Genomic DNA, 56992 nt, shown 5'->3' with positions numbered 1-56992 from the left:
GCGCGGTCAGGCGATCATCGCCGGAACCGCCCTCGGTGCGTCCAAGACCAACCAGGAATGGGCGCAGGTGTCCTCCAACGTACTGTCCCGACTCCTGCACGCCGCCGCAGTCTCGGGCCGCGGGACGGACGCGTTGGCGCGGTGGGGATCCAATCCCCGGATCGCGCGGGAAGCCGTCAGCGTGCTCGCCAACCAAGGAACGCCAGGCTGGTCCGAGGACCTGGACGCGATCATCAACGGCGACGAGAAGCTCCTGGCCAACACCTGGTTCGGCGTCTTCGGCGCACTCCGCCCGCTTTCCATCCCCGCGATCCGGAACGCGATGACGCCCGGGCCGGGGGAGCAGTTCGACCTCGATGCGTTCCTCGCCGACTCGAACAGCCTCTATCTCGTGGGCACCGGCGCTGGCGCAGGGTCCGTCGGCGGGTTCCTCGGCGCAGTCCTCGACGACGTCGTCGAGACCGCGCGCCGCAAAGCCCTCGCCTCTCCCGGCTCCCGCCTCGACCTCCCACTGGCGGTGATTCTCGATGAGATCGCGAACATGTTCTCGTGGCCGGCATTGCCGCGGATTATGGCCGACGGCGGCGGCATCGGCATCTCCACCATCGTTGTCCTCCAAGCCCTCTCCCAAGCCGAGACCGCCTGGTCTCGGTCGGAGGCCGACACGATCTGGTCCGCCGCCACGGCGAAGCTCCTCCTCGGTAGCGCGTCCGATGTCGACCACCTCCGCGACATCGAATCCCTCCTCGGCACGCGGCGGATCCGGAACACCGGGCACTCCTATAACGACAACGGGTCGTCCACGAACGTGCAGAACGAGAAGGTGCCCGTGATGACGCTCGACGAGATCCGCCGCATGCCAGAAACAGTCGGGCTCCTCGCGTACCGGAACCGCCGGGGCATTCTGCTCGACCTGCGGGGATGGACTGATCGCGACGACGCCCGTCAGGTCAGCGCGGGTAGGAAGCTCACCGAGCTCGACCAGCAGCTGGTGTTTGCCGAACAGTATCAAGCCGCATTGGATCGCCGGGGTTCAGCGGGGGAGGGAAACTGATGTCCAACCGTCGTCGGCCCTCACGGGATAACAGCTACCGCAGTCGCTACCTGCACTCGCTGGCCTGGTTCGGCCGGCGTGACCGCTGGTTCGTTGACGAAGAACACCGCAAGGGCACTGTCCGCTGCGCCCTGTGCCTTGGCGCCGGGAGCCCACGCTCGCTCGAGTTGCACCACCTGGACTACCGGGGCGTCACCCAGACCCCCTACGGCTGGACCGCCCGCGAGAAGCATGAGGACCTGACCGCACTGCACCCGCGCTGCCACGAGTACGTGCATCTGCTGATCGAGCGCGACCGTGCGCTCTCGGGTTTCGTCTCCCGCCGCACCGCTTCCATCCAGGCGATCGCCCGGCTCCAGGCCAAGATCGCCCACTACATCGAAGCATCTCTGGAGCAGCAGTGACCGACGACATCCCGCTCGACGACCTCGTCGCCTCACTCGCCGACGGATGGGAGAGCCAAGCGCCCCGGCAGAGTCCAGGGATGCTCGGCATCCGCGTCATCAACTGGCGCACCCTCGAAGACGAGGACGCCCCGCAAGTCTGGACCGACCTCCGGAGCTGGGTGGCCTGGTTCGCCCACCGCTACAATCTGGCCTCCCGCAAGATCCCGCCGTGCTGGTTCAGGCACGGCGCGCTTGTCGAAGAACTCTCGGCGCTTCACACCGCGTGGCTGGTCTCCTACGACAGCCTCGACGCCGGCTACGGACCCATCGGTTGGCACGAACGCCTCGCCGTCGCCATGCCGCGTCTGGCCACCTGGTACAACGGCGAATGCCACAACGGCCACACCGAACTCCCACAAGGCGACGACGCCGTCCACGCGGAATGGGCGGACTGGATTCGCCGAAGCCACGCCAATCCGTAGGCGGAACGCCACTGATTGCGCGCCGCCTGCGCGCATTTTCTGCCCGCGAATCGGAAGTTCTAAGTGAGAGCGACCCGACCATCGGGCGCGAAAGGAAAGGAACAGAACGATGAGCACACGAGTCCCGATCAGCATCGAAGGCAACCTCGTCGCCGACCCCGACTACGGCGAATCTCAGAACGGCACCAAGTTCGCCAAGTTCACCGTCGCCGTCACCGACCGCAAGCTCGAAGACGGCAAGTGGGTCGACGGCGACACCCAGTACCACCGCACCACCGTCTTCGGCCGCACCGCCGAGAACGTCCGCGCCAGCCTCGCCAAGGGCGACACCGTCATCGTCAACGGCAACCTCGAGTTCCGCCACTGGACCGACCAGGCCACCGGCGAGCCCCGAGCCGCTACCGAAGTCGTCGCAGACAGTGTCGGCCCCTCCCTCCGCTACACCACCGCGGAGGTCACCCGCCGCGCCCCAAAAGCTGACGGCCCGGACGCACCGGCGACCAGGCCGCTCGCAGCTCCGAAGACGTTTAGTCCAGCCGCGTTGTCCTGACACGGAGAGCAAAGGGGCCGGCGTGAGCCGGCCTCTTTGCTCTTGTCCGTCAGTCCGCTGGATCTGGGACTGAGAGATGAGCCAGATCCAGCCGTTCGCTCCGACGAAGCATGGCGAGAGTGAACTCGTCGTCACTGCTGATCATGGCTTCGATGCTCGCTACTGCGTTCTCGCACCCTGGGATGTTCCGCTTGTCAGCGTTCGAGGGCTTGCATGTGCGCGCGAGAGCATCACCGAAAGCGTCCCAGAGCACTTGTCGGTCGTCACCCGTGGGGCGAGAACCGTACTCGGGGAATAGCTTTCGTGCGATCTCCTTGTAGCTTCTGGTCGTTGCTAGCCAACTCCGGATCCCGTCAGATGGTTCCGGAAGCTCATCTGAAGGGGCGGGGAGTTCGCCTGCGTGTACGACAACGTGCAGGGTGAGATCCATTGGAAACGAGACCCATGAGCTCGCTTCGACGCGAAGCTCCTCAATCTCCTCCATTGCTGCCGCAAGCGACTCTTCGCCGCGAAGTACGCTCTTCGCGACGACGCTCTGCAGCGGAGTCAGCCAGGGTGAAATCTCGTCGGGGAAGGCATGCCGAGAGAATCGGCGCCCGACCAGCTGTGCAAACTTTCGTTGTCCGAGCTCGTCTGAGAGTCCGTCGCTGAACTCGTACTGCACTAAGGCCGTCTTTTGAATTGTTGCAACGTGATCGAGGTCGGCGAAGAAGTCCGGTCCAATGCCCGGCAGGTGGACGAACCGCGGGCGGGCCCCTTCGCGTGCGCCACGCGACGTCGCCTCGTCCAGTCGTCTCACCGTCGCAACGAGCACTGCCGTGGTCTTCTTTTGCACGACATCGCATGTTTGCGAGATGATCACTGCACCGTGTGGCGTCCGGCGCCTCAACCAACCTTGAAATCGTACTTCGGGGACCGATCGTACGTTCGCCACCATCCCCTGACGTAACGTCAGGCAAAATCGATGGACCGCGGACGGGAGCGGTCTCCCCTTACGCGGTCTCAACGCCCATCAGAGCGGCGAGCGAGACCGGGAGTCGGTTGATGTCTGCAGACCCGGACGAGACGGCTCGTCGAAGCGCGTCGTAGGGACTTAGGCCGTCAGAATCGGGACGCATCAATGCGTCACGCCGCTCCGACGGAGAAATGCCGGGCATGGACGCAACAACCGCTGACACCTTTGAAAGCCATTCGTGATTGTGCGCATTCATCGTGTCACCCGCCGCCCAGTGATGCACTGCACGCCGCGATACGCCAAACAGACGAGCGATCTGATCCCATGTGAGTCCGGAGACATCTCTGAGGCTTCGCAGCATCTCGGCCGAACCGGCGTGCGCAGAAACTTCCTCTCGCCTCGGCTCTGTGCTGATGAACACTGATGTTCGCGGTGCATGACCCACGATGGGTGCGGATTCAGGGAGAGCGGCAGCGCCCGTTGTTGTCGCGCTAACGAGCCCGAAAACGATAAGGCTGGCAGCAATCGTCCCTCTTGCATTCATGGGATCAGTGAGAACGACGCCGTTGGTGGTCGCAGACGAAAGGCTCACTTCGTGCCACCCCCAAAACGCTCAAGGAACGGGTTGTCAACCGCCCACCTAAAGAAACCGTATCCCAGCGAGGACAGCTCACGCGTGTTGGCAATCAATTCAGAAGGGCTGAACGGCTGTTTCCGTTCGGAGAATGCATCAAGGTCAAGCATCCAGCTATTCGTGTTCACGCCTTCGATAGTTGGATCAATGCTCGCGCCAGGAGGAAGGATGGCCCACTTCGCGAGGAGGTTCCCTTTCGACGTCGAATAAAGGGTCTCCGAAAGCGTGTGCTGCACTCGGACGTCGTCTAGTCCCGGAAGGTTCTTTCCTCCTAGCAACAGAGGGTTAATCTCGTTGGACAGTTCGTCCATATCTCCCGGCTCATGCACCCGGTTGACATATCGGTAGCCCGTCCGAATCACTCGAGGTATCGAGGTTACCTCAGCGATCGCGGTCAGGACCTCGAGGAAGCGCGCGCAGAAGTCGTCCCGGGAGGTGTACTCAGTGGTCTCGAGGGTCGCGAACGTAGACGCAAAATAGAACCGCCACGTCTCCTCGACGGACGAAAAGCGATAGACGGTGCCAACCTCGGATTGCGAGACACCCTGCGGTGTGATGTTGAACTGCGTCTCTTTGCTGACTCCCTTAATCGGGTACGCATGAGCGACGCGCTGTTCCAGCTGCTGCACAACTTCATCGAATCGCGCGTTGCTGAACTGTGTTAGTTCATCCCAGCGAACCTGGGCAAGTACCCGGATCAGGGGTGCAGACTCAAGATGTACCTCGTCCCACTCGCCGGGCTGAAACGGTCCAAGCTCAACGGTGCTGCTCATGCTTCACACCCTACTTCACACACCTATCAATCGTCTGTACCCAATTTGAGTGTTCGTGATTGTTACGGTTTTGGGCCGATCCCACTTCTCCTCCTCCAGGGACGTTGTTGAGCATGCTGCCAGGAGCGCTCGTGCGAACGTAACTATGCGGCGCCGGAGGTCTGGTGGAAACTGAGTAGGTGAGTGAAGGCGCGCCGCTGCCAATCCCGATGGGCGTTTCGGGGGAGCAAGCGATTGAACTTTGCCGACGCTGGATGATTCATCTCGGCGCCGTCGATGCCGTTTCCGCTAGCGGTGAAGTTCGTCGCACATGCGACATTTACAGCCAGCGTTTTGTCGCATGGGTGGACAACCACCGCGGGAACCTCGAGCCGGATCTCGTTGATCGCGCTGCTCAAGTGTCCGCTTCCGACGGTCGTCAGGCGTTGGTTTTCGTTCGTGGCGGCGTCCTGCCCGAAGCCCAGCGGCGGGCGGATGCCTACGGTGTTGCACTCTTTTGTTTCATCGCAATGGATGGTTCCCTTGAGGGCGCGAACTCAGTAGGCTTCACGCTCCGCGCGAGAGGCCTCGCTTGACCAGCTGTCACCGCGCTAATGTCGAACCGACATTTCTGGGCCAACCGCCCGAATTGAAGTTGCTGCAGGGCCGGTGGTAGTGGGATCGGGTGAGGCCGCACGTCGCAGCTCTTGAGCGGCAGCAGCCCTCGACTTTTCGAGCGTCTCCTCGATGGGTCGCCGTTGCATCATTTGCACAAGCTCTGCGCGCGCAGAGTGCCTCGTGGGGGATACCAAGACGACGTCGTTGCGCTTGCGCCCTCGGGTTAGGCCCACATAGAGGCCGGCCGCGTCGACGCCAGGGCCAACGAGTGATCTGTCGGTAGTCTCCCCCTGCACGCCATAAACCGTCGATGCATAACCCAAGTGGATGTGGTCCTTGGCGTATGAAGTGCTGACCCTCCTGAGGTCCGACGTATCGCCCGCGGCCGCAAGAATGACGTGAGTGTCCGTGATTTTGCGCACCGTCCAGGACTGGCGATTATTGACGTCGGCGCTCGAATCGTTGCGTCGTGTCTGCACGATGTCACCGATTCCAATCATTTGTCCGGCTTGTCCTACGAACTGTCGTCTCATCGAAACTTGGCCCGTTTTGAGTCGGCGGCCTTGGATAGCCTCACTAATGGCCTGCGATTCAGCGTGGGTTGCGGTAACGAGCGCGATCGTCTCGCCCTGCCGAGAGGCTTCGAACCACGCATCCACCATCGCGGCGCTCGCTGCTGCATCACTGTCAGCTAGAACTACATGCCCTGTGTCGATCAATTCATCCGCAATGGCCTTCAAGTCTTCTGAGCTGTCTGGATCCCGGAGCCGCAAGCTTAAATGAGCCCACTGGGGATCGCGGAAGCGATGAATGGTGGTGAGTTCAACACGGCGCGTTGCGCGTCTCCAAAACAACGCCATTGCGCCGGAATGTCCCACCGGGAGGGCCTGCCGTTGGTCCCCGACCATCGCAATCCCTGCTCCAATGCGCCCGATAACTTCCAGGAGCGCGTTGGCAGCTTCGAGTTCGAGCATCCCTGCTTCGTCGACAACGACTCGATCGCCCGCACGAATTAGTCGTTTGGGTCCCCGATAAATAAGCCCTGATTCCCCATCCATGTCTCCTGGATTTAGCTTGATCCAGTCAACGCTGCCCGCGTCATTTTGCCTCCATCGCCACCCGTAGTCATACAAGAGTTGATGAAGGGAGGACGAGGCGCTGTTAGCCTCTCTGCCTGCAACGGTGGACGCCTTCTTTGTGGGCGCCACGATTATGAGATTTCGACCGCTCTGCCGGAGCGCAGCGCTCGCGACCTTCAGCATGGTGGTTTTCCCTGCTCCGGCCGCGCCGCTCACGCAAACGATTCCCGCGCCTCCGGCGAGTGATGACGCGCCAGCGAGCTGCTCGCTGTTCAGTTCTCTCTCCGGTTCAACCAGTGAGGCAATCGCGACGACCTCGTTCCGCGCTCTATCCTCCCCGTCGAAAGCGAGCGCCTCGATTCTGTGGGCGACGGTTGTCTTCAGTGCTGCGGTGGACGTTGCCATTCGGTGTTTGATGTGGTGGGGAAGATCGGCCTCTTCAAGCAGTGTGACGGTATGTGATTGCGCCGCGAGGATGGAGATCGCCTCGACGGCTGAATCGAGTTCCGCCCGTCCGGCTCGAACTCCGGTTCCTGCGAGTGCACGGATCGCTCCGGCCCGTACGTCCATATCGCTGAAGCGTCCACCTGTGCTCGTCGACCGTGCGTCGGCATCCACGATCGCCTTTGCCGCCAGCAGCTCGATGTCCAGACCTTCTAGAGCCACCGAGGGCAACGCGATCTCGCTTCGCGGCAGCCCGAGGTTCGGATCAGCGCGCAGGAGCTCGGCTATGACAACGGATGCCCACTCGTCCCCGTTTAGATGCCCAGGCTTGTTGGGCCGGCCGGCCGCCCACGCCCACTGATCGATCTGAGTAAGAACTGTTGAGGAGGGCTGTTCATTCGGGTGCTGCTCCTTCCACTCACGAAGGTGCGCCGCCCTATTCGACTCGATCTGCGCGGAGCGCTTCGAGAGTGGCCGCACCAGATGCTGCAGTTGCGCGATCTCGCCGTCCGAGTTCAGCGTGAAACCCTTGGCAGTCAGCGCGGCGATCCAAGCTGGGTCGGTCCTAGAGGCGAGATCGCCTTCGGCGTTCACGACGTTCTGGAACCGGAGCGCGACGCGAGTGTCGACGTTGGACCACTTTCCATCGAGTCCTTGAACCTTGACGTTCAGCCACAGGTGGCGGTGCTTGTGCGGGTCCAGCGAGCGCGACCGCTCGTGGCGCAGCTCGACAACTTCGATCCGAGCCAGGTCCTCCCGGACGGCACCCTGCTTCCCACGGCGCGCGTTGAGCTCGGTCTGCCAGAGCTTGATGATTCGATCCCGCAACCGGTCCTGCAGGTCGTCGTACGCGGCCGCCAATTCCGGGTCGAGCATTGCAGCGATCGAGAACGACTTCGGGGCGTTGATCGTCGCATCCAGGATCAGATCCGCGACCGGCGCCTCCAGATCGCGGCCACGCCGCTCGCCGGTCAGCGGGTCGACACCGTCGACCCAATCCTTCAGCTGGGAACGGGTGAGAAGGTCGTCGCGGATGGCGCCGTTCTCGACGATGTACCGGGTCATCACCGCGTCCGCGTACCCGGCCGCGGCTAGCACCCCGGCCGCGGTCTTGGCCGTCAAGGTCGCATCGCAGACGCCGCCGAAAGCGTAGTGCACGGCCTGCTTGACCCCTTGGGCTGCTTGCCCGCGCTTCCAGCGCGCCACTCCACCTCTCACACTTAGAACTTCCGGTTGCGCGCTCATTTCGGCGCGCATTGCGCGCGCACATCTCGAAGAGTGCCTACGTGCATTAGCTCCTTCTCTCTTGGATTAGCTCCTTCTCTCTTGGTTCTTTCCTCCTTCGATCTGGTGTTCCCCTCCTTCTTCGGTCACTTATCATCGGCCTTGTTTGGTTCGGGAGGTTGGTCTTTATGGCTAGACGTTTCCCTCGGGAGTTCCGTGTTCGCGCGATCGAGTTAGTCCGGATCAGCGATCGCCCGTTGTCGCAGGTCGCCCGCGAGCTCGGTATCTCGAACTCTGCGTTGTATCGGTGGGTGGCGGAGGACGACTTCGCCAAAGCCGAGGCGGAGAAAGCCGCCGGAGTGGTCCCGGTCCTGGACGCGGATGAGCAGGCCGAGTTGGTCCGGTTGCGTCGGGAGGTGCGCCGCCTGGAGACGGAGAACGAAATCCTGAAACGCGCGGCAGCGTATTTCGCGAAGGAGAACGTGCTCCCAAAACATCTTTCCGACTGATCGAGCAACTGACGGCTGAGAACCCGAAACGGTTCAAGGTCGCGACGGTCAGCCGGCTGTTGGGAGTCTCCCGCTCCGGCTACTACACCTGGGCGAAGCACCACATCAGCGTCCGCAAAGCCCGGGACGAGGAGATCGCCGCGGTGATCGCCCGGCTCCGATCGGAGAAGGGGGCGTTCTTCCACACCTACGGGTCGCCGCGGATGCACGCCGAACTGCGGATGGGACACGGCTTTGCCATCGGCCGGAAACGAGTGGAGCGGATCATGCGCGAGCGCGGCTGGGCCGGCGCCGTCAAACGCAAGTTCCGGTTCCGCGCCAACCCGGCCACCAGCGAGGACAAGGTGAACCGGAACTTCCACGTTCCCGGCCCGAACCGGCTCTGGCTGGGCGATATCACCGAGCACCACACTGCCGAGGGCAAGGTCTACTGCGCCGTCGTCCTGGACGCCTATTCACGGTTGGCGATCGGTTGGTCGATCGGATCCCGGATGACCGCAGACCTCGTCGTCGACGCTCTTCAGATGGCCCGCTGGCGGCGGTTCGGGGTCCGCGGGGCGATCATGCACTCCGACCACGGTTCCCAATACACCTCCTGGGCCTTCACCTCCCGCGTCCACGAAGCCGGCCTGATCGCCTCCATGGGATCGGTCGGCGACTGCTACGACAACGCGATGATGGAATCTTTCTGGTCCGGCATGCAGATCGAACTCCTCGACAGCCAACCCTGGGCCACCAGACGGCAGTTGGGGACGGCGATGTTCTCCTGGATCGAAGCCTGGTACAACCCCCGCCGCCGACACTCCTCGCTGGGCTACCACTCCCCGGCGGACTACGAGAAAATCGTCCCGACGACAGTCACCCTGGCTGCCTGAAACGACACATCAAACTGTCCGAGGACCCGGGGGAAGATCAAATATTCGCCGATGCCAGACTCTGAAGAGACCCGGACCGATTCGGGTCGGGGTCTCTTCTGTTCGTGGGGCTATTCGCGGAGCTCGATGATCTCCGCGATGGCGTGAGCTGTCTTGAGTACGCGTGCCGCGGTGTCTCGAATTACCGTGATGTCTTCGCGGGCCCACCCGGTGATGTAACCGATGCTGTAGGCGCTGGTGTCGAATCCGCTCAGGCCCGCGACGATGAAAGCGACCGATTCGGCTTCGACTTCCATCCGGCCGCGGTGAGCGCGGTACTCGTGGATGTCGTCAATGTGGTGCAACTCGATGTGCGCGGTCTCGTGAAGGAGCGTCTTCGCGGCCTGCTCAGGGGTGATGTTTTCCGCCAAGGTCACCCGGTGGGACTCAGGCTCGGTGTACCCAAGGGCGCTGCCAATCTCTCCGCGGCGGATACTCCATCCGTGCCTCTCCAGATGCTCGGCGAGGGGTGCGATGACACCGTGGTCGTCGTCGCCGACCAGTCGCCGAGTCGGATCCTCGGGCAGCGGCTCGGCCCCTTCGATCGGGTCCGTTTGCGCAATGTCGAAGACCGACAGTATCGGGAAGTATCGAATTAAGCGCTTGCCGTCTTCGGTCGCTTCATCCGAGTCGTTGGCTCGTTCGGTTTTCATCTCGCGGTACCCGAAGATCTTGATCGACTTCTCACCTTTGCGTACCTGCCGTCCTTTGGCCTGCCATTGCCGGAACCCGGCGACCATCGTCGCGTCCGGGTTCTGCGACAGGATCAGGAACAGGTTGTTCAGGCTGTAGTTGTGGAAGGAGCGGGCGAACTCCAGGAACGCCCGCCACTGTCCGCTGTCGGCGAGCTGCTGGACCTGCTCCACGATCGACGCATGCAGTGCCATCGCCTCGTGCTGTCGTTGCTCCGCACTCCGAGTGATTGACTGTCCGCGCATGATCTCGACCCCTCTCATCGTTCTTCTTGCCGTTCCGGCACAGAGATCGAGAGCGGGCGGAGGTAGCGCAGTGCCCGGAGGAAGCGGTTGCTAAGCGCAGGGAGCGCAGCGAGTGGAGTCTGCAAAAAGCGACTGGAGGGAACGGAGCTGGTGGAGCTCGCTATGATCGGCTGCCGGATCGGAAAGGAGGCGTAGCAACGCAGTACGCCCAGGGCGTTCGAACTCCGACTCGCGGGCGAGCGAGGTGGCCGGACGTGCGGTTCCGGCGTTCGCTCCGGTCGCGATCTGCGTGGGTGAGCTCGGCGCGGGTCGTCGCCCAATCATTTCAGGATCGCTTCGTGCCGGTGGAGCAGCGTGCCTCGAAGTCGGACTTGTCTGAGCGTCGCTGGAGCCCTCGCAGGCCAGACCCCTACGAGCGACTCCTGCACGGACCCGTTGCAATAGGCCCCGTCAGTAGCGCGAATTGTGCCGCTGGCGTCAGTGGGTCTGAGCACAGTCAGCCCATGTCATTTCGATTGTCCTGGCTGGTCGCAGTGCTGGAAGTACACCTTCCGTAGTGCTTCGGTTACGCGCCACACAGTACGGTCGCCGGCGTGCAGATGCACGATATCGCCAACAGCGATCTCGAGGCGCTCGCCGCGGTCGGTGAACTCGATAGTTGCCCTACCCGACAACACAATGACCTCTTCACTCTCGACATCTGTCGATCCTCCAGCCGGCGCAGTCCTTGGTGAACGGAACGCCTTCGGCAGGTTGCTCCCGTGGGTCTTCCTTCCGCTTCGGCAGCTGATCGTAGGAGCTCCAAGAGTGATCGCAACAGGCGCGGTCGCTGCCGGACGTGGGTTTGCGGGGTGCGCCAGCAACCGAGGGGTTGGGTGTCGTAGATCCGCCGTTACTTACCGTCGATTGTCACCACTTGCCTCTGCGGCGCTGATGTGTCAGCATTGAGACAAATTGATACCGGTACCAATTTGGATCGGTGGAGGGAGACAGATGCTGGGCTTCAACGAAGAGGAATTCCTGGAGCAGGTGCGCAGCACCGTCGCGCTCCGACCGCAGATCGAGGCGCTCGCCGAGCGTGTAGCGGCTGGGCGCTGGAAGAACATCTACTTCATCGGTGCGGGCGGCACGTACGCCGCCGCGCTCCCGTACGAGCGGTTCTTCCAGACGAGATCCAGCTTCCCGGTGCGCGCTGTCATCGGCAAGGAGTTCGCTCTCGCTCCGGACCCGCAGTTCGGTCCCGACTCGGTCGCGATCTTCGCCTCCGTCTCCGGCACCACCGAGGACATCCTCGACTGCGTCGAGTTCGCCCGGGAGAAGGGGGCGCTCACGGTGGGGTTCACCGGTCAGGCGGACAGCCCGATCGCCTCCGCTGTCGACGAGGTGCTGCTCTCGGCGCCCAAGGCCTGGCCGTTCGACGTGCAGTTCCTCACCTTCGGCGCCAAGCTCCTCTCGCTGCGCGGCGAGTTCGACGGCTACGACCGCCTCGTGACGGATCTCGAAGCCATCCCGGATGCGCTGGTCGCGGTGACGAAGCAGGCCGACGAGGTGGGGAAGGCGTTCGCCGAGAAGCACGCCGAGACTGACTACCACTTCCTGACCGGATCCGGCCAGCTCTGGGGCTTCACCTACCTGTACTCGATGTGCATCCTCGAGGAGATGCAGTGGCTCACCACCACGCGCGTGCACGCGGCCGAGTTCTTCCATGGCTCGCTCGAGCTCATCGAGAAGGACACCAGCGTCATCGTGTTCGCGGGCGAGGACGAGACCCGACCACTCACCGACCGCGTGATCTCCTTCGCGCGGGAGTACAGCGACGACGTCACCGTCATCGACACCAAGGACTATGAGCTTCCGGGTGTGAGCGACGAGTTCCGCGGCCTGCTCGCGCCGATGGTCGCCGACGCGGTCGTCGACCGGTTCAGCAAGCATCTCGCACAGGTGCGTGACCACTCGCTCGACCTGCGTCGCTACTACCGCGTCGTGGCGTACTGAGGCTCGGGTGAGCACCGTGCGTGTCCTCGGTCTCGGGGACAACATCGTCGACCGGTTCGTCGACCGCGGCATCGAGTACCCGGGAGGGAACGCCGTCAACGTGGCGGTATTCGCCCGGAAGCTCGGCGCCGAGGCGGCGTACCTGGGGGTGTTCGGAGACGATGAGCACGGCCGCTTCGTCCGTGACGCCATCGAGGACTGCGGGGTCGAGACCTCGCGGTCCTCGGTGCGCCCCGGACCCAACGGCCTGACCGAGATCGAGACGGTCGACGGCGAGCGTCGATTCCTCGGCTGGAATCAGGGTGGGGTGACGATCAGCGACCCGCTCGTCCTCGGGGAGGATGACGTGCGCTACGCGGCTGGCTTCGACCTCATCCATTCGAGCGCGTATTCCGGCGTGATCGCGGAGCTGCCGAAGCTTGCGCGAACCCGGTCGTTGCGCTCGTACGACTTCTCGTCCGAGTCGGAGTACCGGACCGCCGAGTATCTCGACCGGGTCGGGCCGTGGATCGACCTCGCCCTCGTCTCCCTCGGCTCGCTGGCGCGCGCGGAGACGTGGGCGGAGTTGCGCCGTGTCGCGTCACACGGGCCTTCGCTGGTGCTCGGAACGCAGGGAGCGGGAGGCGCCGTGCTGTTCGACGGCGCGGCGTACTACTACTCGGACGCCGAGCCGGTACCCGGCCCGTTCGTGGACACTATGGGGTGCGGTGACGCCTATGTGAGTGCGTTCATGGTTGAATTGCTCCGGTCCGGGTGGCGCAGGAATGCGCGACCCGGCGGGGCGGCGCTGCACCGTTCCATGCGGCGGGCCGCGCAGTTCGCTGCGTGGCAATGCACCGTCGACGGGGCCTTCGGGCACGGTCGGCCGATCGACGGAGCGGCGGACGTGGCCGGCGCGATGATCCGGTCGGCTGGAGACGCCGGGTAAGGGCGCGAGCTGCCCCGGAACAGAAAGGGGTGGCGATGTCCACGGAGCACGAGCGGACGCCGTCCCCGACGATCTCGGAGGTGGCGGCGGCCGCCGGCGTCGGCCGCGCGACCGTCGCTCGCACGCTGGGGGGCTACGGCTCGGTGAGCCCGAAGACGCGCGACCGGATCCTGGCCGCGGCGAGAGAGCTCGGGTACCGGCCGAACTCGATCGCACGCAGCATGACGACGGGGGAGACCCGCATCTTGGGCGTCGTGCTCGCCGATGTCGGCAACCCGTTCTTCGCCGGTGTGCTGCGCGGTATCTCGGACGCTGCGCGCACTGCCGACTACGACGTGATCGTGCTGAGCACGGATGAGAGGCTGCAGCGGGAGGCGGCCGCGATCGACGTGCTGGTCGACAAGCAGGTCGACGGGATAATACTGGCCCCGGCGGCCGGGCGGCGCGATCCCCTCCCGCACCTGGACATCGTCACGAAGCGCGAGATCCCCCTCGTGCTGCTCGACCGGCTGGTCGAGACCGTGGAGGCGGATGCCGTCGTAATCAACAACCGGGAGGCGTCGCGCGCGGCGGTCACCTCGCTCATCGAAAACGGGCACCGCCGGATCGCGTTCGTCTGGGGTCCTGTGACGAACGAGCCGGCCGCCGACGCGGACGATCTGCGCCGGATCATCGACCACGCGCTGTGGTCGGATGGCGAGCGTCTTCTCGGTTACCTCGACGCGCTCGAACTCGCGGGCATCCCGTTCGACACCGGGCTGGTCACGCACGTGATCAAGAACGAGCCGCAGGCGACGCGGGCCGTGCTCGGGATGCTGTCGCTCTCCGACCCGCCGACGGCGATCTTCGCGACCGAGACGGACGCGCTCACCGGCTCGCTGCGCGCAATCCGTCAGCGCGGGCTGCGCTGCCCGGAGGACGTGTCCCTGATCGGGTTCGACGACAGTTCCTGGGCGAGCGTCATGACGCCCCCGATGTCGGTCGTCGCGCAGCCGATGCACCAGCTCGGCGAGCTGACGGCCGAATGCCTCCTCGGCCGTATCGCCGGAAACGACGCTCCGTTCGCGACCCATGTGCTGCAGGCGTCGTTCGTCGAGCGCGAGAGCGTCGCGCACGTCTGACGACCGCCTCGTTGGATCGCTCGGCGCTCTGCTCTGCTCCATCAATCTTGAGCAGTATTGATACCGGTACCAAAATCCCGTATAGTCATCGCAACCAACCGATCCAATGACGGGTTTGGCGGAATCCCGCACCCCGAAGACGGGAGACCAGCGTGAAGAAGATCAAGACCATCACGGCAGCGGCGGCCGGCGCGCTCGCACTCGCGTTGACCGCGTGCTCCGCCGGCGGCACCGGTTCCGCCGACATCTCGGCCAAGCCGGACTACTCCGGGAGCCTCAGCATCCTCACCGCAGGAGCGGGCGACCCGATGAGCTCGTACTTCGAGAACCTCGTGACGGACTACAAGAAGCTCCACCCGAACGTGAAGATCACGCTCGCGCAGGAGACCGACGACAACGCGATCAAGGACAAGGAGAAGGTCCTGATCGGCTCGCAGTCGCTGCCGGACGTCTACTTCAGCTACGCCGGCAACTGGGGCGAGAACTTCGCGCAGAACGGCTTGGCCGCCGACCTCAGCTCGGTGATCGCTCCGGGGACCACGTGGGGGGACACCTTCGGCGAGGGCTCGCTGAACGCCTTCAAGTACGACGGCAAATTCTACGGTGTCCCGCTCTACGTCGACGCCAAGTTCATGGGCTACAACAAGAAGATCTTCTCCGACCTCGGGATCTCGGTTCCGAAGACCCTGTCGGAACTCGTCTCCGATTGCTCGACGATCAAGGCGGCGGGATACACGCCCATCGCGTTCGGCAACAAGGACGGCTGGCCGGGCCTCCACTATCTCGGGCAGCTTTTCGCCTACGACGTGCCGCAGAAGGCCCTGGAGGCCGATCTGCTGCCCAAGACCGCAAAGTACACCGACCCCGGCTACGTGGAGGGCATGAAGCAATTCCAGCAGCTCGTGACCGCATGCACCGGCGACGGCACCAACTCGAACGGTGTCACCTACACCACGGCCCAGCAGCAGCAGGCCACGGGCAAAGCTGCGATGTACTACCAGGAGCTCATCGAGTTTGACTCGGTGGTCACGAAGGACAGCCAGCTCGCTAAGGACGGCTTCGGCATCTTCCCCCTCCCGGCCGCCAAGGGCTCCGCGGGCGACACGTCCACGCTGGAGGCGGCGCCCGAGGGGTACATGATCAACAAGAAGAGCAAGAACGCGGCCCTCGCGCTCGACTTCCTAAAGTTCGCCACCGACAAGAAGAACGCGACCACGCTATCAGCGGCACCCTACGGCCAGCCGAGCGCAGTCAAGGGCGTCGTGACCGGCCAGATCGCGTCGGCTCCGGTCACCGAGGGCACAGCGCTCGTCGGCGACGCGAAGTCGACGGTCGTCTGGCTCGACATGGCCAACGTGCCGAGCGTCGGAGACGCGTGGGTCGCGGCCTCCGAAGGACTGGTCTCCGGCAGCCTCAGCCCCGAGGATGCGCTCAAGAGCGTGCGTCAGGCGTCCGAGAAGGCGAAATGACGACGACGCAGGCCCCTCAGGCCGCCGTGCGGCCGCGCATCGAGCGCGGCCGCCCGGCGCCGGTCCCCGGAGACGTCGCCCCGCGCTCCGCTCGGCGCGGGCCCGCACGCTGGCGAGGACTGATCTGGCTGGTGCCCGCGCTCGCCGTCCTCGCGGTGTTCGTGTACTGGCCGCTGATCCAGAACATCGTCTTCAGCTTCCTGAAGTGGAACATCTACAGCGGGGAGCAGACATTCGTCGGTGTGGACAATTACGTGAATCTCGCACAGGACCCGGTCTTCTGGCGGGCGCTCGGCAACAACGTGTGGTACTCCGTGCTCTCGATCGTCTTCCAGGTCTTCGGCGCGCTCGTGCTCGCCGCAATCGTGGAGAGCGTGCGCAGCGACCGCTGGCGCAAAGCCTTCCGGGCGATCTACTTCATCCCGTCGGCGATCTCGCTAACCGTCGCAGGCCTCCTGTTCTATTTCATCTACCAGCCGCAGACCGGCATGCTGAACGTCTTCCTCGACAACCTCGGGCTGGGCCAGCTCTCCCAGGCGTGGCTGGGGCACGAGGGGACGGCGATCTTCGCCGTCATCGCGATGAGCCAGTGGCAGGGCTTCGGCTACAGCGTGCTGCTGTTCTCCGTGGCGCTGCAGCGCATCCCCAACGAGCTTTACGAGGCTGCCAACCTCGACGGCGTCGGGCCGCTCCGGCGCTTCTTCCAGGTCTCGCTTCCGCTGGTTCGTGAGATGACCGGCCTGATGATGATCGTTACGATCTCGGGTGCGTTCCAGGTCTTCAATGAGGTCATGGTGATGACGAGCGGCGGACCGAACAACTCCAGTCAAGTGCTCGGGACGTGGCTCTACCACGCCGGCTTCGTCACCAACGACTTCGGATCGGCGGCCGCGATCGGAGTCGCCATCTTCGTCATCACGCTGCTGCTCGCCGCCGCGCAGCTCGCCTACTCACGCACGAGGAGAGTGGAATGGTAGCCCTCGCACGGTTCGGCCGCGGCGTCCGCGTCGTCGCGATGTGGGCGCTGCTCGTCGCCCTCGCCGTCGTCGTCCTCTACCCGCTGCTGTGGATGGTGACCAATGCGCTCAAGACGAACTCCGAGCTGTTCGGCGACCCGTTCGCCCTGCCGAGCCGGTGGCTGTGGGAGAACTTCCTGAAGGCGTGGAACCAGGGTGTCGGCGACTTCGTCCTCACCAGTGTGACGTTGACGGCGCTGGCGACGCTTATCACCGAGCTGATCAGCGCGTGGGCGGCCTACGGACTGACGCGGGTGAACATCCCGCTCAATCGCACGTTCACGATCGTCGTGCTCGCGGGACTCATGCTGGCGCCGACGGTCGCGCTCATCCCGCTGGTGAAGCTGTTCCAGGCGTGGGGACTGTACGACTCGTTCTTCGGGCTGTTGATCCTGTACACGGCCTTCCGAATCCCGTTCACTGTGTTCCTGATCCGCGCGTACATGCTCGATCTGCCGCGCGAGGTGGATGAGGCGGCCTCGATCGACGGCGCGTCGCGAGCGGCGACGTTCTGGCGGATCATCCTGCCGATGAGTATGCCGATCATCGCGACCACGATCGTCCTCAACGTGCTGCAGAACTGGAACGAGTACCTCTTCGCCATGGTCTTCACGAGCGGCACCGGCGTGGAGACGCTCCCCGTCGGCCTCGCCGACATGATGTCGAAGAACGGCACGCAGTACCCGGTCGTCTTCGCCGGGATGGTGCTGGCAGCGCTGCCGATGGTCATCCTGTTCTTCGTGTGCCAACGCTACTTCGTGCGCGGCCTCGCCGGCGGCGTGGGCAAGTAGGCGGTGCGGGCCTACCTCGAGCTTGTCCGCCTCCCCGGCGTTCTGCGGATCACCGTCTCGCAGCTCGTCGCCCGCTTTCCGCTGGGCATGCTGTCGCTGGCCGTGCTACTGCACGTGCGGGCTGTGACAGGCTCATACGCGCTGGCGGGGCTCGTGGTCGCCTGCGTCAGTGCGGGCGAGGCGGTGGTGATGCCGCTGGTCAGCCGGTCGGTGGGGCTGCTCGGCCTTCGTGGGCCGATCCTCGTCGCGGCACTGCTCAACGCCGCGGGGATGCTGACGCTCGCCTTCGGGCCGCGCGAGCCGATCCTGCTCGCCGCGCTCGGCTTCGTCATCGGGGCCTCTGTGCCGCCGCTCATGCCCGTGGTGCGCGCCCTGTACCCGCGGCTGGTGCCGCGCCGGGTCGTCCCCGCCCTGTTCGCTTTGGACACGTCGGCGCAGGAGTTGATCTGGATCGCCGGCCCGGTGGCGGCCACGCTGCTCTCGGCGACGGTCTCGACCCGCGCGCCGTTCGTGCTGGCCTCGGCGGTCACCGTGTCCGGGGTCGCGGGATTCCTGCTCGCGCCGCACATCAGCGGCGTGCGACTGCCGCGCAGCACGATGCGTCCTGGCTCGGTGCTGCTGACGCGCGCAGTCCGTCTGGCCGGTGCGGCGAGCTTCGCCCTGATCGCATCGTTCGCGGCGCTCGAGCTCGGCCTCGTGGCGCGGTTCGCGGGTGAGGGCATGCTCGCGGGTGCCGCCATCGCGGTGTCGAGTCTCGGCTCGCTCGTCGGCGGTGTCGCGTTCGGCCACCGCAGGATCGGTCGGAAGCGTCTGGCCGCCGTGCTCGGGATGGTCGCGCTGGCGACCGCGGCCTCTGCGGTCGTGCCGGGCCTCCCGCTGCTCTACGCGGCGCTCTTCGTCTCCGGACTGGGGTTCGCGCCATCGCTCGCCGCGCTGTACGCCCTGGTGTCGGCTGCGCTCCCGGAGTCCTCCACCCCGGAGGCGTTCGGCTGGCTCAACACCGCAGGACTGGTCGGAGGCGCAGCGGGGTCCGCGGCCGCCGGCTGGCTGGGCGACGCTACAGGAACGGCTGGGCCGTTCGTCGCGGCAGTGGCGTTCTCGGTCGTGGCGTCGCTGCTTCCGCTCACGCCGGGGCTGCGTCCGCCGGAGCCGGGCTGAGCCGACCGAAGCCTAAAATGCGACCCTGGCGCAGGTCGGCGCGTGACGCCTCCGCTCTCAGCGCCCGGTCTCGCCGACGTATGCCGGCGCCTCGCCCACGGAGCCGCGGTTCACCAGGCGAACGCCGAAGACCTGGGCGGCCTCGGCTACCGGCTGCCGGGACAGTCGCTGGAGCGCCCGGCGCGCCGCTGCCGCGCCCAGATCGTAGATCGGCTGCTCCACGACGGTCAGCGGCGGCGCGGTCACAGCCGTCCAATCCGGATTGTCGAAGGCGATCAGGGAGACGTCGTCCGGCAGGCGGAGGCCTTCCGAACGGAGGGTGGTGAAGACGGTCATCGCGATCAGGCTGTCCGAGGCGATTATCGCCGTCGCGGGGGGGTCGTCATGGACCAGTTCGCGCGTCACGGTGTCCACGCCGCGCCGGCGTGCGTCCAGGCGGATGTATCGCTCCGGAGCCTCCACTCCGGCGGCGTCGAGCGCTTGCAGGACGCCGTCGATGCGGTCTGCGATCGTGGACATGGTGATCGTGTCGCCTCTGGTGTAGGCGGGGTCCGGGTGCTCATGGGTTGTGATGAAGGCGATCCGGCGATGGCCGTTGCGGAGGAGCTCCTCGGTCGCGGCCACCGCGGCGGAGCGGTTGTCGACGGTGACCGAGTCATAGCTCTCGCCGTTGGCGCGGCGGTCGAGCAGCACGAGCGGTCGGCCGGCGCGGGTGACGCTGGCAAGATGCTCGACGCGTGCAGACGAGGCTGGGGCGACGATCAGCGCGTCGACTTGGTTGTCCAGGAGGACCTCCACCGCGGCTTCCTCCGCATCGACCATCTCGTCCGAGTTGATGAGGATGACGGAATACCCCGCGGCGCTGGCGACATCGGAGATCCCTCGCATCGCCACGGCGAAGAACGGGTTCTCGATGTCGCCCACCACGACTCCGATGGTGTTCGAACGGCCGGTGTTCATCGACTTCGCGAGGGCGTTTGGGCGATAGGCGAGCTGTTCGGCCGCGGCCAGGACGCGGTCGCGGACGGCTTCGCTGACCTGGCCGTATTCGCCCAGCACTCGCGCGGCCGTCGCCTTCGAGACGTTGGCGACCCGGGCGATGTCCGCGACGGTCGCCGCACGTCTGGCCGGGTGCTGGGGGCTCATCTCTGCCGCCTTTCGTTCGTTCATCTCACCGTAGGTCCCCCTGTTGACGAACCGGTGAAGCGTCGTGTAGTGTCCCAGAAAACCGACTGAGACCGGTCTCAGCATATTCAACTGAGACCGGTCTCTGCAACTCAGATCGACGAGGATCGCCCCGCGTCCCGCCGAACCCCCCAACGCACGATTGGACCCGCAGTGAAACGACGCACTCTCATCCGGCCCGCCGGCCTCCTCGCGGCCGTCGCAGCCGCCGCCCTGCTCCTCTCCGCTTGCTCCGCCGGCGGCAGCACGGGATCCGCCGCCGGCGCCACCACGAAGGACAACCCGTACGGGTTGATCCAGGCCGGCACGGTCCGGGTCGCCAGCCTCGGCGACGCGAAGCCCTACACCTTCACCGACGCCAAGGGCGACTTCACCGGCTTCGACGTCGAGCTCTTCACCGATGTCGCCAAGCGCGCCGGCCTCGGCAAGGCGGTCTTCACCGGGCAGGACTTCTCCGGCCTTCTCGCCGCCGTGGCCAACCACCAGTTCGATGTCGGCGTCGCCGCGATCGGCATCACCGCCGACCGCAAGAAGACCGTCGACTTTTCGGACGGTTACCTCGCCGGATACCTCAGCGTGCTCACCACCAAGAGTTCCGGCATCGACTCGGCGAAGGGCCTCGACGGCAAGCGGCTCGGCGTCGTTCAGGGCACGCTGCAGGAGACCTACGCCGCTCAACACTTCCCGAAGGCGAACCTGGTGCGCTTCCCGGACAACAACTCGGCGGTGTCGGCGCTCAACAGCGGCTCGATCGACGCCCACTTCCTGGACTACGAGGCGGTGAAGAGCTACATCGCCCAGTACCCGAACCTGAAGGACGCCGATGACATCCCGTCGTTCGATGCGCCGGCCGGTTTCGCGATCGCCAAGGGCAATCCCAAGCTCAAGGCCGCACTGAACACCGCCCTTCACGCAGCGATGGAGGACGGCACCTGGAAGAAGCTCTACCAGAAGTGGTTCCCCGGCTCGCCGATGCCTGAGCAGTACCTGCCGAAGGCGGAGCAGACCTCGACCCCGACCCCGAGCAAATAGCCCGACAGGGAGATCCCCATGGACTGGCTCAACACCATCGCCCACACCTTCTTCGACATCCCGTCGATGCTGCAGGTCTTCCCGCAGCTGCTCGGGATCGGGCTGGTGAACACGCTGATCATTTCCGCCTCGGCGACCGTCCTGGGCGTGGTGCTCGGCATGGTCCTCGCCGTCATGGGGATCTCCACGTCGCGCTGGCTGCGCATCCCGGCGCGCGTCTACACGGACGTCTTCCGCGGCCTTCCGGCGATCCTCACCATCCTCCTGATCGGGCAGGGCTTCGCCAGGTTCTCCCAGGCGGTCTTCGGGCCGTCGCCGTATCCGCTGGGCATCCTCGCGCTCTCGCTGATCGCCGCCGCGTACATCGGCGAGATCTTCCGCGCAGGTATCCAGAGCGTCGACCGCGGTCAGCTGGAGGCGTGCCGAGCCCTCGGGCTCAGCTACGGCAAGGCGATGCGCCTGGTCGTCGTGCCGCAGGGGATCCGGCGCGTGCTTCCCGCTCTGGTCAACCAGTTCATCGCCATCGTGAAGGACTCCAGCCTGGTGTACTTCCTCGGCCTGCTGGTCGGCGAACGGGAGCTGTTCCGCGTCGGGCAGGATGCGGCGGTGCTGACCGGCAACCTCTCGCCCCTGGTGCTGGCCGGCCTGTTCTACCTGGTCATCACCGTGCCGCTGACCCACGTGGTCAACCACTTCGACAACCGGTTCCGGACCGGACGCCGCAAGCCGACCGCCCCCAAGAGCGGCTTGGACGAGCTGGACGAGGTGCAGACCCCTGCGCCGATCACCCTCGGGAGCAACACATGACCTACGCCTCTCCTCTTCCCGCGCAGACGACGTCGTACTTCCGCGGCTCCGCGCTCGAGCTGATCGACCTGACGATGGCGTACGGCAACATCGACGTGCTGCGCGGCGTCTCGATCGCCGTCGCGCCCGGTTCGACGACGTGCATCATCGGACCCTCCGGATCCGGTAAGTCCACGATGCTGCGCGGCATCAACCGTCTGCACGAGCCCAAATCGGGCGACGTCCGCCTCGACGGCGCCAGCATCCTGACCGCGAAGCCGGACGCCCTCCGGCGCCGCATCGGGCTGGTGTTCCAGCACTTCAACCTGTTCCCCGACCACACCGCGCTGCAGAACGTCATGCTGGCGCTTCGCTCGGTTAAGAGGATGCCGAAAGAGCAGGCCCAGCGGGTCGCCGAAGAGCGCCTGACCGAGGTCGGCCTGGGCGAACGGATGGACCACCGTCCGCGCGACCTGTCCGGCGGCCAGCAGCAGCGCGTCGCGATCGCCCGTGCCCTGGCCATGGAGCCGGAGGTCATGCTGTTCGACGAAGTGACGAGCGCGCTCGACCCCGAGCTCGTCAAGGGAGTCCTCAACCTCATGGCCGACCTCGGCCGCCGCGGCATGACGATGGTCGTGGTCACCCACGAGATGAACTTCGCCCGCAAGGTCGCCGACCAGGTCGTCTTCATGGACGAGGGCCGCGTCGTGGAGGCTGGGCGCCCGGACGACCTGTTCGACCGGCCGCAGAGCCCGCGGTTGCAGCGCTTCCTCTCGGAAGTGCTGTGAGCGCACCGCTGCGGGTGGGCCTGGTCGGGTACGGTGTGGCTGGCCGAGTCTTCCACGCCCCGCTGATCGCCGCCGACCCCGACCTGGAACTCACCGCGGTCGTCACCTCGCAGACCAGCCGACTCGCCGAGGACCACCCGGACGCCGTGACCGTGCCGCACCTGGAAGCGCTTCTCGCGCATCCGGGGCTCGACGTGGTGATCGTCGCCTCCCCGACCCCGCTGCACGCGGAGCACGCGACGGCGGCGATCGACGCCGGCCTGGCGACCGTGGTCGACAAACCGTTCGCCGCCGACACCGCGTCCGGCTTCGCCCTTATCGAGCGAGCGCGGGCCGCGGGGGTGCCATTCACCGTGTTCCAGAACCGCCGCTGGGACGGCGACTTCCGGACCCTCCGCCGCGTGGTCGTCGACGGAACTCTGGGGGAGGTACGGCGGTTCGAGTCCCGGTTCGAGTGGTGGAAGCCATCGCCTGACGACTCGTGGAAGTCGACCACGGCCGCCCCCGACGGCGGCGGAATCCTCCTCGACCTCGGCTCGCACGTGATCGACCAGGCGTTGCAACTGTTCGGGCCCGCCCGCGTGGCCCACGCCGAGGTCCATGCGCGTCGCGGGGCGGGCAACGACGACGACGCGTTCGTCGTGCTCGACCACGACTCCGGCACGCTCAGCCACCTGTGGATGAGCGCCGTCGCGCCGCTCACCGGCCCGCGCTTCCGCGTGCTGGGCGCCTCGACCGGCTTCGTCTCCTGGGGGCTCGACCCGCAAGAGGCTCAGCTGGAGGCCGGGATGCGTCCTGACGACCCCGGCTACGGCGAGGCGACCGCTCCCGCGCGCATCGGGACCGATGCACACGGGGACGTGCTCCCGCTGCTGCCTGGCGACTACCCCGGGTTCTACCGCGGACTCGTCGCCGCCCTCCGCGGCGACGCCCCGCTGCCCGTCGACCCGCGAGAGAGCCTCGCGGTCCTCGAGCTGATCGACACCATCCACCTTCAGAACCGAAAGTGAGCACTATGACTGCCCCCTCTACCCGTCTCCGCGTCGTCGTCATCGGCGGCGGCATCCTCGGCGCCTCGACCACGGCCCAGCTGGCCCGTGGCGGAGCGGACGTGACACTCGTCACCGCAGGCACCCTGGCAGACGGCGCCTCGGGTCGCTCGATCGCGTGGCTCAACTCCTCCGGCGACCGCAGCGCCGAGTACCACTACCTGCGCCTGATCGCCCTCGACCGGTATCGAACCTGGCGCGAGCGCCACCCCGAGAGCGCCGACTATCTGCGCTTCGACGGCGCGCTCAAGTGGGCAGGCGAAGGCTCGAGCTTCCGCCAGACCTTCGAGTTCGAGCGAGCCAACGGCTACGACGCCGTCTGGGTCGACCGTGCCGACGTGGCGAAAATCGCCCCCGATGTCAACGCGGACGCGGTCGCGGCCGAGGGTGCGATCTACAACGCTGGCGAAGGCTGGGTCAGCCTCCCGGACCTGGTCGCCGCACTCGCCGCCGAGGCCATCGCGGACGGCGCGACGATCCGAGAGAACGCGGGTGAGGCGCGCGTCGACGTCGTCGACGGCGCCGCGACCGGTGTCATCCTCGCGGACGGCAGCCGGCTGCAGGCCGACCGTGTCGTGCTCGCGACCGGGCCGGCCGTGCCCGCTCAGCTCGCCGCCCTCGGCGTGGTTGTGCCGGATGCGACCCCAGCGGCGTTCGTCCTCTTCACCGACCCTGTCGGAACCGAGGTGCGGACCGTGCTTAACACGCCGCGCGTCGCCGTGCGCCCGACGCCCGACGGGCGGCTCGTGCTCGACGCGGACTGGGCCGAGCAGTCGATCGAGGTGGCCGACGACGGTACCCTCACCATCCCGGACGCGTCGGTGCGGGGCTTGCTCGACGAGGCCTCGAAAGTCCTCGCCGGCAACCCGCGCCTGACGGCGCAGCGGGTCGGCTCGGGTCCGAAGCCGATCCCCGGCGATGGCGACCCGGTCGCCGGAGCCGTCCCGTCGATCGACGGGCTGTATGCGCTATTCACCCACTCGGGCGCCACACTCGGCCTGGTGCTCGGCGAGCTCGCCGCCGAGGAAATCCTCTCGGGCGCCCCGTCGCCCGTGCTCGAGGCCTTCCGGCTAGACCGATTCACCGGCGGCGGGGCGGACGTAGAAGTATTGACCGGCGCCTGGACTCCCGTGCACCCGTAGCGCGACCCTCCGCGGGGCGGCGTTGCCTCCTCACTAACCTGCTCGAGCCCCGGATCGGATCATGATTCGGGGCTGTAGCTATATCGCGTGGACGCACGCCTGCCGACCCGACGGTCGCCGCGGCGCGACTCGAACACGTCGGTAGCTTCGGCCATGATCTCTTCTCCTCATCGATTTGAGCCTTCCGCAGGGGGGCGAAGGGGACCGCGTGCGCCGTGAACGACAAGGTGCGTCAGCGACCTACGATGGCGGTCCGGACAAGTCACCAGCCGTCAGGCCGCGGTGCGCAGCAGCTCCGCCGGCATCGCCGACCTGTTCTGGTCGGTAGTGTTCGTTGGTCCAGCGGCTCGTATCGGCGCGGGCCTTGGGTGTGGGGCCGCCTCCGGCAGCGGCTGCACCTGCGGTTTTGTTTGTCTTTCCCCGGGCCGATCGTAGCTCGTTCCCGGTTCTCCGTGCCGGGCTTTCGCGGCATATCCTCCCTCCGCTGCGCTCCGGTCCGGTATTCCACGGTCCCGGCACTGCGCCCCTCCCACTCGCTCTCGATCTCTCCGCCGAAAGGCAAACAAAAACTCTAATGAGACGTGGTTGGTCTGGGACTGGCTGGCAGACTTGGCGTCCGGTTCGGCGTCGCGTGACTCAAAACAAAAATGGCCCCAAGGGTGCCTTTCGATCGATCTGTCCGTGCGTCGAGCTGGGCGTCGGTTTGTCTGTTCCGATGGCTTGATAGAAGGTCGTCCGTGGCCGGGCAACCGGCTTGCGTGACTCATTAGAGTTCCGCCTCGAAACCCTCCAGACCGACGAGCTGGGTTGTTGGTTTGAACGGAAGGGGACCGCTGGAGTGAGCTCCGTGGCTGATCACTTTGACCACGTCGTCGGCGTTGACACGCATGCACGAACACACACCTATGCCGTGGTGGAGGCAGGGACTGGTCGCCGTCTCGACTCGGCGACATTCCCAACGACAGCGAACGGCCTGAGCCGAGCGCTGGCCTGGATTCGGCGACGGGCCAAGGGCCGCGTCTTGGTCGCGATCGAGGGTGCGAGTTCCTATGGCTCTAACTTGCGGCGCTTGCTGATCGCTGCCGACGTCGATGTCTGTGATGTCCGCCCGCCGAAGCGGGCGGATCGAGCCGATCGTGGTAAGTCGGACGGGATCGATGCCATTGCAGCGGCCCGGACCGCGCTGGCATCGGAGGTTGAACGGCTGACGACACCGAGATCGGATGGGCTGCGCGCGGCGCTGCGGGTGTTGCTGGTTGCCCGGCAGGCGATGGATAGCAGGCGAACCGCGGAGAGGAATGCGCTGACGGCTTTGCTGCGCAGCTTCGACCTCGGCATGAACGCCCGAGGCTGGGCTCAGCTGACGATGCTGCGATGGCGACGATCCGGCAGGAAGCGCGCCGGCTCGCGGTCTCCGTCCAAGCGCTCACGCTTCAACTCGCGGAGAACCTGGCCGGGCTGGCTAGTCACGTTCAAGAACTCGCGCCGGGGCTGCAGCAGCTGCTCGGAGTCGGGGCCTTTACCGGAGCCATTCTGGTCACCGCCTATTCACATCAGGGCCGTGTGCGCAGCGAGGCGGCGTTCGCTGCGCTGGCCGGCGCGGCGCCGCTGGAGGCCTCGAGCGGGAACACGACCAGGCATCGGCTGAACCGCCACGGAGATCGGCAGCTAAATCGGGCGTTGGATGTCATCGCGCGGGTCCGTCTGAGTTGCGATCCCTCGACCCGCGAATACTTGGCCAGGCGGCTGGCGGAGGGGAAGAGCAAGCGCGAGATCCGGCGCGCCCTCAAACGCTACATCGCTCGCCAACTGTTCCGTCAACTCACCGCGGTCATGATCTAGTCGGGTCGGCCGCCCGACTACGGCGGGAACAGCGACGGCAGGGCGGAGCGGGCATAACGCAGGTTTTGTGCGGCCCGTAGCCTGGGGCTTGGTCGCCCCGAGCCGGGAGCCGCCCGGGACGGCTGGTTGTCAGACCCGCGGAGTGTATCCACGGAAATGGTAGACGGGACGATCGTCCTCCCACTCCAGCAGGTCGAACTCCTCTACCCAGTCGTCGTCGATCGGTAGTCGCAGCCTCTTCGGGAAGCGCTGCTCCGTGTGCATTAACTCGATACGGCTGTCACCATCCGGGCGTCTGAGAGTTCCCTCGTCCCAGTCGCGAAACCGAGCCTCCTCCATGGCCGGAAGAATAATCGATCTGCCCGCCTGTAGCGACTGTGCTTGCCGGGGAAATGGAGCCGCACGGAGGCGGCGCAATCCTTGTCGGATGGAACGCCTCCGGCGTGCTGTCTTCTAGGTTTTCTTTCCGATTCGGCAGCCGATCATAGCGAGCTCCACCAGCTCCGTTCGCTCCACTCGCTTTTTGCAGACTCCACTCGCTGCGCTCCCTGCGCTTAGCAACCGCTCCCTCCGGGCACTGCGCTACCTCCGCCCGCTCTCGATCTTTGTGCCGGAACGGCAAGAAAAACGATCAGGAGCAGGACAGCACCAACGCCCCCACCTGATCAGTCGTCCCGGCAGACCAATTTGACACCGGCCCAGATAAGGGTCGATCGAGCAGGGGAGTGATTGTGATGCGGGTATTCGTCATCGACACCAGAAACATGGACTCGGAACTGCAAGGCGGACTGATCGGGGTGGTCGGCACGCCCAGCCCGAGCCGCGAAGAGAAGCGTGAGTGCGTGACTATCGTCAGCCGGTATGCGACCGATGGGTGGGCGATCGCCGCGGATCCCCACACGGTGATCGGTCGGCTTGCGGCGATAACGGCAGAGGCCGCCTGTGTCCCCTTCGTCCAGCTCAAGCGGATCGCTCATGCTGCCGTGCCTGTGCCAGCCAGTGTTAGTGGGCCTGTTGTTGACGGGGCGGACTGACTAGAGTCGGCGACCGATCAGACGCCGGCTTCCACCACCGCGTGCGGGAGCCCGCGGTCCTCCTATGACGGGGATGGCAGTAGGGTGTTCGCGCGATCAGCTGCCGCTTTCTCATGCGCGACTCCACACCGGTCAGCGGATAGCCGTAGTCGGGCCGGTCATGGACCCTCACACAAGGCTGGGTCGCCGAAGGGGCGCAGCGATTGTGCTGCTGCGCCCCTTCGTGCGAGCTGTCAGGCCCCGCTCACGATGCCGTCGTGACGGGCTCCTCGGGCTCGGTCGTGACCACGGCTGTGTCGTTCTCGAGCCGCGGCACCGGCCGGCGGAACCCACGCGTGGCGATCGCCAGCACGATCACGCCGAGCGCAAGCCAAGCGAGGCCGACCAGGAACGCCGACGCTTGGAGCTGCGAGAAGAGGAAGAGGTCGACGAGGATGCCCAATGCCGCGACCGCGCCGATCAACAGGGAGAGCCCGGTCGCGCGTCGTGCGCGCGTTTTCCATGCCCAGACGAGGCAGGACAGGTTGACCAGCGTGAACGCGAGGAACGCGCCGAAGTTGATGAGCGCTGTGGCCTGGCCGATGTCGAGCAGCATTCCGATGAGTCCGATGACGGCGATGATGAGGATGTTCACCCAGGGCACACGGAACGCGTTGAGTCGTCCGAACACGGTGCGCGGCAGGACACCATCCCGACCGATCACGTAGAGCAGCCGGCTCGAGGTCGCCTGAATCGCCAGGCCTGATGCGAAAGCGGCGATGATGCCGACGAGGTTCGTGATATTGGCGAAGGTCAGTCCGCCTGCGGTCACCGTGAGTGTGTATCCGGCGGTGTCCGTATTGTGGAAGTGGGCACCAGGGTGCATCAGCTGCATGAGGAACGACATGGCCACGAAGATGCCTCCGCCGATGAGCACCACGAGGATGATCCCGCGCGGGATGTTCCGGCGGGCGTTGCGGGTTTCCTCACTGAGTGTGCTGACGGCATCGAACCCGAGGAAGGAGTACGCGGCGACGGCGGCTGCAGTGCCAACGGCCAGGACGGAGGTACCAGGGTTCCAGAAGGTGTGCGCCACAGAAACGCCGGCCGGTGCCGATCCGCTGATGAGGTAGCCGACGATCACCGCTGCGGTGACGACCAGGATGCCCATCGCGACGATCGTCAGCCAGGTGTTCACGCGGTCGGCCAGACTGATCCCGAGCAGGTTGATAACGGTCGTAGGCACAATGTTGATCAGCACCCACGCCCAGAGCGGGATGCCGGGGAACTGTGCGTTCAGATAGATGGACTGGATGAGCCACGCCACCATGGGCAGGAACAGGTAATCGAGCAGGATCACCCACCCGGCGAAGAACCCCAGATGGCGCCCGAGAATTTCGCCGACGTACGTGTACGACGATCCCGAGTTCGGATAGTTGCGCGCAAGAACCGCGTACGAGATCGCAGTGAGTCCCATCGCGAATGTCGCCACGAGATATGCGGTCGGGGCGACGCCGCCGCTCTCCGATGAGATCACGCCGAACGTCGACGTGACGATGCCGGGGGCCATGTAGGCCAACCCGAAGAAGATCACGCCGGCCAGCCCTAGTCGGGGAAGCAGGGTGCGCGTGGTGGGTGAGGCGGGTGCAGCTTCGGTCATCGTGTGTTCTCCTTTGAACGGGGTGGCCAGGTCGACGGGGTGATTCGTCCGTCGTAGAGGGGGAGCGGGATGGGGGTGTCACTGTCGCGGAATTGCGCCCACGGTCGCGAGACTCCCGCGGTGCCGTGTTCGCGCGTGCGCGCGGTTGCCCCCAGGTCCACGACAGCGGTGAGCACCTCCTCGGAAGAGTCCGGAGAACTCGACCGGATGGCGCCGTCGGGGTCGACGATCAGTGATCGGCCGCGGCCGGTCGGAGCAGCTGCGTTCACCGACGCGATCCACACTTGATTCATGATCGCGTTTCCTCGCACGATGTGGAGCTCCTGCTCGCGATCAGACGTCGCGGTCTGCACGAGGTTGAGTACGAGGTCGGCTCCGAGCCAGGCGAGATGTCTCGTGTGCTCGGGGAACCAGATGTCGTAGCAGATGGAGATCCCGATGCGGCCATGGCCCGGAAGCTCGAAGACCTCGAAGCGGTCGCCTGGGGCCGTCTGCTCGGCAGGGCGCCAGGGGAAGATCTTGCGGTACGTCGAGATGCGTTCCCCGTCGGGGGAGAACACCAGCGCGGTGTTGTAGACCCGGCCGTCCTCGCCATGCTCGTAGATCGTGCCGGGCACGAGCCAAATCCCAAGGCGGCGGGCGATCGCCCCGAGCTTGGCGAGCTCAGGGTCGTCGATGGCGTGCGAGTTCGCGACCAGGTCGCCGTGGACGGCTGCAGGCTCCAGGTGCAACTCGGGCAGCACCCAGAGTCTCGCGGTCGGCAGCTGCGCGACTAGATCGGTCAGGCGGTCTCCGAAACGGTCGACATCGAAGGCCGGTTCGGCTGCCGCCTGCACAAGGGCAACGACGAGTTGCTGCGTCATAGAATCCCATTCATTAAAGAAGAATTGATTAAATAATCAACGGCAGCCGTGTGCCTGTCAACTGTCATGGGAGAATAGGGGGATGGCGCGACCGAAGAACCAGGCCCAGCGTCGGGCCCAGCTCGTTGCCGTGACCACCCGATTGCTCATCGAGCGCGGCGCCGCAGGAGCGCGCCTCACTGACATCGCCGAGGCGGCTGACCTCACTCCCGCATCAGTGTCGTACTACTACCCCAACCTCGTCGACCTCTATGCAGAGACGATCAAGATTGCCGTGGCCGAGTACATCACTGCCAGGCGGGCGCGCGTCGACGCCTGCGCCGACCCGGTCGCCAAGCTCCGAGAATGTCTCCGGCTCGGCATCGCGATCCAGGGCGAGCCCTCCTTCGACGCCACGGTGTTGCTGATCGAGATCGCCGCGTTGAGCACCCGGAACCACGAGTTCGACCGCACGGAAGACGAATTCATCCGGGCCCAGATAAATCTCTTCGAGAGCGTGATCCGCGAGGGCGCCGACGCGGGGCTGTTCACCCCGAAGCCGGATGCCGCGCACGTCGCCAGGGTGCTGCTCGCCATCGAGGACGGGTTGTCCTCCCACATCATCCGAGGCGCCCTCAGCCCCCAGGACGCCTTGGTGACGATCTCGACCGCGGCCGGAACGCTCCTCGGCGCCGACATTACAGCAACAGGCTCGACGCGATGAGATCCCTCTCCATGCCGTAGGCCGTGCCGATGGACCGGCACCGATTCTGGCGACTCTTCCGCTGAGGTGCGGGATCAAATTCATCGGCCATTCGCTTCGTCGTTGGTCACGGAGAAACATCAGTATGTGATCGACCCCGCTCGCAATCCCGAGTTCAGCGGATGCGAGCAGGGCTATGCGGATCCGGACCGAATCCCGGCAGCCGCGGGGACTTTCGAATCACGACGACCTCGGCCTGCTCCGCATCCTCGACACCTCTTACGATGGGGTGAGGCTCGAACGCTGCGTGAGCGACCGACAGCATCGCTCCGAACTCGTCCGCACCCTCGCCGTGTATCTCGACTCCAGCGGAAACTACGACCACACCTCGGCAGTACTCATCATCCACGCGAGCACACTGCGTGATCGCCTCAGCCGGATCCGCGACGTGAGCGGCCGCGACCTCAACGACCCCGAATCGCGCTTGAAGCTACACATCGCCGTGCGGGCACGGGCAGCACTCCACGACAACCTCGGCGGAGCCGATCAGCCCAAGCCCGCCTGAAGCAGTGATCCCTCGCGCAACTCGGCATCGAGAAGGGAAAGTCATTCCCCACAGATGAACGCGTTCTGCGCATCCTGGATCAAACGGGCGTTGAAGGGCGCCGCATGATTCAGACGGCTGTGTTGGACTTGTTGTCGTGTTCGATGTCTGCGCGATGTTGTGTTTCGGGCGTGTAGGTGCTTGCGTGCCAATGCGCAGCTACAGCGTCCACCCATCGCTGGTCGCGGGCATCGCGTTCCGGGTCGGGCTCGCGTTCAGCGTGTCCACCGTCTGTGTCCCATCCCGCGATGCTGACGGCGTCGTCGTGGGGATTATCTGTGGTGGCCATTTCGCCACCTCTTTCCTGGCTCTCTAATGGTCCACTTGGACAAGTATGTGCTTCCCCGATGGGGGAGCATCCGGTTGGTGGACGTGCGTCACAGCGACGTTCAAGCCTGTGTAGGAGAGCTATCGACCGGCCTGGGCCCGTCCATGGTGCGGTAGATCCATCTCGTGCTCGCGGGAGTCTTGAAGTATGCGATCCGCGATGGGTGCATCACTCTCAATCCTTCTGATGGCAATCAGTTGCCACGACTTAACTCGCGCGAACACGGTTACCTCACGCATGCACAGGTACGATCGCTGGCTGCTGAGTGTGGTGCTCAGGGTGACGTTGTATTCTTCCTCGCCTACACCTGACTGCGGTGGGGTGAGATGGCTGGCTTGCGGATCAATCGTGTCGACTTCGCTCGGCGGCGGCTTGATGTGGCTAGGGCGGTTTCCGAACCGCGGGGAGTGATCGTCTGGGGGACGCCGAAGAATCACGAACGCCGGTCGGTGCCATTTCCAGAACTGTTGACGAGTCCGCTGATGGCACGTTGTGAGGGACGCGATCCTGAGGAACCGGTTTTCACCGGTGCCGACGGCGGCGTCTTGAGGGCTGGGAACTTCCGCAATTGGGTCTCAATGCGGCGGTCGCCCGCTGTATGGAAAAGGACGACGCGCTTCCACGCCTCACGCCCCACGACTTTCGGCACACTGCTGCGTCGCTCGCCGTTTCGGCGGGAGTAAACGTGAAGTCGGTCCAGCGCATGCTCGGTCACGCCTCCGCAGCCATGACTCTCGACGTTTCAGGTGCTCGTGCACGGCGAGGCCGACGTCGTAGTAGGGGTTTGCCACGATCCACGCCGCCTTGCCGCACTGCGGGCAGATGGTCGCCTCGCGGCCTTCTCTTGGTGGTGATGACATTCGGGGCGCCACTCATTCTTTGTCGAGGACATCGTGAAGTCCGAGAGGGAGTGCGTCGCGTCGGGACCCGGGCGCTACTCGAGGTATCGCGGTCCACTGCGGCGAAGCAGCCGCGATACCCGAGACCAGAAGCTGACAGCGGAGCCGGGTTTCTCCTCCTGCCGCGGGGCCTCTTTTGGCGGGAAGGTCACCAGCGCGCAGTTCGGGCAGTCGTAGAAGAACTCGTGAACCGACAGGCCTACGCCGTAATGGGGGTTGGGCGCTGAGCACATGCGGAAGCCGCAGTGTGGACAGAGTGGGGCGCTCTCGGCACCAGCGGCCCCGCGGTGAGCGTCGTGGCTCGTCATGAGGGCCTCCATCCTGGCGCGTTGTCGTTTTCGGCGTCGGCGGAAGTGCCCCCGAAGTGATCTTAGGAGGGGAGCCGACCCGTAGCGGTGGCTCCCCGCGCGACCCTCTTCACCCGAAGAAGAGGGGCGCAATTTCGGCCGGCTCCAGGGGGGCGGAGACGGCCGCGTTGGCCGACCCTTTTCACCCGAAGAAGCAGGTCGGCGAAGGCACCGGAGTGCCCCAACGTGGCACCCTACACGGTGCGCACGCACGATCCCTAATCCTTGGCAAACCGTTGCCAAATGCTCGTTTACCAGCCGGTGTCGCACGTCCAGGAGATCCTTCGCGGCGTGGTAGGTGCGGATGTATCCACCGAACTAAGAGGGACAATGACCACCATCGAGAACGCAGCCGGCCGTTTGCCGCTCGTCGTACGAGATATTTCCGAAGGATGGCAGCGCATCCCAAGACGCGATCATGCTGCCCAGGACTGTCCCCGAAATCTGAGACTTCCCCATTTGATTAGATGTGGGACCTTGACGACTAGCACGCGCGTCGGTCCGAAGACTTCGAGCACGGCAATCATTGAACTGAGATTCCACGCATACCGCGAGTCCAGCAACCCGATCGACGGAATGAGCGCTCTCCTGCTGAAGGCTCGCGCGGTGCCCAGGTTCCTGAAGCTGACGCAACTTCGGGTAATCCGGCACAGCTGGCGGATGTGATTTGGCATTGAGCCGTCGGATCGTCCAGGTAAGGCGTGGGAACGCATATTCTCAGGCCGCTGGGGTCCCTCTAGGGTCCTGAATATGTCCGATTTGCACCGCCCGTTCCCCCTTCCGCCCGTGCCGGAGAGCCAGCGTGACGAGGCCGTTGCCGCCTGGAGCGAGCCGGTCGAGCTGCCCACGTACGAACCGGGAGAGCCCGGGCGGCTCCCGGCGTTCCTGGAGTCGCGCGTGTATCAGGGGTCGTCGGGCCGGGTGTACCCGCTGCCGTTCATCGAGTCGGTCAGTCACGACGCGACGCTGCGCACCTGGCGGGCCGTCCACCTCGAGAACGAGTACCTTCGCCTGGTGATCCTGCCGGAACTCGGCGGACGCGTCCACATCGCGGTGGACAAGACGACAGGGCACGACTTCTTTTATCGCAACGACGTCATCAAGCCGGCGCTCGTCGGGCTAGCGGGCCCGTGGATCTCCGGGGGTATCGAGTTCAACTGGCCGCAGCACCACCGTCCGGCGACCTTCCTCCCGATGGACTGGACGATCGAGCGGGAGGACGACGGGTCGATCACCGTCTGGTGCTCCGACCACGATCCGTTCGCCCGAATGAAGGGGATGCACGGCATCCGGCTGCGGCCGGGCAGCGCGGTGCTGGAGGCACGGGTGCGCCTGTTCAACCGCACCGACACGACCCAGACCTTCCTCTGGTGGGCGAACGTCGCCGTGCGGGTGCACGACGATTACCAGTCGTTCTTCCCGACCGACGTGCACGTGGTCGCCGATCACGCTAAGCGCGCAGCGACGGCGTTCCCGCGCGCCGACCGTCCGTACTATGGCATCGACTACGCCGCACGAGCCGATCCCGACAGCCCCGAATTCATCGCGGACGACGCCGACCGCATCGACTGGTACCGCAACATCCCGGTGCCGACCTCATACATGTGCGTCGCCAGCGCCGACGACTTCTTCGGCGGCTACGACCACGCGGCGGGGCTCGGCTTCGCGCACGTCGCCGACCACCACATCGCCCCGGGCAAGAAGCAGTGGACGTGGGGGAATGCACCGTTCGGCTGGGCCTGGGATGCGAACCTCAGCGACGACCGCGGCGCGTACGTGGAGCTGATGGCCGGCGTATACACCGACAACCAACCCGACTTCTCGTACCTGGCGCCGGGAGAGACCAAGACCTTCAGCCAGTTCTGGTTCCCGTACCACGGCATCGGCCCCCTGACCCAGGCGTCGACGGAAATCGGGCTGAGCCTCGCCCTTGAGGGCGGCTCGGACCGGATCGCGGACGTCGGCCTCGCCGCTACGCGCGTGCACGAGGGGATCGAGCTTCTGCTGGTCGACGGCGTCGGCGCCGTGATCTGGCGGCATCGGGTGGATGCCGCGCCGGGACGTCCGTTCCGCACGCGGGTTCCGCTCTCCACGGACAGCGACCTCGACCTGATCGCGGAGGCGGACGGCATCGAACTGCTGCGAGCCACCACGCGACACCGGGACGCGGCAGCCGACGGCTTCGAGACGGCGACGGAGCCCCCCGCGCCAGCCGAGATCGACTCGGTCGAGGAGCTCTACCTCACCGGCGTCCACCTCGCCCAGTACCGGCACGCGACGCGGTCCCCCGAGCCGTACTGGCAGGAGGCGCTGCGACGCGATCCCGGCGACTCCCGGTCCAACATCGCTGTCGCGTCGGCCCGGCTCACGGCGGGGCGCCTCGCCGAGGCGGAGGCGCACCTGCGCTCCGCGCTCCGGCGACAGACGCGCAGGAACCCGAACCCCGCCGACGGCGAGGCCTCGTACCTGCTCGGCGTCGTGCTGGCGGAGACCGGTCGCGACGCCGAGGCCGACGACGCCTTCGCCAAGGCAGCCTGGACCTACGCGTGGCGCGCCGCGTCGGCGCTCGCCCGCTCCCGCGTCGCCGCCCGCGCCGGACGCTGGCCCGACGCGCTCGGGCACGCCGACCAGGCCGCTCGCCTCGACGCCGATCAGCTCCAGGCGGCCGCGATCCGGGTGATCGCCCTGCGGCGGCTGGATCGGAGCGGCGAGGCGGAGCAGGTGCTCGCCGCCGCGCGCGCACTGGACGCGCTGGACGCCTGGTTGAACGACCTGACCGGCGTCGTGCCCGACACGGACGCCGGAACGCTCCGCGACCTCGCGGGCGAGTACCGCAGCCTGGGGCTCGACTCCGACGCGTTGCGCGTGCTCGACGCGGCGGCCGGGGCGGCGGAGCGCCGTCCGGTTCCCAGCGCGGGAGACCCGCTCGCCCTCATCCACTACGCCCGCACCGAACTGCTCGACGCGCTCGGGCGCCCGGCGGAGGCCGCGGCGGCACTCCAGGCCGCGCGCGACGTCTCGGCCGACCGGTGCTTCGCTGGCGGCAGGGACGACGCCCGGCTGCTCGAGCGGCGCATCGCACGCAGCGGAGACGCCCGCGCGCACGCGCTCCTCGGTCACTGGCTCTACTTCCACCGGCGCTACGACGAGGCCATCGCGCACCTGGAGCACGCGGTGGACCAGGAGCCGCGCGACGCGGTCGCGCAGCGCGGCCTCGGCCTCGCCGCCTACAACTTCCAGGGCCGGCCCGACGAGGCGGTCCGCCGCTACCGGCTCGCGGTCGAGACTGCGCCGGCCGACGCGAAGTTGCGCTACGAGGCCGACCAGCTCGCCCGCCGGGTGGCCGCCAGCCCGCAGGAGCGTTTGGACGCGCTGGCGGACGCCGGCGAGCTCATCGCCGAACGCGACGACCTGGCGCTGGCCTACGCCGAACTCTTGGTGCTCGTCGGGCGGCACGAGGACGCGATCGCCCTGCTCTCGTCGCGCCGGTTCAGCCCGTGGGAGGGCGGCGAGGGCGAGGTGATCCGCGTCTGGACGCTAGCACGGCGCGCGGAGGCGGCCGAGGCCCTGGCGCTCGGCGACCCGGACAGGGCGGTATCGGCCCTGGCGACGGCTATCGAGGTGCCCGCGAGCCTCGGAGAGGCTCCGCACCCGCTGGCCAACCGATCCGACCTCCTCCTCGCCTTCGGCGACGCCAACCAAGCGGCCGGTCGCACGGCTGAGGCCGAGGCGGCCTGGAGGACGGCGGCGAGCAGCGCAGGCGACTTCGCGACCATGTCGGCCGTGCCGCACTCCCCGATGACGTACTATTCGGTGCTCGCCGCGCGACGGCTCGGCGATCAGGAGCGCGCCGAAAGGCTCTCGGCGGAGTTCGCCGACTACATCGAGTCCGCACGCAGGACGCGGCCCGCGATCGACTACTTCGCGACCTCCCTACCGTCCATGCTCATCTTCCGCGAGGACGTGGAGCAGTCGCACCGCGACCTGGTCGCGGTCATGGACGCCGAGCTGGCGCTCCTGAACGGGGAATCGGCCCGGGCCGGCGCCCTCCTCGCGGAGAGCGCGGAACGCGATCCGGCCGCGCCGCTGGTGCGCGAACTGCTCGCCGAGGCGGAGAGCACATACGTCAACTGAGCGGTCAAGCCGTGGCCCCGTGCCGGGATCAGCCCTTGTGCTGCTCCCGGTACTCGCGCGCCGTCATGCCGTGCACCTTCTTGAATTGGCGGGCGAAGTAGAACGAGTCCGGATACCCGACCTCCGCCGCGATGGCGGCCACCGTGGCGGAGGTGGTGTCCAGCAGCTCCCGCGCCCGCGACATCCGAAGCATTGTCTGGTACTGGAGCACGGGGTATCCGACGTGCCGCTTGAACAGCGCGCTGAAGTGCGACGTGCTCAGCGACGCCATGGCGGCGAGCTCGGGGACGGTAACCCGGTCGGCGATGTGAGCGCGCAGGTACTCGGTCGCGTGGTCGATCACGTCGCCAGCCTCGTCGGTCCGCGACCGCTCGGAGGCCAGCAGCGTGAGAGCGTGCCAGGCGGCGCCGGCCGCCGCGTTGAGGCTCGTCGTCGTGCTGTCCCGCTCCGTCCACGCCAGTACCTCCGACATCAGCGAGACGACCGGGTAGAGGTCCCTGGGCCGTCGGACCGGGTTCTCCGCGGTCATCCCCGCCGCGGCCAGGAACGGCTCCACATCGGGGCCCGCGGCATGGAACCACCACAGCGTCCACGGGTTGTCCGCGTCGGCGCCGTAGGCGTGCGGCTGCCGCGGCGGGATCACCACGACCTGTCCCTGGTGCACGGGGAATCGTCCAGCTTCGGTCTCGCACCAGCCCGATCCGTCGACGCATGCGATCACGATGGCTTGCGCGATCGGCGTGGTCCGGCGGCGTCCGTGCGAGTCGGCTTTCGGGAAATAGCCACTGTCCGTCACGACGAGTCGCGTTGTTCCGGGCTGCTGAAGGAATTCGCGGACGCGCGGCCGGGGGAGGACCAGCATGCGCTGGCCGGGGAATCCATCGGGGATGAGCACCGGACGATTCTGCGTCACCGTCATCGAAATGTCCAGATACGTCGAAGGATTCTGCTACGGCGCCACCGGAGACGGACCTAGCGTTGATGTCGTCGGACATAGGATTCTCCTCTGACCGACCCCCTCGCGATCACCCCCACGAAATGGAGTCGAAGATGACCCGAAAGACCTCCCGATGGCTGACGGCGCTCGGCAGCGCCGTCGCCGCGACGGCGCTGCTCGCGGGCTGTGTCTCCACGTCGGGTGAAGCGCAGCAGGCCAAGAGCGGGCCGGACGCCTCCGGACCCCTGATCCTGCAGTCCCGCTTCACAGACGCGGAGAAGGGCGGCCTGGACAAGCTCGTCAAGGACTTCAACGCCAAGGGCGAAGGCCAGGTCAAGGTGAACACCATCCCGACCACCACCTTCAACCAGCAGCTCCCCTCGTACCTCACCGCCAAGAACCCGCCGGACGTGTACACCTGGTACGCCGGTCAGGCCACGCGCGACTTCGCCGACCAGCACCTCCTGCTCGACCTGTCCAGCGTGTGGAAGGACCACGGCAGCGACTTCCCCGCCTCGCTGAAGAGCCTGAGCCAGGACTCCTCCGGCAAGCAGGTCTTCGTGCCGACCGGCTACTACTGGTGGGGCGTCTACTACTTCAAGAGCGACTTCCAGAAGCTCGGCATCACCCCGCCGAAGACCTGGGACGAGTTCCTCGCCGACGCCGCCAAGATCAAGGGCCAGGGGGTGACGCCGTTCACCGCGGGCCTCAGCGACAACGCGTGGCTCGCCTCGGCGTGGTTCGACTACCTTGACCTCCGAATCAACGGAGCGGACTTCCACCTGAAGCTGCTCTCGGGCAAGGAGAAGTACGACAGCCCGCAGGTGCGCAAGGTGATGGCGGCATTCAAGCAGGTGCTGCCGTACTTCGACCCCGCGGTGCTCGGCACCACGCAGAACCAGGCGATGAGCGACTTCTCGCAGGGCAAGGTCGCCATGTATCTGCTCGGCGCATGGGCGCAGCCCTCGGTGCCCGCCGACAAGCAGAGCGACCTCGGGTTCTTCCAGTTCCCGACGATCGACCCCTCGGTGCCGGTCGCCGAGGAGGGTCCCACCGACGGGTTCATCGCCAGCGTGAAGACGAACAAGCCGAACCTGACCAAGAAGTTCCTGGACTACGTCGCCAGCCCGCAGGCCCAGTCCGACCTCGCGGCCAGCCAGCAGGGCACCTACCTGCCGGCCAGTTCGAAGGCGACGCTGAACCTCGACGCGCTGTCCACGCAGGGCAAGGCCATGCTGGAGTCGGCCAAAGCGGTCACGCAGTTCTACAACCGTGATGCGGGCGACCCCCAGCAGACCCCGGCGGACACCGCGCTGACCAGTTTCATCGCCCATCCGGAGAACCTCGACCAGATCCTGAAGGACTGGGACGCGGCGTCTGCGAAGATCCGGGCGACTTCGTGACCACTCTCACCACCGTTCGCGGTCGGCGGCGGATCTCCATCCCGCCGCCGATCGTGTTCGCCCTCGTCCTCATCCCGTTCCTCGTGGAGGCCGTCGGCGTGTTCTGGCCGGCATTCCAGGGCGTCAGTCTCTCGTTCCTGCACTGGAACGGCATCGGGCCGGCCACCCCGGTAGGTGTGAAGAACTACGTCGACCTTTTCGCGGACCCGATCTTCCTCACCGCCGTTAAGAACACTGCGATCTGGATCGTGCTCTTCGGCGGCATTTCGTTCGCCGCCGGGCTCGGCGTCGCCCTGCTTTTCCAGTCGGAGCGTCGCGGGGTGGGCATCTACCGCACCGCGCTGTTCCTCCCGATCGTTTTCTCGCTGGTCGTCACCGCGCTGATCTGGGGGGCGTTCTTCCAACCTAATGGCGTGCTGAACAATGTTCTCGACGCCGTCGGGCTGCACAGCTGGACGCACGTCTGGCTCGGCGACTCGAGCACCGCGCTCTACGCGGTCATCGTCGCCGCCCTGTGGCGCGAGATCGGGTACGTCATGGTGCTCTTCATCGCCGGGCTGAAGGCTCTCGACCCCGCGGTACAGGAGGCCGCCCGCGTCGACGGCGCCAGCGGTTGGCAGCGCTTCTGGCACGTGACCATGCCGCAGCTGCGCAGCGTCAACCTCGTCGTGCTGTCGGTGCTCATCATCGACTCGCTGCGCTCGTTCGACATCGTCTGGGCGATGACGCGAGGCGGCCCCTACCACTCCACCGAGCTGTTGAGCACATACATGTTCTCCACGGCGTTCGGCTCCCATGCGCTGGGCTACGCCTCCGCCATCGCGGTCGTGATCTTCATCCTTGCGATCGCCGTCATCGTGTCGTATCTCGTCCGCGCGCTCTCCGAGGAGAAGGAGTCATGACCGCGACCGCAGCCCGGACCCGCACCGCCGGCGCGCGACCCGTGACAGCGGTCCGCCGCCGCAGCCGCCGCAAGACCGCCGCGACGGTCGGCTTCCACACCAGCGGCATCCTGATCTCGCTGGCGTGGTTCGCGCCGATCCTGGTCGTGGTGATCACCTCGTTCCGCACGTTCGACGACATCTCGGCCAACGGCATCGCCAGCCTCCCGCACACCTTCACGCTCGCCACCTACGTGCAGGCGTGGAACCAGGGCGGCCTCTTCCAGGCGCTGGTCAACAGCATGATCGTGACCATCCCGACCGTGATCCTCACGCTGCTCTTCTCGGCCGCCGCCGCGTTCGGGCTCAGCCGGTACAAAGTGCCGCTGCGCCGAACCATTCTGCTCACGATGCTCGCGGGCAACCTGCTGCCCGTGCAGATGCTGCTCATCCCCGTGGCGCGCCTCACTCAGCAGCTCAACGTCTACGACACCCTCGGCGCGCTGGTCGCCGTCCAGGTCGCCTTCGGCATCGGCTTCTACACGTTCGTGCTCTACGGCTTCATGCGCACCATCCCGCACGAGTTGCAGGAGGCCGCGACGCTGGACGGCGCCGGCACGACCCGGATCTTCCTTCGGGTCATCCTGCCGCTGACCCGGCCGGCGCTCGCCGCCCTGGGGGCACTGTCGTTCACGTGGGTGTTCAACGACCTGCTCTGGTCGATCACCCTCCTGCAGACGTCGGAGAAGCTCCCGATCACCGCGGCCGTCCTGTCGCTTCAGGGCGAGTATGTCTCGAGCTGGTCGGTCATCGCGGCCGCCACGGTCGTCGCCGCCGTCCCCTCCACCATCGTCTTCCTGCTCTTCCAGCGCAGCTTCATCGGGGGCCTCGCCCTCGGATCGGTGAAATAGAACACATGCACGTCGACACGGACCTGGTCCACCTGCGCGCGGGAGGCACGAGCGTCGTGATCCTCCTCGACGACGGCCGCCTGCCGCGAATCCTGCACTGGGGCGACGACCTCGGCGGCCTGGGCGCGGAGGAGCTGGACGCGATCGCGCGCACGGGCCGGCCGGCGATCAGGGACAGCCTCGTCACCTACCCGCAGCCGGTGCCCGTGCTCGCGCAGTTGCCGGAGGGCTGGCTCGGCCGGCCCGGGCTGGTCGGGGACTCGGCGGGGCGCCGGTGGGCGCCGTTGTTCCTCGTCGCGGCGGCGGACGTCGTCGCGTCCGCCGACGGCGTGACGCTGACGGTGTCGGCCATCGACGAGTCGTACGGGCTCTCCCTGACTCTGGAGCTCTCGGTGCTGGAGGCGAGCGGACTCGTCCGCCAGCGCGCCCGGCTGCGAAACGACACCGGCGACGTGTTCCGTGTCGACGGCCTCGAACTCGCGCTGCCCGTCCCCGCGGAGGCGGAGGAGGTGCTCGATCTCACCGGGCGGTGGGCGTTGGAGCGGGTGCCGCAGCGCCGCGCTTTCGACGTCGGCGAGTGGGTGCGCACCTCCCGCGGCGGCAAGCCGGGGCTGGAGCACACCCTCCTGCTCGCTGCCGGCGAGCACGGCTTCGGCTTCCGCTCGGGGAAGGTGTGGGCGACCCACCTCGGCTGGAGCGGCAACCAGACCCTCGCAGCCGAGCGCACCCCCGCGAACACCCGGCGGCTCTCGGCCGTGGAGGGCCTCGCGGCTGCCGAGGTCGAGCTCGCCCCGGGCGACGAGTACGTGACGCCGTGGCAGTACGGATCCTGGGGCGACGGGCTGGACGAGCTGGCCGCGCGCTTCCACCGGCACCTGCGCGCGTCCCCGGGATACCCGGCCGGCCCGCGGCCCGTGCTCGTCAACACCTGGGAGGCCGTCTACTTCGACCACGACCCCGCCGCGCTCACCCGGTTCGCGGAGGAGGCCGCCGCCATCGGGGCGGAGCGGTTCGTGATCGACGACGGCTGGTTCACCGGCCGCCGCGACGACACCACCTCCCTCGGGGACTGGGACGTCGACCCCGAGCGCTGGCCTGACGGCCTGAGGCCGATCGCCGAGCGCGTCCGGGCGCTGGGCATGGACTTCGGCCTCTGGTTCGAGCCCGAGATGATCAACCTCGACTCGCGGCTCGCCGCCGAGCACCCCGAGTGGATCTTCGACGCCGGTCACGGGCCCGGCCTCCCGTCGCGGCAGCAGCACGTCCTCGACCTGGGGCATCCCGAGGCCTACGCGTACGTACTCGACCGCCTGAGCGTGCTCATCGACGAGGTCGGCATCGCCTACGTGAAGTGGGACCACAACCGCTACCTGCTCGACGCGGGCCACACGCCTACCGGACGGCCGGGCCTGAGGGCGCAGACCCTCGCCGTCTACCGGCTCATGGACGAGCTGCACCGCCGGCATCCCGGGCTGGAGATCGAGTCGTGCGCGAGCGGCGGCGGCCGGATCGACCTAGGGGTGCTGGAGCGCACCCAGCGCGTCTGGCCGAGCGACTGCAACGACCCGCACGAGCGTCTGGAGATCCAGCGCTGGACCGGCCTCCTCGTCCCGCCGGAGGTGCAGGGCACCCACATCGGCGCGGGGGAGTCGCACACCACTCACCGCAGCCACCCGCTGTCGTACCGCGCGGAGAAGGCGGTCTGGGGCCACCTCGGCGTCGAGCTCGACCTGCTGACCGAATCCGACGAGACCAAGCGCGAACTGATGGACTGGATCGCCTTCCACAAGGAGCACCGAGCGCTGCTGCACTCGGGCACCGTCGTGCACGCGGACCTGTCCGAGGCCGCCGCGCGGCTGGAAGGCGTGGTCGCGTCCGACCGGGCGGAAGCGCTCTACGCGTACTCGCTCACCGAACGGCCGCGCACCTGGCCGGTCGGTCGTGCCGGCCTCCCCGGTCTGGACGATTCGCTGGTCTACCAGGTGCGCCCGGTGTTCCCCGCCGGGGAGCGGCTGGGCGAAGAACAGCCGCCGTGGCTCGCCGACGGCGCGGTGCTCAGCGGGCGCGTTCTCCGGCTGGTCGGGATCGAGCTGCCCTCGCTCGACCCGGACCGGTCCGTCCTGCTGCATGTCCGCGCCGTCTGAGCCGGTCCCCCTCTCTCGGAGTTTCGCCGGTCGACGCGTGGACGCGGTCGTCTCGCCGGTCGGCGCAAGCCTCCAAGAGCTCGGCGTGGGCGGCGTGGAGCTGGTGTGCGGGGACCCCGACGGACCGGTCTCGTCGTCGGGCGCGGCGCTCGTGCCGTGGCCCAACCGAATCCGCGGCGGCCGGTGGCTGTTCGAGGGGGAGACCCAGCAGCTCGAGCTGACAGAGCCCGCCGCGGGCAACGCGCTGCACGGACTGGTCGCGGCGGCGTCGTTCGCGGTGATCGCGCGGGAGGACTCCGCGGTGACTCTTGCAGCGTCGATCCGCCGGCCACCCGGCTATCCGTTCGACCTCGACGTGACCGTCTCGTACCGGCTCGTCCGGACCGGGGTGCGCTCGACGATCACGGTCGTGAACCGGAGCGGGGTCGCCGCGCCCGTGGCGGTCGGCGTGCATCCGTACGTCCGAGTCGGCGACACGCCTGCGGCGGACCTGCGGCTGGCAGTCGACGCCGACCGGACGCTGCTCCTCAGCGAAGACAACCTGCCGGCCGCGGAGGCGCCGGTCGACGGCACCGGGTTCGACCTCCGCGCGCCGACCACTCTCGCGGACGCACCGTCACACGCCGCGTTCACCAGCCTGCGCGCCGACGGCGGCAGGATCCGGCTTCGTCTGGCCGATGCGCGCACGTCCCAAGCCGTCACGGTGTGGGCGGACGAACGGTTCCGCTGGGCGCAGGTCTACGTGACGGACGCGCTGCCCGGGCTCCCGATAGGCGGCGTCGCGGTGGCGCTGGAGCCGATGACAGCGCCTCCCGACGCGTTCAACTCGGGGACCGACCTGCACTGGCTGCCGCCTTCGGAGCGGTGGCCGCTGGACTGGGGCATCGACCTCGGGACGGTATGAGAGGAGGGGCCGTGCGATCGCACGCCCCCTCCTCATTCGGCGGTTGGGCTCAGGTCCGGCCTCAGGTGCAGCTGATCAGCGGCGCCGCCCAGTCGGCTCGGTCGTTGTAGCCGCCATCGCCCGCGTCGCCGACGTGGAGGACGAGCTCGCGAGCGCCGGTGAGGTTCACGTCGAACGACACTGCATGGCCGCGCGTGACGACCCCGCTGTCCCACACGGTCTTGCCGTCCGCGACCAGCGAGAAGGTCGCCGTGCCGCCTTCCGGGCCGACGTTGTTCACGACGTCGTCGATGCCGACCGTTCCGGTGAGTCGCGTGCACACGCCGCCGACGTAGTACCGGATGTCCGACGGGCTGGCCACGCCGAGCCCGGTCGGGTAGGTGACGCCCGCGATCCGGATCGGGTTGCCGCCGCCGACGCTCTGGTCGACGGCCGGCGTCATCCACCCGCTGGTGGCGGAGACCCACGGCTGGTGGGACAGCGGCTGGTCCGCACCGGACGGCGGCGCCGGTGCAACGGTCACCGTGACGGCCGGCGAGGAGACCGTGACCGCGCCCCGGATACCGGTGAACGACACGCCCGCCCCGATCGACGACGCCCCGACCGCGGTCCCCGCGGGAACCGTGACCGTGAAGGCGACCGTCGCCGTCCCGCCCGGGGGGAGCTCCCCTGGCTGCGCACCGGCCGCCGAGCTGGTCCAGCCCGCCGGCGTGGTCAACGCGACCGTCGGGGAGAGGGCCGGGGTCGTGCCGTCGTTGCGGACGCCCACCGTCACGGAGAGCTTCGCGCCGGCGGAGGCCAACAGGTCGCCCGTCGGGGTGATCGAGGTGCCGTTCACCGCGGTGAACGAGGGTGCGCCGACCAGCACGCGCGGGCTCTCCGGCTTCCCGGTGCCCTTCTTCACGATCAGCACGGAGACGCCGTGCGCCGGGACACTGGACCGGATACTGTTCTTCGCCTCGCTGAGCGCATGGGTCCAGGCATCCGTGATCGTCACCCGGGTGGCGTCGACGCCGACAGCGTCCGGGGTCGTCGCGATGTCAGCGGCGGCGTCGCCCCGGTTGACGAGCGCGACGGCGGTGGAGCCGTCCGCGAGCTGCTTGACCCAGGTTTCGGTCGTGCCCGCCGGTCCGACGCGCACGGCTTGCTTGCCGAGCGCGTCGCGGTCGATGGCGAGCAGGTCGGGGTTCGTCAGGGTTGCCACGGTGGCCGGCGTGAAGGTGCGCGGGTCGCTGCCGACGACAAGGGGGGCGGCCGACATCGACCAGAGCGCCATCTGCGAGCGGAACTCCTCGTCGGTCATGCCGAGTTGCGGGCCCAGGTAGTCGGGATCGTTCCAGTGCCCGGGACCTGCGGCCTCGGGGTGCAGGGCGTTCGCGTCGAAGTTCCGGAGCACGTCTGTGTACTTGATGGAGTTCACGAAGCCCACGTCGGTGTAGGTGCGCCACGACTGTGCGATCTCCGGAGCGTAGCTCCAGGTGTTCGTCGACTGCTGCGACTCCGGGTAGTTCCCCCAGTCGGGCGAGGTCACCGGGTTGCAGATGTTGAGCATGATCGGCCGGCCGCTGCTGTTGTGCCGCAGCGCGTCCGCGAACTGGGTGTAGACCGTCTTCGGGTCGAGGTTCGCCGCGATGCCGCAGAGGAAGTCGACCTTGACAGCGTCGAAGCCCCACTTCGCGAAGGTGTCCGCGTCGGTCTGGTAGTGGCCGTAGCTGCCCAGCCCGCAGGAGCCGGGGATGTACGGGCCGGCGTCGGTGTAGATGCCCGCCTTCAGACCCTTGGCGTGGATTGCGGCCGCGAGAGCGGCCATCCCGTCGGGGAATCGCGCCGGGTCCCCTTGGAGCTGGCCGTCGGCTCCGCGCGGAGTTGACGCCTGCCAGCCTCCGTCAAGCCACACGATGTCGTAGCCGGCCTTGGCGAGGCCGCTGGAGACCAGGTGGTCCGCGACGTCGAGCACCTGGGTGGCGTTGTAGTCGCCGCCGAGGCCGAAGTAGGTGTTCCAGCCCGCGTACGGGGTCGCCGCCAGCCCCGGGGTAGGTGAGGTGGGCGCCGGCGTCGCGGCCGCGTGCTGCGGCGCCGCATCGGCGGGGAGGGCTGTCGCGGTCACCGCGCTGAGGCTGAGCAGTGCTGCGACCCCCAGCCCGACCACGCGTTTGGTCAACATGTGAGCTCCTGACTTCGTCGTCATCCACGCAGATGCGGGGACACCCCATGACACCGCGCAGTGACGGGGCGACGAAATGGAGCGACGACGGAATACCTGGACACATCGACGATTCCGTCCGACGCGAGCGGTGGAGCCACTCGACGCGGACGTGCAGAGAAGCCGCGCGTCGCCGTCACATGTCGCGCCCGGCCGTGCCCTCTCGTGGGTGGCCCTCCTGTCGGCGCGCCATGACGGCAAGGCCGACGACAGCGATGAGGGCGAATGCGGCCGGCACCAGGAACACGGCGGGCAGGCCGATCACCGCGACGCCGAGACCACCGGTGAGGCCGCCGAGCGCCGAGCTGAGTGCGGTCGAACTGAGGAAGATCGCCGAGGCCGTCGCGACCGCGGACGGCAGCAGCCGCTGCGCAACAATGATCCCGAGCGCGGCGAAGGCGCCCCACACGCCGCCCATGAGGATCTGCCCGGCGAACAGCCCGACAGCGGTGCCGGTGAAAGCGAAGCACACGTTCGCCGCGACGCCGAAACCGGCGGCGAGCACCATCATCCGCATCATCCCGGCGCGCCGCCCGACGATGATCGCGAGGGGCATGAGGAGCAGTTCGACCAGGGGCTGGATGCCGATGATTGCGCCGCTGAGCGCGGGATCCAGCTTCAGGTCCTGGTGCATGTAGATCGGGAGGTAGGCGTACTTCACCGACTCGCCCGCGTAGACGCAGACGTAGAGGGCGGTGAAGGCGAGCAGCGGCAGCATCGTCCGCAGGGCCGGCCTGCCGTGCCGTTTCCCAGCCGCAGCATGCGGGGATGTGACAGCGACGGGGACGGTGCGCTTTTCGCGCAGCAATCCGAGGGGGAGGATCTGGGCGAGTGTCACGAGCGCGGTCGCGGTGAGCAGCGCGCGCAGGCCCGCCTGGGCAGCGAAGAACGCGCCGCAGACGGGGCCGAACACCCAGCCTGCGGTGAGGGCCATCCGCACGATCGTGACGACGCCATCGTTGCCCCTGTCGGGCTTGGCGGCGAGCTCGTCGTGGATGGCGGCGAAGAGCTGGGACGCCGCCGCTCCGGCGAAACCGAGAACGAGCGCGCCGATGACGAAGGGCATCCACAGCTGCGTCGAGAACGCGAACCCGATCCAGCCGACGAAGCCCGCGAACGCACACCAGCGGAACAGTCCGAGCCGGCGGCCGGAACGGTCGGACCTCGCCCCGATCAGGTATCCCGCGACGGGTGCCGTGAGGTTCGTCAGATAGAAGAGGCCCGCCACGGAGAGGGACGCGCCCAGCTCGGTCACCAGGAACGAGGCGATCAACGGCGCCGCCGCCGAGGTCGCAAGGCCCGAGAGAAAGAGGGCGACCGTGGCCCCGCGAAAGAGCGGCGACCGCAGGGTCAGCCGGATCGCCGGCGTCCGGGGGACCGCAGCCGCGGAGGGTGCCGCGATGAGCTCGGTCTGCATTACGAGCTCGGGCTCATCCATCTGTGGCGCTCCGGATCCCAATGATGAGGCCGCGGCTGGCAACGGCCGACCGCGAAAACCTCTCAACGTTCGGTAAAGATATGGCTACCGACCGCGTTTGTCCAGTCGAACATCACGGAAGGCGTTGCCCGGGACGGGTCGGCGCGCGCAGGGCAGGCTCCCTCTGGACGGCTCACGCAGAAGACACGGGACCCGCTGTCATGGGCCTCGGTCAGTTGCGCATCCGCGACCACGCTGAATCCACAGAGCCTCGTAGGTTCCTGCCGAAGCATAGAGTGTAAATTTTACATTTCAATGATGCCATCATTTGACTACATTTTGACTACAACCGAATGAGTTCCAACGAGATCTTCTGAGATCTCAAGAACTCTACTTCGTTGACATTCGGCGGAAGTTAGCCCGGATACCAAGGGGCTTGCGGGTCGAACTAGAGTTCATATCCCACCCCGGATCTCGTGATGTGGGGGAGTGCCAGCCGATCTCCAGAGAGATAAGCACTCGGGGGCGTCGGAGATCGACCGGAAACATGGTGCGTTCGCTGGGCGTTCGGTGGAGCCGCCGGTGGCGGCGCTGCCCTTGACTGTTTTGTTTGTCTTTCCGTCGGCCGATCGTAGCTCGTTCCCGGTTCTCCGTGCCGGGCTTTCGCGGCATATCCTCCCTCCGCTGCGCTCCAGTCCGGTATTCCACGGTCCCGGCACTGCGCCCTCTCACTCGCTCTCGATCTCTCCGCCGGAAGGCAAACAAAAACGGTCGACACAGGGGAGTGATCAACATGCGGGTATTCATCATCGACGCGAGCAACATGGGCCCGGAACTGCAAGGCGGACTGATCGGAGTGGTCGGCTCGACTGAGCCGACTGCGGAGGAGAAGAAGGAGTGTGTGGAGACGGTGAGTCGGTACGCGGTGGACGGGTGGGCGATCGCCGCGGACCCGCGCACGCCGATCGGCCGGCTCGCAGCGGTCACCGCCGAGACGGCATGTGTACCGTTCGTCGCCTTCAACTGGGTGGCCGAGCGTGGGGGCCCCGCTGTCGGACCATCGCGTGGGGCAGCCGTTCGAGAGCTGACCTGAGTCAATGCATGAGCAGCGGGCCCTGTGCACTGCCGGGCGCGACCTCGCCGGTGGCCTCGCGGAGCAGCATCCCGAACTCCTTACCGACGTCGTCTTCGCTGCGCTTGGCCTGGGTCCACGTCGACGGTCTGGTCGGGACGGCCCTCTTGGACAGATGGGAGTCGGGACGCGGTTCCCTCCGGCAGGACGCGGCGGTGCTCGCGTGACCGCCGAGGAGGACGCGGAAGTCACGATCGTCACTTGCAACGATGGGCCGTTTCTGGTGCGCGGGGCGGCTGCGATCGTCGACTCGAACGGCGAGCCCGTGGCCCAACGGCGACGGACGGTCGCGGTGTACCGCTGCGGTGTTTCGACCATCAAGCCGTTTTGCGACCGAACGCACAAGCTCGTCGGTTTCCGCACTCACCCGCATCTTGAGGAGTGAGCAGCCGCCCGATGCTGCAAGCCTTCATTGTGATCGCGGCATTTGGGTCGGCCGAAGCTCGAATCGTGCGAGTCGGCCATGGTGGTGAGGTTCCGATCGCGACGAGCCTGCCGAGCGCTTCCGGGAGTGTCCGAGCCATGATCGGGCCCACCGGTTTTCACCAGGGCATCAGGACGAAACCCGCTCCGGTTCGCTCGATTTGTTCCGAGTCCTTCGGCGTAGTCGTCGTGCTCTTCGACCAACACGAAGGAGCCGCCTTCGGGGGAGTGAAGCGTCGTCCTGCTTCCTCGAATTCGTCGACGCGTGTCAGATGCATGTCCTTCACCACGCTTCGTGCGTGCACAGCTGAGGACAGCGGGAAGGGAGACTCTGCCGAGTTCCGGGGCCGACGTGCCTCAGTCGTGGCCAGCAAACGTCACGAAAGATGGTCTATGTTCCCTGGTCGCACCGTGAAAGTGTCCCGCAGCGGGTCCGGCTTCGCTAGCGCTCCCTCTTGCCCTTTCTGGGGCGGAGGTCAGGTCGGGTCACGGGTCCAGGGCTGTCAGCCACCAGCGTCCCCCGTCCCCGCAGATGATCACGAAGACGTGTTTGTTGCCATCGACGGTACTCGCGCCTAACTCCCAGCCCGTGACCAAGGTCGGAAGCGGGTCGTCGTCGCGGGTGAATTGCACCCGTCCACGCGGGAGAGGCGGCGCGTCCGGATAGTACCGGACGCCGTTCCAATCGAGCCGAACGGGCATCCCTTCCTCGAGTACCACGGTCACAGGGTCCTGGCGCGCCGTATCTGTTTCACGCACCTGATCGACTCCTCTCGGGGAGAGGCCGGCTCATGTAGAGCCGGCTGAGCGCGGCTTGTGACATCGACAGCATTTCGGGGTGGTCCAGGATTCGGTCGTCGCCGCACCATAATCCGTTGTCAGAGATGATGATCAGCGTTCGCTCGGGAGGCAACGCCAGCCAATCGCTGTGCGTTTCGACCATGCGCACGCTGCCGTCGCCATAGCGCTTCTCCAACTCACTGAGATGGCGCCGTTGGATCAGCGTCATGTCGCCTAACTGGAGCAGTTCCAGCCGACGCCCCGCGGAGAGTGCGGATCCACAATGCCGCATCACTACTTCCGGAGGAATGTTCGGCCCCGCGACAAGGACGACCGGGGCCGTTTCCGGGCTGGCTTCCTGGCGGTGCCGAGGGGCCGGCCGCAGGTCGTTGGGCCACACCTGAGTTCGTTTCGCTGTGATCATCGCGTAGCTCCCTCCGTGTCCATCCACACTCTTCTCGCGCGGGTCGATCTCGGAGAGGGCCAGAAGTCCCGCCACCAATCTCTCCCGCGGGACGTTCGCCCCTGGGCACGCCTCGCAGCGACCGTATCGTCGGCGATTATCCGGGGGCGTCTGAGCAGCCGGCGTCGGCCGGCCGGGTAAGGCTGATATTCGTGAAAGGTGGTGAGGGCGCATGCTGATCGGGGCCGTCGTCCTCATCACTCTTGCGCTGGTGTTCTATTCGGTCGGGGTGTGGGCTGAGCGGATCCGCCGTCTGCTGCTGTGGTGGCACGCCGCGTTCTTCGCCGCGGGTTTCATCTGCGACCTCAGCGGAACGCTCGTGATGTCGGGGATAGCCGCGACGTCAGGTGGCCCGGTCGGCAGCCTCGCGGACGCGTTGACGGTCGTGATGGCGGTCACCGGGACGCTCGCTCTCGCCCTGATGGGGCTGCACCTGGTCTGGGCGGTCGTCGTGCTGATCCGTCAGCGCCCGGCCGAACTGCGGCGATTCCACACCTTCTCCATCGTCGTCTGGTCGATCTGGCTGGTCCCGTTCGTCGCCGGCGCCCTCGCCGCAAATCTGCGGTGATGCCTCCGCACGTGCGATCAGCGGCGCGCTGTGCGTCCACCGCGCCGCGCCGCCCAGTGGAGCCGAAGCGTCTCCTCGAGTTCTTGTTCCTCGATGGCCAGGTCGATGCTGCGCAGAAGACCTTCCATGCGAGGGATCCATCGGTTCTCGACGGCACGTCTGCGGGTGCGACATGCGGCGAGTTCGCGGGAGATGATGGCCACAGCACGCAGCGCCGCGGCATACTCGACCGCCGCTCGCACGGCGGGTGGTGCGGCCCCGGCCGCGCCGGCAAGCGCCGCGCTGCTGCAATGCTGCGGCGCCGGCAGGTCGATGGTTCCGCCGCCGGGCGAGCGGACGCCGATGCTGCTGGTCCAGTCGACCTGCGCCACGGCGGGCGTGAGCGTCGCGGCGTCTCGGATCGCCTGGCGTCCGTCGAGCGCTTGGGCGCGTGTTAGCCACTGCGCGGCCGTAGCAGCGGTCTCTTCCCAATTCATCCTGCTCTGTTCGGCCCGGCGACGCGCCTGCTCCAACTCGTGGACGAGGAGTCGTTCTTTTCTCTGGAGAAGCGTCACGCCGGTGCGTGCGATGTCGAGACGATCCTGTGTCCTCGACCGCTCAGGCCGATTCGCCGCTGTCATGGCCGGCCGGCCCTATCGGACAGATGGCGTTCGATCAGCGGGTCGGGAATCATCGTGAGTTCCCGGACGGGGAGTTCCGCGAGAGCGGACCAGGCCCGATCCAGCGTCGCGTTGAGACCGCGCGCTTCGGCCGTCCCTTGTCGCTGTACACGGTCCTCGAAGGCGCGCTGGAAACGCAGATAGCGGTGCTCCGTGTCAGTGAGCGCGTCGTCGCCCAGGAGCTGAGCGAGATCGGTGGCGTAGCGTGCGGAGGAGAGCGCCGCGATGACCTGTGCAGCGAGGGGAAGGTGGTCGTCGCGGGTGCGCCCGCCCCCTGCGGCGTTTCTCATGAGGCGAGAGAGCGAGGAGAGGACATCGACGGGGGGATACACCCCTCGCGTGTCGAGCTCGGAGCTCAGGACGATCTGGCCTTCGGTGATATACCCCGTGAGATCGGCCACCGGGTGGGTGATGTCACCCGCCGGCATCGTGAGGATGGGCAGCACGGTGACCGAGCCCTGCTTTCCCCGGATCCGCCCGCAGCGCTCGTACAGCGACGCGAGGTCGCTGTAAAGGTAGCCCGGGTAGCCCCGACGCGAGGGCACTTCCCGGCGGGCGGCGGAGACTTCGCGGACCGCTTCGGCGTAGCTGGTCATGTCGGACATGATCACCAGCACATCCGAGTCTTCGTCGAAGGCCAGGCTCTCAGCCACGGTGAGCGCGATGCGCGGAGTAAGGATGCGCTCGATCGCCGGGTCGTCGGCGGCGTTAACGAAGACGGCGATCTCGCCCGCCCCGGCACGCGACTCGAGGACGTCCTGCACGAAGGAGATCTCGGCGTGAGTGAGGCCCATCCCTGCGAAGACGACCCGGAACGCCGTCGAGCCCGAGTTCGCCTGCGCCGCGATCTGCGTCGCCAGGGTCAAGTGGGGGAGCCCGGGGACGGAGAAGATCGGCAGCTTCTGCCCGCGCACAAGGGTTGTCAGTGCGTCGATGACCGAGATCCCGGTGAGGACCGGATCGACCGGCGAGTCCCTCAGCACGGGATTGAGCGGCCTGCCGCCGACCGGCGCTCGGCTCGGCCCGGTGATCGGCGGTCCGCCGTCCAACGGTTCCCCTCGACCGTTGCAGACCCGGCCCAGCCAGCCCGAGCCCGTCGCCACAGTGTACGGCTCACCCGCGAACGTCACGGCGAGCCGGGTGGGATCGATCCCGCCCGTACCTTCCAGGACCTGGACCGTGACCGTGTCGTGGTCGACCTCCAGGACGAGCCCGTGGCGCGTGTCGTCGGAGGACTCGCGGTCCGATCGCACCAGCGAGACCGCTTCGTCCCAGCCCACGCCGGTCGTTCCGCCGACCTCTACGAGCGGTCCGTGCACGGCCCGGATATCGGAGAAGGAGACGAGCCGGCGATCCTGGTGGCCTTCGTCCGGCCCGCTCATGCCGGCACCGCCTGCAGCCGCTCGAGCATCGCCAGGATGTGCGGGAGTCTCGCAGCGACACCGTCGGCGTCGTCTGGGCCGAAGCTGTCGCCGGCGCGGCTGACGCTCCCGAAGTCCAGCTCCTCGATACGGTCGACCGCCACACCGGAGTCCGCGCAGCGACGGCAGGCGTCCACCACATCCAGGACGAGGTCGAGCAAAGCAGCGCCTTTCCCCGACGAGCAGAAGGCGTCGTTCGGGCTGAGCGCGCTCTGGGACAGCACCGCGTCCTGGATCAGGCGGCCGCCCAGGAGGGTCAGCCGGTCGTGTGCGGACAATGAGGAGCGCCCGAGGATGTCGAGCAGAGCCTTCAGCCGGTCCGCCTCGCCCAGCAGCGAGATGGCACGCGCGCGGCGGGGTCCCCACCCCGCGTCGCCGTTCTCCTGAGCCCAGCGGGACACCGCGTCGGCGTCCGAGGAGAAGGAACCGTCCCAGCTCACGGCGGGATAGTGGCGAGCGTAGGCAAGGTCCCGGTCCAGTCGCCAGAACGATCGCACGAACCGTTGCGTGGCGACGGTGACGGGTTCGGTCACGTCGCCGCCCGGAGGCGAGACCGCGCCCACGATGGTCACCGAGCCCGTGCGCCCGCCGAGCGTGGAGACCAGGCCGCTGCGCTCGTAGAACGCTGCGAGCCGGGATGCGAGCGTGGCCGGGTAGCTCTCCTCGGCGGGGAGCTCGCCGTTCCGGTTGGCGAACTCCCGCATGGCTTCTGCCCAGCGAGAGGTCGAATCGGCGATCACGACGGCGTGGTGGCCCATGTCCCTGAAGTATTCGGCCACGGTCACGCCGGTGTAGATGCTCGCCTCGCGCGCCATCATCGGCATGTTGGAGGTGTTCGCGATCACTACGGTGCGGTCGAGGAGCCGGCCTCCGGTCCGTGCGTCGCGGAGCTCGGCGAGCTCCGCGAGTACGTCGGACATCTCGTTGCCGCGCTCGCCGCAGCCGATGTAGACGATGACGTCCGCGTCGCACCACTTCGCGATCTGCTGGAGCAGCAGCGTCTTCCCGGTCCCGAATCCGCCGGGTACGGCGGCGGCCGCGCCTGTCATGACCGGATAGAAGAGGTCGAGGACACGTTGGCCGGTGTGTAGCGGCGCGGCGGCTGGGAGTCGGACATCGAACGGGCGCGCCTGGCGCACCGGCCACTGCTGGGCGACGGCGACGGAGGCTCCGTCCACCGTGGCCACCGTGTCGAGCGGCCGGTAGTCCCCTTCGGGGGCCAGGCCTTCCAGTTCGCCGGCGAGGCCCGGAGGAACCATCACGCGGTATTCGGTGGGACCATCGCAGCGCACCGTCCCGATGACGTCGCCGGATGCGACATCCACGCCCCGACGGGCGGTCGGGATGAAGCGCCACTTCCGGGCAAGCGTCGGAGGGTCGGTGGTGGACGACGGCCGGTCCGTCTCCAGCCAGACCGAGGCGGAGGACAGCGGGCGCAGCAAGCCGTCGAAGACGCCGCCGAGCAGCCCGGGGCCCAGCAGCGCCGACAGGGGCGCACCCGTCGGCAGGGCTTCGTCCCCCGCACGCAGACCGCCGGTGTACTCGTACGCTTGGAGGATGGCCTTGTCCCCCTCGATCGCGACAGTCTCCGCCGCGATCTGCCGTGGCCCGATCGCGACGACTTCGAGCATCGCAAGCGAAGCGCTCCCTTCGACTTCGATAAGCGAACCGTCGACGCGGACGACGGCCAGGCTCCCGGTGGCGCGGTCCTCGGCGGTCACAGGGTCCACCTCGCGGAGAGGTCGTGTTCGCGAGCGTCGAAGGCCTGGTGGGCGAGCGTGCGGAGGCTGAGATCCAGGCGACATGCCCCGTCGACGAGGACGACGCCTCCCGCCGGGACGTCGACCACCTCGGCCTGCGAGCCGAGCGTGGCGCGTCCGCGCTCGATGAGCGCCGCGCGGATCGCCGGGTAACGGGGATCGTCGGTCAAGCCCTCGACAGCCGCGTCGACGTCGTCGCGCAGGTGCTGTCGCACCGCGGCGGCGGCGTTCAGCAGAAGGCCTCGCGCCTCCCGGCGGACCCGGGCGGTCTTCTCGGCGGCGGCGGACGCCGCGGTATCCTCTCCGCTCGTGCGTGCGTCGCGCGTGATGGCGTCCGCACGCTCGCGCGCCTCGCTCACCAGGGCGTCGGCGGCGGATCGAGCCGAGGCGATCAGCGCCGCGGCCTGCGCGCGGGCGTCGGCCGCGATCCGACGACGGAGCGGCCCGAGAGCCTCCACTGCTTCCTTCGGCAGTCCTCTCATGAGGTACGCATCCCTGTTATCCGGGGAGAACGACGGTCATCGGGCCGGAGGTCTCCCGTTCCGGATGCGCGCCGATCGCGGCGGCGCTCGCCGGAGTCAGGATCACGATCGCGTCCATCTGGGAGATCGACTGCCACGTCTCGCGCGCTTCGTCCGGCGTCTCCGCTGCACGGAGTGCTACGCCGGCGAGCGGGAGGCCCTCGAGCGCCGAGCGCTCCCCGACGGCGATCACGGGCAGGTGTGCGCGCTGGTCCATGTCAGGCCTTGCCAATGATGATGATGGCGATGATGAGGCCGTAGATCGCGATGCCCTCGGCCAGTCCGACGATGACCATCGCGCGGCCGAACATCTCCGGACGCTCGCTTATGGCCGCGAGCGCGGCGGAGCCCGTGTACGCGACCGCGATCGCGGCGCCGATCGTCGAGCCGGCCACCGCGATGGACGCGGCGATCAGCGCAGCGCCGCCCTGGCCCGCGGCGGAGGCAGAGGCCGTGGTGGCGGCGGATGCCGGGGCGGAGTCTCCCAAGCTGAGCGAGACGACCAGCAGACCGAGCGCGCCGAGCAGCACCAGGCCGTTGAGCACGCTCAGCAGTGTGATGCCGGCCCGGGCGTGTCTTCGCAGTAACGCGATCGCTCCAGCGCTGACGAGCAGCAGGATCGGTGCGCAGGCGAGCCAAAGCATCGTGGACTCCTCTCTAAATCCCGGCCGGGGGCTGCGACGCCGGTTCCGCCGGGATGGCGGGCCGCCAGGGGCGGAAGGGCCGTCCTTCCGTGAGGAAGATCCGGGAGAACAGTTCGTAGTATTCGAGTCGGAGTGCTTGCACCCCGGCGATGAGGGCTTCGAGTGCGAACGTGGTGGTATTGCCGATGACGAATACGAGAATCGCCGGGATCGCACGCCAGTCCGGCGCCCAGAGCGCCGTCGTCGCCGACCAGACAACGGCGAGGAGCGCGGCGTGGGTGAGGCCGAAGGCGGCCAGGCGGGCGAACGAGACGATGTTCGAGCCGAGCTGGACGACGGCGTTCACCAACTCGACCCCAGACTCCAGCAAACCCGTCCAGCTCCCGCCCGCCTGGGCGACCAGCCCGATGGCGATGAGGATGAGGGCGACGAACGCGACTGCGGCCGCGC

The 56992-nt window shown here is 67.0% G+C and carries 52 protein-coding genes and 2 pseudogenes (2 of these 54 cut by a window edge); 33 read left to right on the top strand and 21 right to left on the bottom strand.

Going from position 1 to position 56992, the window contains the following annotated elements:
• The 4 genes from ABIA36_RS05555 to ABIA36_RS05540 all read left to right on the top strand — a co-directional run.
• Nucleotides 1–1054: the 3' portion of a type IV secretory system conjugative DNA transfer family protein gene (locus ABIA36_RS05555; protein ID WP_369961280.1), read on the top strand. Its footprint begins 752 nt before the window's first position; 1054 of the gene's 1806 nt are visible here — the last part of the coding sequence; its start codon lies off the left edge, out of view; its stop codon occupies nt 1052–1054.
• Nucleotides 1054–1458, top strand: coding sequence for a hypothetical protein (locus ABIA36_RS05550; RefSeq protein ID WP_369961279.1), 405 nt, complete (start codon nt 1054–1056; stop codon nt 1456–1458). Before ABIA36_RS05555 ends, ABIA36_RS05550 begins: the two co-directional genes overlap by 1 nt.
• On the top strand, nt 1455–1922 hold the full coding sequence (locus tag ABIA36_RS05545) for a hypothetical protein (RefSeq protein ID WP_369961278.1): 468 nt from the start codon (nt 1455–1457) through the stop codon (nt 1920–1922). The genes ABIA36_RS05550 and ABIA36_RS05545 overlap by 4 nt, the downstream gene beginning before the upstream one ends.
• Nucleotides 1923–2031: 109 nt before the next feature.
• Nucleotides 2032–2472: a single-stranded DNA-binding protein gene (locus ABIA36_RS05540; RefSeq protein ID WP_369961277.1), complete on the top strand. Its 441-nt coding sequence runs from the start codon at nt 2032–2034 to the stop codon at nt 2470–2472.
• 49 nt (nt 2473–2521) lie between these two features.
• On the opposite strand, the gene ABIA36_RS05535 is transcribed toward ABIA36_RS05540, so the two are convergent.
• From ABIA36_RS05535 to ABIA36_RS05525, 3 genes are all read right to left on the bottom strand, one after another.
• Nucleotides 2522–3307, bottom strand: coding sequence for a hypothetical protein (locus tag ABIA36_RS05535; protein WP_369961276.1), 786 nt, complete (start codon nt 3305–3307; stop codon nt 2522–2524).
• A 157-nt stretch (nt 3308–3464) separates the two neighbouring features.
• Entirely contained in the window at nt 3465–3788 is a 324-nt protein-coding gene (locus tag ABIA36_RS05530; protein ID WP_369962082.1) for a helix-turn-helix domain-containing protein, read from the bottom strand.
• A 227-nt stretch (nt 3789–4015) separates the two neighbouring features.
• Nucleotides 4016–4834 carry a TIGR04255 family protein gene (locus tag ABIA36_RS05525; RefSeq protein ID WP_369961275.1) on the bottom strand — a complete coding sequence of 273 codons (819 nt, stop codon included), beginning with the start codon at nt 4832–4834 and terminating at the stop codon, nt 4016–4018.
• A 179-nt stretch (nt 4835–5013) separates the two neighbouring features.
• On the opposite strand from ABIA36_RS05525, the gene ABIA36_RS05520 reads away from it, so the two are divergent.
• Nucleotides 5014–5409, top strand: coding sequence for a hypothetical protein (locus tag ABIA36_RS05520; RefSeq protein ID WP_369961274.1), 396 nt, complete (start codon nt 5014–5016; stop codon nt 5407–5409).
• A gap of 15 nt (nt 5410–5424) precedes the next feature.
• Here ABIA36_RS05520 and ABIA36_RS05515 read toward each other — a convergent pair whose 3' ends face one another.
• Nucleotides 5425–8160 (bottom strand): AAA family ATPase, encoded by a 2736-nt coding sequence (locus ABIA36_RS05515; protein ID WP_369961273.1) that lies wholly within the window; start codon nt 8158–8160, stop codon nt 5425–5427.
• A gap of 206 nt (nt 8161–8366) precedes the next feature.
• Between ABIA36_RS05515 and ABIA36_RS05510 the strand changes: the two genes are divergently transcribed.
• Both ABIA36_RS05510 and ABIA36_RS05505 read left to right on the top strand, forming a co-directional pair.
• Nucleotides 8367–8687: a transposase gene (locus tag ABIA36_RS05510; protein WP_369961272.1), complete on the top strand. Its 321-nt coding sequence runs from the start codon at nt 8367–8369 to the stop codon at nt 8685–8687.
• The gene (locus tag ABIA36_RS05505; protein WP_369962081.1) at nt 8684–9562 is read left to right on the top strand and encodes an IS3 family transposase; all 879 of its coding nucleotides are present in this window, start codon (nt 8684–8686) and stop codon (nt 9560–9562) included. Before ABIA36_RS05510 ends, ABIA36_RS05505 begins: the two co-directional genes overlap by 4 nt.
• A gap of 110 nt (nt 9563–9672) precedes the next feature.
• On the opposite strand, the gene ABIA36_RS05500 is transcribed toward ABIA36_RS05505, so the two are convergent.
• The gene (locus tag ABIA36_RS05500) at nt 9673–10557 is read right to left on the bottom strand and encodes an ArdC-like ssDNA-binding domain-containing protein (RefSeq protein ID WP_369961271.1); all 885 of its coding nucleotides are present in this window, start codon (nt 10555–10557) and stop codon (nt 9673–9675) included.
• Nucleotides 10558–11045: 488 nt separating this feature from the next.
• Nucleotides 11046–11402, bottom strand: a complete 357-nt coding sequence (locus ABIA36_RS05495) for a cupin domain-containing protein (protein ID WP_369961269.1) — start codon at nt 11400–11402, stop codon at nt 11046–11048.
• A gap of 130 nt (nt 11403–11532) precedes the next feature.
• Here ABIA36_RS05495 and ABIA36_RS05490 point away from each other — a divergent pair, with 130 nt between their 5' ends.
• From ABIA36_RS05490 to ABIA36_RS05460, 7 genes are all read left to right on the top strand, one after another.
• On the top strand, nt 11533–12534 hold the full coding sequence (locus tag ABIA36_RS05490; RefSeq protein ID WP_369961268.1) for an SIS domain-containing protein: 1002 nt from the start codon (nt 11533–11535) through the stop codon (nt 12532–12534).
• 7 nt (nt 12535–12541) lie between these two features.
• Entirely contained in the window at nt 12542–13462 is a 921-nt protein-coding gene (locus ABIA36_RS05485) for a PfkB family carbohydrate kinase (protein WP_369961267.1), read from the top strand.
• 35 nt (nt 13463–13497) lie between these two features.
• A complete protein-coding gene (locus tag ABIA36_RS05480) occupies nt 13498–14583 on the top strand; it encodes a LacI family DNA-binding transcriptional regulator (RefSeq protein ID WP_369961266.1) in 1086 nt (361 codons plus the stop codon).
• Between the two features lie 152 nt (nt 14584–14735).
• The gene (locus ABIA36_RS05475; RefSeq protein ID WP_369961265.1) at nt 14736–16052 is read left to right on the top strand and encodes an ABC transporter substrate-binding protein; all 1317 of its coding nucleotides are present in this window, start codon (nt 14736–14738) and stop codon (nt 16050–16052) included.
• On the top strand, nt 16049–17029 hold the full coding sequence (locus ABIA36_RS05470; protein WP_369961264.1) for a carbohydrate ABC transporter permease: 981 nt from the start codon (nt 16049–16051) through the stop codon (nt 17027–17029). Before ABIA36_RS05475 ends, ABIA36_RS05470 begins: the two co-directional genes overlap by 4 nt.
• Entirely contained in the window at nt 17023–17859 is an 837-nt protein-coding gene (locus ABIA36_RS05465) for a carbohydrate ABC transporter permease (RefSeq protein WP_369961263.1), read from the top strand. The genes ABIA36_RS05470 and ABIA36_RS05465 overlap by 7 nt, the downstream gene beginning before the upstream one ends.
• Nucleotides 17860–17862: 3 nt before the next feature.
• Nucleotides 17863–19017, top strand: coding sequence for an MFS transporter (locus ABIA36_RS05460; RefSeq protein ID WP_369961262.1), 1155 nt, complete (start codon nt 17863–17865; stop codon nt 19015–19017).
• 57 nt (nt 19018–19074) lie between these two features.
• Here the strand turns inward: ABIA36_RS05460 and ABIA36_RS05455 are convergent, their stop codons facing one another.
• The gene (locus tag ABIA36_RS05455) at nt 19075–20163 is read right to left on the bottom strand and encodes a LacI family DNA-binding transcriptional regulator (RefSeq protein WP_369961261.1); all 1089 of its coding nucleotides are present in this window, start codon (nt 20161–20163) and stop codon (nt 19075–19077) included.
• Nucleotides 20164–20355: 192 nt separating this feature from the next.
• Here ABIA36_RS05455 and ABIA36_RS05450 point away from each other — a divergent pair, with 192 nt between their 5' ends.
• From ABIA36_RS05450 to ABIA36_RS05420, 7 genes and pseudogenes are all read left to right on the top strand, one after another.
• Nucleotides 20356–21234 (top strand): ABC transporter substrate-binding protein, encoded by an 879-nt coding sequence (locus ABIA36_RS05450; RefSeq protein ID WP_369961260.1) that lies wholly within the window; start codon nt 20356–20358, stop codon nt 21232–21234.
• An 18-nt stretch (nt 21235–21252) separates the two neighbouring features.
• Nucleotides 21253–22041: an amino acid ABC transporter permease gene (locus tag ABIA36_RS05445; protein ID WP_369961259.1), complete on the top strand. Its 789-nt coding sequence runs from the start codon at nt 21253–21255 to the stop codon at nt 22039–22041.
• A complete protein-coding gene (locus ABIA36_RS05440; RefSeq protein ID WP_369961258.1) occupies nt 22038–22808 on the top strand; it encodes an amino acid ABC transporter ATP-binding protein in 771 nt (256 codons plus the stop codon). Before ABIA36_RS05445 ends, ABIA36_RS05440 begins: the two co-directional genes overlap by 4 nt.
• The gene (locus ABIA36_RS05435) at nt 22805–23818 is read left to right on the top strand and encodes a Gfo/Idh/MocA family oxidoreductase (protein ID WP_369961257.1); all 1014 of its coding nucleotides are present in this window, start codon (nt 22805–22807) and stop codon (nt 23816–23818) included. The genes ABIA36_RS05440 and ABIA36_RS05435 overlap by 4 nt, the downstream gene beginning before the upstream one ends.
• 5 nt (nt 23819–23823) lie before the next feature.
• Entirely contained in the window at nt 23824–24999 is a 1176-nt protein-coding gene (locus tag ABIA36_RS05430) for an NAD(P)/FAD-dependent oxidoreductase (RefSeq protein WP_369961256.1), read from the top strand.
• Between the two features lie 838 nt (nt 25000–25837).
• A pseudogene (locus tag ABIA36_RS05425) lies at nt 25838–26841 on the top strand (IS110 family transposase).
• A 734-nt stretch (nt 26842–27575) separates the two neighbouring features.
• Nucleotides 27576–27875 carry a hypothetical protein gene (locus tag ABIA36_RS05420; protein ID WP_369961255.1) on the top strand — a complete coding sequence of 100 codons (300 nt, stop codon included), beginning with the start codon at nt 27576–27578 and terminating at the stop codon, nt 27873–27875.
• A 244-nt stretch (nt 27876–28119) separates the two neighbouring features.
• Here ABIA36_RS05420 and ABIA36_RS05415 read toward each other — a convergent pair whose 3' ends face one another.
• Both ABIA36_RS05415 and ABIA36_RS05410 read right to left on the bottom strand, forming a co-directional pair.
• Nucleotides 28120–29448, bottom strand: coding sequence for an APC family permease (locus ABIA36_RS05415; protein WP_369961254.1), 1329 nt, complete (start codon nt 29446–29448; stop codon nt 28120–28122).
• Nucleotides 29449–29510: 62 nt separating this feature from the next.
• Entirely contained in the window at nt 29511–30377 is an 867-nt protein-coding gene (locus ABIA36_RS05410; RefSeq protein ID WP_369961252.1) for a carbon-nitrogen hydrolase family protein, read from the bottom strand.
• 82 nt (nt 30378–30459) lie between these two features.
• Between ABIA36_RS05410 and ABIA36_RS05405 the strand changes: the two genes are divergently transcribed.
• Together ABIA36_RS05405 and ABIA36_RS05400 are read left to right on the top strand one after the other, a co-directional pair.
• Entirely contained in the window at nt 30460–31080 is a 621-nt protein-coding gene (locus ABIA36_RS05405; RefSeq protein ID WP_369961251.1) for a TetR/AcrR family transcriptional regulator, read from the top strand.
• Nucleotides 31081–31255: 175 nt separating this feature from the next.
• Complete coding sequence (locus ABIA36_RS05400) at nt 31256–31624, top strand: PucR family transcriptional regulator (RefSeq protein WP_369961250.1); 369 nt, start codon at nt 31256–31258, stop codon at nt 31622–31624.
• A gap of 109 nt (nt 31625–31733) precedes the next feature.
• Here the strand turns inward: ABIA36_RS05400 and ABIA36_RS05395 are convergent, their stop codons facing one another.
• Nucleotides 31734–31952: a hypothetical protein gene (locus ABIA36_RS05395; RefSeq protein ID WP_369961249.1), complete on the bottom strand. Its 219-nt coding sequence runs from the start codon at nt 31950–31952 to the stop codon at nt 31734–31736.
• A gap of 604 nt (nt 31953–32556) precedes the next feature.
• On the opposite strand from ABIA36_RS05395, the pseudogene ABIA36_RS05390 reads away from it, so the two are divergent.
• Nucleotides 32557–33117: pseudogene (locus ABIA36_RS05390) on the top strand (tyrosine-type recombinase/integrase); the annotation flags it as partial.
• An 870-nt stretch (nt 33118–33987) separates the two neighbouring features.
• Nucleotides 33988–37371 (top strand): DUF5107 domain-containing protein, encoded by a 3384-nt coding sequence (locus ABIA36_RS05385; protein WP_369961248.1) that lies wholly within the window; start codon nt 33988–33990, stop codon nt 37369–37371.
• A 28-nt stretch (nt 37372–37399) separates the two neighbouring features.
• Here the strand turns inward: ABIA36_RS05385 and ABIA36_RS05380 are convergent, their stop codons facing one another.
• On the bottom strand, nt 37400–38233 hold the full coding sequence (locus ABIA36_RS05380) for an AraC family transcriptional regulator (RefSeq protein WP_369962080.1): 834 nt from the start codon (nt 38231–38233) through the stop codon (nt 37400–37402).
• Between the two features lie 188 nt (nt 38234–38421).
• Here ABIA36_RS05380 and ABIA36_RS05375 point away from each other — a divergent pair, with 188 nt between their 5' ends.
• Genes ABIA36_RS05375 through ABIA36_RS05355 form a run of 5 tightly spaced genes read left to right on the top strand, consistent with a single transcriptional unit; the run spans nt 38422 to nt 44551 of the window.
• Nucleotides 38422–39711 (top strand): ABC transporter substrate-binding protein, encoded by a 1290-nt coding sequence (locus ABIA36_RS05375; protein WP_369961247.1) that lies wholly within the window; start codon nt 38422–38424, stop codon nt 39709–39711.
• On the top strand, nt 39708–40613 hold the full coding sequence (locus ABIA36_RS05370; protein ID WP_369961246.1) for a carbohydrate ABC transporter permease: 906 nt from the start codon (nt 39708–39710) through the stop codon (nt 40611–40613). Before ABIA36_RS05375 ends, ABIA36_RS05370 begins: the two co-directional genes overlap by 4 nt.
• A complete protein-coding gene (locus ABIA36_RS05365) occupies nt 40610–41503 on the top strand; it encodes a carbohydrate ABC transporter permease (protein WP_369961245.1) in 894 nt (297 codons plus the stop codon). Before ABIA36_RS05370 ends, ABIA36_RS05365 begins: the two co-directional genes overlap by 4 nt.
• Before the next feature lie 5 nt (nt 41504–41508).
• A complete protein-coding gene (locus ABIA36_RS05360; protein ID WP_369961244.1) occupies nt 41509–43647 on the top strand; it encodes an alpha-galactosidase in 2139 nt (712 codons plus the stop codon).
• A gap of 37 nt (nt 43648–43684) precedes the next feature.
• Nucleotides 43685–44551, top strand: a complete 867-nt coding sequence (locus tag ABIA36_RS05355; RefSeq protein WP_369961243.1) for a galactose mutarotase — start codon at nt 43685–43687, stop codon at nt 44549–44551.
• 61 nt (nt 44552–44612) lie between these two features.
• Here the strand turns inward: ABIA36_RS05355 and ABIA36_RS05350 are convergent, their stop codons facing one another.
• Entirely contained in the window at nt 44613–46715 is a 2103-nt protein-coding gene (locus ABIA36_RS05350) for an NPCBM/NEW2 domain-containing protein (RefSeq protein ID WP_369961242.1), read from the bottom strand.
• 175 nt (nt 46716–46890) lie between these two features.
• On the bottom strand, nt 46891–48192 hold the full coding sequence (locus tag ABIA36_RS05345) for an MFS transporter (protein ID WP_369961241.1): 1302 nt from the start codon (nt 48190–48192) through the stop codon (nt 46891–46893).
• A gap of 772 nt (nt 48193–48964) precedes the next feature.
• On the opposite strand from ABIA36_RS05345, the gene ABIA36_RS05340 reads away from it, so the two are divergent.
• Both ABIA36_RS05340 and ABIA36_RS05335 read left to right on the top strand, forming a co-directional pair.
• Complete coding sequence (locus ABIA36_RS05340; protein ID WP_369961240.1) at nt 48965–49264, top strand: hypothetical protein; 300 nt, start codon at nt 48965–48967, stop codon at nt 49262–49264.
• A gap of 202 nt (nt 49265–49466) precedes the next feature.
• Nucleotides 49467–49688, top strand: coding sequence for a CDGSH iron-sulfur domain-containing protein (locus ABIA36_RS05335; RefSeq protein ID WP_369961239.1), 222 nt, complete (start codon nt 49467–49469; stop codon nt 49686–49688).
• Between the two features lie 789 nt (nt 49689–50477).
• On the opposite strand, the gene ABIA36_RS05330 is transcribed toward ABIA36_RS05335, so the two are convergent.
• Complete coding sequence (locus ABIA36_RS05330) at nt 50478–51005, bottom strand: hypothetical protein (protein ID WP_369961238.1); 528 nt, start codon at nt 51003–51005, stop codon at nt 50478–50480.
• Nucleotides 51006–51141: 136 nt separating this feature from the next.
• Between ABIA36_RS05330 and ABIA36_RS05325 the strand changes: the two genes are divergently transcribed.
• Entirely contained in the window at nt 51142–51537 is a 396-nt protein-coding gene (locus ABIA36_RS05325) for an HsmA family protein (RefSeq protein WP_369961237.1), read from the top strand.
• 17 nt (nt 51538–51554) lie between these two features.
• On the opposite strand, the gene ABIA36_RS05320 is transcribed toward ABIA36_RS05325, so the two are convergent.
• The 7 genes in view from ABIA36_RS05320 to ABIA36_RS05290 are tightly spaced (at most 16 nt apart) and all read right to left on the bottom strand, a layout consistent with a single transcriptional unit that may run on beyond the window.
• On the bottom strand, nt 51555–52157 hold the full coding sequence (locus ABIA36_RS05320) for a V-type ATP synthase subunit D (RefSeq protein WP_369961236.1): 603 nt from the start codon (nt 52155–52157) through the stop codon (nt 51555–51557).
• Nucleotides 52154–53578, bottom strand: coding sequence for a V-type ATP synthase subunit B (locus ABIA36_RS05315; RefSeq protein ID WP_369961235.1), 1425 nt, complete (start codon nt 53576–53578; stop codon nt 52154–52156). Before ABIA36_RS05315 ends, ABIA36_RS05320 begins: the two co-directional genes overlap by 4 nt.
• Nucleotides 53575–55338, bottom strand: a complete 1764-nt coding sequence (locus ABIA36_RS05310; RefSeq protein WP_369961234.1) for a V-type ATP synthase subunit A — start codon at nt 55336–55338, stop codon at nt 53575–53577. Before ABIA36_RS05310 ends, ABIA36_RS05315 begins: the two co-directional genes overlap by 4 nt.
• Entirely contained in the window at nt 55335–55859 is a 525-nt protein-coding gene (locus tag ABIA36_RS05305) for a hypothetical protein (protein ID WP_369961233.1), read from the bottom strand. The genes ABIA36_RS05310 and ABIA36_RS05305 overlap by 4 nt, the downstream gene beginning before the upstream one ends.
• A gap of 16 nt (nt 55860–55875) precedes the next feature.
• Nucleotides 55876–56115: a hypothetical protein gene (locus ABIA36_RS05300; protein ID WP_369961232.1), complete on the bottom strand. Its 240-nt coding sequence runs from the start codon at nt 56113–56115 to the stop codon at nt 55876–55878.
• A gap of 1 nt (nt 56116) precedes the next feature.
• Complete coding sequence (locus tag ABIA36_RS05295; protein ID WP_369961231.1) at nt 56117–56542, bottom strand: ATP synthase subunit C; 426 nt, start codon at nt 56540–56542, stop codon at nt 56117–56119.
• Nucleotides 56543–56555: 13 nt separating this feature from the next.
• Nucleotides 56556–56992: the 3' end of a V-type ATPase 116kDa subunit family protein gene (locus ABIA36_RS05290; RefSeq protein WP_369961230.1), read on the bottom strand. Its footprint extends 868 nt past the window's final position; 437 of the gene's 1305 nt are visible here — the last part of the coding sequence; the start codon falls outside the window, past its right edge — the gene reads right to left on this strand; the stop codon is at nt 56556–56558.

Origin of the sequence: Leifsonia sp. EB34, assembly GCF_041260585.1 — a bacterium.
In the GTDB taxonomy this organism is placed as follows: Bacteria; Actinomycetota; Actinomycetes; order Actinomycetales; family Microbacteriaceae; genus Leifsonia.
Note: the sequence above shows the minus strand (reverse complement) of the source record. Positions and strands in the feature narration are given on the sequence as shown.

Coding starts and splice junctions, on each gene's coding strand:
- ABIA36_RS05550 (WP_369961279.1), top strand. CDS start 1,054: ATGTCCAACCGTCGTCGGCCCTCACGGGATAACAGCTACCGCAGTCGC.
- ABIA36_RS05540 (WP_369961277.1), top strand. CDS start 2,032: ATGAGCACACGAGTCCCGATCAGCATCGAAGGCAACCTCGTCGCCGAC.
- ABIA36_RS05530 (WP_369962082.1), bottom strand. CDS start 3,788: ATGCTGCGAAGCCTCAGAGATGTCTCCGGACTCACATGGGATCAGATC.
- ABIA36_RS05525 (WP_369961275.1), bottom strand. CDS start 4,834: ATGAGCAGCACCGTTGAGCTTGGACCGTTTCAGCCCGGCGAGTGGGAC.
- ABIA36_RS05510 (WP_369961272.1), top strand. CDS start 8,367: ATGGCTAGACGTTTCCCTCGGGAGTTCCGTGTTCGCGCGATCGAGTTA.
- ABIA36_RS05500 (WP_369961271.1), bottom strand. CDS start 10,557: ATGAGAGGGGTCGAGATCATGCGCGGACAGTCAATCACTCGGAGTGCG.
- ABIA36_RS05490 (WP_369961268.1), top strand. CDS start 11,533: ATGCTGGGCTTCAACGAAGAGGAATTCCTGGAGCAGGTGCGCAGCACC.
- ABIA36_RS05480 (WP_369961266.1), top strand. CDS start 13,498: ATGTCCACGGAGCACGAGCGGACGCCGTCCCCGACGATCTCGGAGGTG.
- ABIA36_RS05470 (WP_369961264.1), top strand. CDS start 16,049: ATGACGACGACGCAGGCCCCTCAGGCCGCCGTGCGGCCGCGCATCGAG.
- ABIA36_RS05465 (WP_369961263.1), top strand. CDS start 17,023: ATGGTAGCCCTCGCACGGTTCGGCCGCGGCGTCCGCGTCGTCGCGATG.
- ABIA36_RS05455 (WP_369961261.1), bottom strand. CDS start 20,163: ATGAGCCCCCAGCACCCGGCCAGACGTGCGGCGACCGTCGCGGACATC.
- ABIA36_RS05445 (WP_369961259.1), top strand. CDS start 21,253: ATGGACTGGCTCAACACCATCGCCCACACCTTCTTCGACATCCCGTCG.
- ABIA36_RS05440 (WP_369961258.1), top strand. CDS start 22,038: ATGACCTACGCCTCTCCTCTTCCCGCGCAGACGACGTCGTACTTCCGC.
- ABIA36_RS05430 (WP_369961256.1), top strand. CDS start 23,824: ATGACTGCCCCCTCTACCCGTCTCCGCGTCGTCGTCATCGGCGGCGGC.
- ABIA36_RS05420 (WP_369961255.1), top strand. CDS start 27,576: ATGCGGGTATTCGTCATCGACACCAGAAACATGGACTCGGAACTGCAA.
- ABIA36_RS05410 (WP_369961252.1), bottom strand. CDS start 30,377: ATGACGCAGCAACTCGTCGTTGCCCTTGTGCAGGCGGCAGCCGAACCG.
- ABIA36_RS05405 (WP_369961251.1), top strand. CDS start 30,460: ATGGCGCGACCGAAGAACCAGGCCCAGCGTCGGGCCCAGCTCGTTGCC.
- ABIA36_RS05400 (WP_369961250.1), top strand. CDS start 31,256: ATGCGGATCCGGACCGAATCCCGGCAGCCGCGGGGACTTTCGAATCAC.
- ABIA36_RS05395 (WP_369961249.1), bottom strand. CDS start 31,952: ATGGCCACCACAGATAATCCCCACGACGACGCCGTCAGCATCGCGGGA.
- ABIA36_RS05385 (WP_369961248.1), top strand. CDS start 33,988: ATGTCCGATTTGCACCGCCCGTTCCCCCTTCCGCCCGTGCCGGAGAGC.
- ABIA36_RS05380 (WP_369962080.1), bottom strand. CDS start 38,233: ATGCTGGTCCTCCCCCGGCCGCGCGTCCGCGAATTCCTTCAGCAGCCC.
- ABIA36_RS05375 (WP_369961247.1), top strand. CDS start 38,422: ATGACCCGAAAGACCTCCCGATGGCTGACGGCGCTCGGCAGCGCCGTC.
- ABIA36_RS05365 (WP_369961245.1), top strand. CDS start 40,610: ATGACCGCGACCGCAGCCCGGACCCGCACCGCCGGCGCGCGACCCGTG.
- ABIA36_RS05360 (WP_369961244.1), top strand. CDS start 41,509: ATGCACGTCGACACGGACCTGGTCCACCTGCGCGCGGGAGGCACGAGC.
- ABIA36_RS05350 (WP_369961242.1), bottom strand. CDS start 46,715: ATGTTGACCAAACGCGTGGTCGGGCTGGGGGTCGCAGCACTGCTCAGC.
- ABIA36_RS05345 (WP_369961241.1), bottom strand. CDS start 48,192: ATGGATGAGCCCGAGCTCGTAATGCAGACCGAGCTCATCGCGGCACCC.
- ABIA36_RS05340 (WP_369961240.1), top strand. CDS start 48,965: ATGCGGGTATTCATCATCGACGCGAGCAACATGGGCCCGGAACTGCAA.
- ABIA36_RS05325 (WP_369961237.1), top strand. CDS start 51,142: ATGCTGATCGGGGCCGTCGTCCTCATCACTCTTGCGCTGGTGTTCTAT.
- ABIA36_RS05320 (WP_369961236.1), bottom strand. CDS start 52,157: ATGACAGCGGCGAATCGGCCTGAGCGGTCGAGGACACAGGATCGTCTC.
- ABIA36_RS05315 (WP_369961235.1), bottom strand. CDS start 53,578: ATGAGCGGGCCGGACGAAGGCCACCAGGATCGCCGGCTCGTCTCCTTC.
- ABIA36_RS05305 (WP_369961233.1), bottom strand. CDS start 55,859: ATGAGAGGACTGCCGAAGGAAGCAGTGGAGGCTCTCGGGCCGCTCCGT.
- ABIA36_RS05300 (WP_369961232.1), bottom strand. CDS start 56,115: ATGGACCAGCGCGCACACCTGCCCGTGATCGCCGTCGGGGAGCGCTCG.
- ABIA36_RS05295 (WP_369961231.1), bottom strand. CDS start 56,542: ATGCTTTGGCTCGCCTGCGCACCGATCCTGCTGCTCGTCAGCGCTGGA.